Consider the following 52,530-nt stretch of genomic DNA (forward strand, 5'->3'; position numbering starts at 1 on the left):
GCCAGGAGCATCGCTGGGTAGCTACGTGCGGCCGGGATAAGTGCTGAAAGCATCTAAGCATGAAGCCCCCCTCGAGATGAAATTTCCCATCACGTTAAGTGAGTAAGATCCCTCGAAGATGACGAGGTTGATAGGTCGGAAGTGGACGTGTGGCGACACATGGAGCTGACCGATACTAATCGATCGAGGGCTTATCCTATAGACACATTTACGAACCAAGACGCAGATCATTGTGGAAGCAGTTGTCGGTTATCCAGTTTTGAGCGAATGACGCTCAATCAGCTTGGTGATGACGGCGAAGAGGTCACACCCGTTCCCATGCCGAACACGGAAGTTAAGTTCTTCAGCGCCGATGGTAATGAAGGGGCAACCCTTTGTGAGCGTAGGACGTCGCCAAGCAGACCAGCCCTCCGGCTATACAGCCGGAGGGCTTTTTTTTCGGCTCAACTTGTTCATCAAACAGGGGAGCCGTTGATTATCAACCTGCTTGTAGTTCTAAATATGAGCCGGGGTGTAAACATGTTAAAATAAATATAAGAATTTGCAGCCTCTTAAATCTTTGGAGAAGAGGGATGGCTTTGAGTTATAAATTTGATTCCGTAAAGTATCCTCTATGGGAAGTGCTTGAGAGACACCGGCAGAAATCGCCGCTTTCAGGTCATGTACCCGGGCATAAAAACGGAGACGTTTTTCCGGAAGCGATGCGCTCCTTTTATGAGGCGACAGGACCTTGGGATGTTACGGAAATCTCCGGGCTTGATGATTTACATGCCCCTGAAGGTGCTATTGCAGAAGCTGAACGTGCATTAAGTGAGTTGTATGGCACACAAGCTTCTTTTTTTGTGGTTGGAGGGTCAAGTGCCGGCAACTGTGCCGCGCTGTATACGCTATTTTCTCCTGGTGACCAAGTGATTGTACAAAGGGATTGTCACCGTTCTATTTTAGATGCGCTCGTTCTTTCAGGGGTTGAGCCTATATTTGTAGCTCCGGCTTTTGAAAAAGAAACAGGCTTTTCGCTTGGTTTGTTACCTGAAACATTGAAACAAGCTTTCCACGAGTGGCCGGGCGCAGCTGGTGTAATCATCACAAGTCCTTCTTATTATGGTGCAGTAGCAGATTTAAAACGAATTGTAGCTACTGCCCACGGAAACGGAAAAAAAGTGATCGTAGATGAAGCGCATGGGGCTCATCTTGCTCCGCTTACCTCTTTCCCGTGTTCAGCTGTAGAAGCTGGTGCTGACATTGTCGTGCAGTCGGCTCATAAAACGCTGCCGGCCCTCACGATGGGAGCTTATGTACATGTGATGAGTGCATCTGTAAAAAGTGAGACGTTACGAGAGTCCCTGCGTTTAATGCAGTCGAGCAGTCCATCGTACTTAATAATGGCTTCACTTGATGGTGCACGTGGGTACTTACACGAGCAGCAAATGATTGAGTTAACATTGTTTAAATTTATTAAACAGGTGCGTCATCGTTTAAACGCGATCGAGGGAACGGGCATCATTGTTCCAAAAGAAGCGTCATATGACCCATTGAAAGTCGTCTTAAGCCCTCCTGATCAAACAACAGGCTGGGCTTTTCAGCAAGCGCTTGAGGAACAAGGTTTGTATGTAGAGCTATCTGATCCGCAGCTTGTACTGTTGACACTGCCTTTAAAAATCGATAAAGACAAAGCCGATCGTATCATTTCAGCAGTTACTAAAGCTGTGAAAAATACTGAGCAGAGCGAGATGGACAAGCTGATTCCGAGTGCACCAGTATTTCCGAAAATGACTTCACTTGCTTATACTTTTGCACAAATGCGCCAAAGTAGTATAGTGGAAGTTCCACTATCGCAAGCAGATGAAGCTGTTGCTGCCGAAACGATTGTGCCTTATCCTCCAGGGATTCCAGTTATCATGCAAGGTGAAAGATGCACGATGGAGCAGTTAAAGTTTGTGCGTTCATGGAAGCAGGCAGGAGGGCATTTACAAGGGGGAACGGCACTAGACGCAGATTGTATATTGATATATCGTGAAGAAGAGAAAGGTTGAAAACAACATGGAACGTAAAGGGACATTTATTACCTTTGAAGGTGGAGAAGGTGCTGGTAAGTCGACAGCGATTACATACGTTCGCGACATGCTTGAAACGCGTGGCCACGAAGTTATACATACCCGTGAGCCTGGAGGTATCCGGATTGCAGAAGAGATTCGCAGTTTAATTTTAGAACCGGATCATACAGAGATGGATCCGCGGACTGAAGCCCTTTTGTATGCTGCAGCCAGGCGGCAGCATTTGATGGAAAAAATCATACCGGCACTGGCGCGGGGAGCGGTTGTATTGTGTGATCGCTTTATTGACAGCAGTCTCGCTTATCAAGGGTATGCCCGGGGGATCGGCATGGCAGAAGTTGAAGCGATTAACCACTTTGCGATCGCCGGCTGGATGCCGGATGTGACGCTGTATTTTGATATTTTACCGGAAGAAGGTCTCGCGCGGGTCAATCAAAATGATGCCAGGGAGTTTAACCGGCTGGACCAGGAAAGTTTAAATTTTCACCGCGCTGTGCGCGAAGGCTATCATAAGCTGCAGCAAATGTCAGCTGAACGGATTGTCACTGTCGATGCTTCACAAAGCCCGGCAGCTTTACGGGAAAATGCAGCTTCATTATTGTTTCAAAAAGCGCCAGAACTATAAGAGGAATCATCAAGCTTGGGTAAATCAACATTCAAGCGGTTCCACTTTTGTGTCGTTCGTCGTACAATAAAAGTAAGCAAGCTTCAGCCGGTTTCCGTCTGAAGTCTACGGAAGGAGTGATCCGTCATGAAAATGATCGTTGCCGTCGTGCAGGATAAAGATAGCCACCGATTGTCGAATGCGTTAGTGGATCAAGAATTTCGGGCTACAAAACTCGCAAGTACAGGCGGATTTTTACGCTCGGGGAATACAACGTTTTTAATCGGTGTAAACGATGAAGATGTAGATCGAGTCCTTGAGATTATTAAAAATAATTGCGAAAGCCGGGAGCAGCTTGTAGCACCGGTCTCTCCTATGGGCGGAAATGCAGACGCATATGTGCCTTACCCAGTTGAGGTGCAGGTGGGTGGTGCGACAGTGTTTATCCTTCCGGTTGAACGGTTTGAGCAGTTTTAAACAGAGGCGGGGTCATCATGAATTGGAATGAGCTTTTAAAACGTCAGCCGGCGGCGGTCCGGGTGCTTCAGGGGGGATTGCAGAAGGAGCGCCTCCCTCATGCATACATATTTGAAGGCGAAGCCGGGGTACCAAAAGAGGCAGCTGCCCGGCTGCTTGGGCAGGCTTTTTTATGCGAAGAGCGTACAACTGTCCATCCATGCGGCGAGTGCAGTGACTGCCGCCGTGTTTTATCCGGAAGCCACCCGGACCTTTTAACGATCGAGCCTGAAGGGGCTTCAATCAAAAAGGGCCAGGTTGAAATGCTGCAAAAAGAGTTTACGTATAAAGGGATGGAATCGGCGAAAAAAGTTTATCTCATTCATGAAGCGCACCGCATGACTGCAAGTGCCGGCAACAGCTTATTGAAATTTCTGGAGGAGCCTGAGGGAGAAACGTTGGCAATTCTGCTAACTGAAAACCTCCATTTTCTACTAGATACCATTGTATCTCGGGCGCAGGTCGTTACGTTTGCCCCGCTTCCAGAAGATGAGCGGGCAGAAGAGTTGAAAGAACAAGGTTATACAAATGGACAAGCTGCGCTATTGGCGCGCATTGCCGACCGGGCAACGGTTGAAGCACAAGAAGAGCCTGGCGCGTGGATTGTACAAGCAAAAACAGTAGTGGTACAATTGACCGAAGAGGTGCAAAAGCGCCCACAGCAAGTACTTTTAACGTTGCAGGAAAAATGGCTTCCCCATTTTCAAGACCGCAAAGAACAGCAAATAGGACTTGATTTGCTGCTTTATTGGTATCGGGATGTTTTATATACGAAGCTGAAGCGATTATCGCTGGCTTATCCGGATGAGGTGGAACGTCTGCATGAAGAAGCACTGCACACTTCAGAGGAAAAAGTCTCGCGGCAGCTGGAAGCTATATTGGATGCCAAGCGGCAGCTGGCAGCCAATGTTAACTCCCAGTTACTGATGGAGCGGCTGTTGCTTCGTTTACAGGAGGGATTTTAACCTTGCATCTCGTTGTAGGTGTCCGGTTTAAAAAAGCCGGAAAAATATATTACTTTTCTCCGGGTGAATTTACACTCGCTGAAGGAGATTGGGTCGTTGTCGAAACCTCTAGGGGCATTGAATACGGCAAAGTCGTCATTTCAGGCCGTGAAGTTGATGAAGACGATGTTGTCCTGCCTTTAAAGCAGGTCATCCGGCAGGCAACAGAAGAAGACCACCGCACAATTCGAGAAAACCGAGAGCTTGCTGCCCAGGCATACAGCACGTGTCAGGAAAAAATTCATGAACATAACCTTGAGATGAATCTTGTTGAGGCAGAGTACACTTTCGACCGGAACAAGGTACTCTTTTACTTTACAGCAGAAGGCCGGATTGATTTTCGTAATCTCGTGAAAGATTTGGCCTCTGTGTTCAAGACGCGCATTGAACTCCGACAAATCGGGGTGCGTGATGAAGCCAAAATGCTTGGCGGGATTGGCCCGTGCGGACGGACGCTTTGCTGCTCAACATTTCTCGGCGATTTTGAACCTGTCTCCATCAAAATGGCAAAAGATCAAAACCTTTCATTGAACCCAGCCAAAATCTCAGGTTTGTGCGGGCGGCTCATGTGCTGCTTGAAGTATGAGAATGACGAATATGAAGAGGCGAAAAAAGAGCTCCCGGATGTCGGCGAGCGCATTGAAACGCCGGAAGGGCCTGGGAAAGTTACTGGACTGAATATGCTTGAACGCCTCGTGCAGGTGGAGCTGTTTGATCCTTTACGTGTGGTTGAGTTTTCCCTTGAAGAGCTTCTTGATGAAGCAGGCAGTTTCACAACTTAATCTTTTAGCCCGTACAAGGTGGGACGAACCGTGGAGAAAAAGGAGCTTTTCACACAAGTCATTCATATGGAGGAGCGTATCGGCAGCCTGCACGATGAGCTTGGTCAGTTAAAAGAGCAGCTGGCGCTCTTGATTGAGGAGAACCAGGCACTAGTGCTTGAAAACCAGCATTTACGCGAACGGCTCGAGCCGGCCAAAGAACATGACGAAACAGGAAAGTCGAGCGCTGAATCAACGGCAGGCAGCCCGTTAAAAGCACGCCCGGGTGAAGGATATGACAACCTTGCGCGGCTTTATCAAGAAGGCTTTCATATTTGTAACCTTCATTACGGGAGTTTACGTTCAGAGGGTGACTGCTTGTTTTGCTTATCGTTTTTACAGCAGGCTTAAAGTATAACCGGAGTTGTCCTATGAAACGGACAGCTCCGTTTTTGTACGCGATCCGGTTTAACGCCGGGAGTCAAGGAGGAAAAAACTATGAACAAAGAAACGCCGCCGCTTGAAAAAGATGAACGTATTGATCGAATCAATGATGAACTCTCCATTATTCAAAGTTCATCTGTATTCTCTTTCTCAATTGACTCGGTGTTGTTAGCACGCTTTACGTCAGTAGCAAAAACGCGCGGCGAAATGATGGACTTGGGTACCGGTAATGGTGTGGTGCCGCTCGTTTTATCATCGCGCAGTGCCGTCTCCATTACAGGTCTTGAGATTCAACCGCGCCTTGCTGATATGGCACGGCGGAGTGTGGAACTTAATGCGTGCACATCGCAAATTAAAATTGACGAAGGTGACTTGCGAAAAGCACCAGAGGTTTACGGCCGGGGGCGTTTCGATGTTGTCACCTCCAACCCGCCGTATTTTCGGTCGTCACAAAAAGAGTTACAAAACGAAAATCCGCATTTGCGAGCGGCGAGACACGAATATTACAGCACGCTTGAAGACATCGCTCATACAGCCGGGCAGCTGCTCCGTGACCGCGGTAAGTTTTCCCTCTGTTATCGTCCGGAGCGCTTGGCTGAAGTCATCCAAACATGCGCACGCCATCGTTTGGAGCCGAAAAGGTTACAGCTCATCCATCCGGCACCGGGCAAAGAGGCAAATTTGATGCTGCTTGAGATGATGAAAAACGGTGGTGCAGGCTTAAGTGTAGAACCACCGCTTACCGTATTTGATGAAGCACGTACTTATACGAAGGAGTTTTTAGCGCAATATGGTTGAGCGTAATCATTTTGTGTACATTGTCGAATGTAGAGACGGGAGCTACTATACCGGTTATACAACCAACCCCAGCCGCCGGCTTGCCGTGCATGAATCCGGGCGCGGTGCGAAGTATACCCGCGCACGCCGGCCACTCAAGCTTGTTTATACGAAAGCTTACCGCACCAAGCAGGAAGCGATGCAGGCTGAATATATGCTGAAACAAAAAACGAAGCGACAAAAAGCACAGTTGATTGCAGAAAGTGAGGGCGTGTATGGAACGGGTAGCGAGCTTTACAAATGACAGAAGCGGTGCAATGTATCTTGTGCCAACCCCGATCGGTAACCTAGAAGATATGACGTATCGTGCGGTGCAGGTGCTGCAGAAAGCAGATATCATTTTTTGTGAGGATACACGACAGACGAAAAAGTTAACCCAGGCGTATCAAATCGACACACCGCTTGAAAGTTTGCATGAGCATAATGAAATGGAGAAAACAGAGCGGGTGATTGAAAGGCTAAAAGCTCATGAAACGGCGGCACTTGTAAGTGATGCCGGCACACCGCTTGTTTCTGACCCTGGAGCGCTCCTCGTCCGCCGCCTGCACGAAGAAGGTTTTCCGGTTATTCCACTGCCGGGGGCGAATGCGGCGGTGACAGCTTTTGCCGCATCAGGATTTGGTGGTGGTTCTTTTTATTTTCACGGATTTCTGCCGCGGAAAAAGAAAGAATTAACCGCTGTCTTACAGACGTTGGAGAAACTAGAGGCACCGCTCGTTTTTTACGAAGCTCCGCACCGGCTGAAGCAGACCTTGGCAGGAATGAAAGATGTTTGGCCGAAGCGCCGTATCGTCGTTGCCCGGGAACTAACAAAGCGTTATGAAGAGTTTTGGCGGGGGACGGTCGCAGAAGCAGCGGAGACAGCAGCAGGAGAGGTCAAGGGAGAGATCTGCTTTATCGTAGAAGGTGCTGACCCAGAAGAAGTTGCTGAAGCAGAACGGGCCGAAGCTTGGTGGAATGGCTTAACGTATGAGGCGCATGTGCAAGCGTTAGTGGATGCCGGAGAAACACCGAAAATGGCTGTGAAAAGTGCCGCCGCCGCCCGCGGGGTGCCTAAGCGAGACGTTTACAATGCTTATCATCAGTCGTAATCAAAAAAAGCAGGCTGTGTGTCACAGCCTGCTTTATGATATCGTTACAATTAAGAAGTTGTTTTATTTTGATTTACGTAGCTTTGCAGGTTCGCGATGACTTCTTCTGCACCTTCCGGGCTTAGGACAATTTTGCCCTCTGCAAGAGAGATGTTGTCATCAGAAACTTCGCCGGTAACCTGGCAAGTCATGTTAGGCTTGTACTTTTTAAGAACGATGCGGTCGTGATCAACGTAAATTTCCAACGCGTCTTTCTCCGCAATGTCCAAAGTGCGGCGCAGCTCAATTGGGATAACCACGCGGCCGAGTTCGTCAACTTTTCTTACAATACCAGTAGATTTCATGTAAAATCCTCCTCTTTTTTTCTGTGCGTTAATTTTTTATTTGTCATGTTTCGACAAAATTTTTCTGTACACTAAGAATACCAATCCTTCCAAAACAAGTCAATCTTTTTTTCATAGTTTCTTAAACTTTTTTCGACAAAAATCGTCAAATTCAAACAAACTCTGTGTCACCGCGGTTTGTGGCAATGAAAATACCAAGGAGGTGAAGATGTTGCTGGAAATTTCGCAGGAACTAAAAGATAAGCTTGAGTATATGGATGAAAAGCTGCAGGCTTCGCATGGACAGTGGCATGAGCGTATCCAAAGTGTACGTGCAACGTTTGAATCCGGCGGAGTCCGGCTTCACGCAATGAAAGCCTGGCCGGGTGAAGATATTAATAACTGGCTGAATGACCGGGGTCTTGGTGCGGTAGATGGTTCTGTCAATCAAGCCGGCGCAGAGCCGCCGCACGTCATTTATTTTTTTCAAGCACTTGCTATGATGATGAACCGGAGGCAGTACGAAAGCTCGGATATTTATATCCCGCTAATTGAGGAAGACGACGAAGAAGAATGGAAAACCGCGCGTTCGACACGGATGGCATCACTTGAGCTTGAAACGGCCCGGCGCATGATTGTCGAAGAGAAGCCAGGGCTTGTGATGATGGATGGCTCGCTTATGCACTACCGGATTGAAGCAAGTGAGTCCTGGGCGGCCCTGCGTGAAACAGCTTTAGCACAGGGAGTTTATTTAATCGGGGTCAGTGAAGAAGTCGGCACGCGTTATTTAGCGGACTGGCCGCCGATTGCACCGCACGCCGCCGGCTTAACGTATGATAAAGATATTTTGTTTGGTGTATTAAAACCTTCAGAGTGGCTGTACTTAGCAGAAGCGCAGCAGAAAGAAGAGCTTGAAACGGTGTGGATGCGGGCAAGCAGTGATCCGGCGATTACCGGGGTGGACATTTTAAAGGAACAGGCAGAACAGCTGCCGGCGATTATGGATATTGTGTATTCTTTCACGCCGCAAGAGAGCCGCGGGATTCCGCTTCCGCTCGACCTTGTTGATAAAAATGTGCGCATTACCAATCAAATGGTAGAAACCCTTGTCGAACAGTACATCTCCCCGGATTTTCGGTACCGTTTTTTTCGGGCGAAACGTGAAGATCGCATTTTTTAATCATTAAAAGGAGGCCGAGCACATGCAGATTGTCGGAGTAACGACCCAGCAGGAAGTGTATATCGCATCAAAGGACCGGAAATTCCGGATTAATGAAATTTTTCTCATTGAAGACGAAACTGTCGCTTCTCCGATGGGTGAAGTTGTCGAGACGTTTTCATATAACCGTTTCATTCCGATGGGTTTTGAGCAGGGAATGATGGATCAAGGATTGCGGCAGGCACTTGAGCAGATTGGCTACGATATCGGTGCAGATGATATTCATTTAGCCAAGCTCCGCTTGTTTGAAGAAGCGGTCCACCCGATTCAAACCGGGGCAGGTGTGCGCCCGCCGGTGTTTGACGAAGTGAAGCATTTACTGATCCGTGGTGAGGCAGACAGCGGGCTTGTGCTTGGTGAGATCCGAAGTACAGATCATATGCATCATACATTGCCGGAAGCATTTGATGGACTGCTTGAAGTTCTAGAACATGGCGAAGTCCGACCGCAGCACGGGGCGCCGCTTTTATATGATATTCAATCTATGCAGCAGTACCCACACATTGGGATTTTCGGCGGTTCAGGCTCCGGAAAATCGTTCGGGATGCGGGTCATGCTTGAAGAGTTAATGAAACTTGATATTCCAACCCTTGTGTTTGATCCGCACTTTGAAATGAGTTTCAGCGATGCAGCGCCTTCTGCCGGAGATGTAAAAGATTACAGCCAGGCGTTTACTGCTGTGCAAGTCGGTCAGGACGTTGGTGTAGATTTCACCGCCCTTTCCACCCGCGATGTTGAGCGGCTGCTCGCAGCGGCAAGCCCGCTGTCTGAATCGATGGCAAACGTCGTCCAAAGCCTGCATAAACGAAAAGACAGTCATGCCTCATTTGCCGACCGGATCAGTAATACAGCTGATGCTTTAGAGCTTGGTAAACACCGGGTGGAATCAGTGCTCACCTCGAACGGAGAAGGTTTATCAAAAGAAGAATTTGAACGGTATGATACGTACCGGAAACTGCTTGATCAATTCGGTAGTCTGCCCCCTGCCTCTGTCAAAGGTATTCAGTGGCGGCTTGGCCGTCTAGCACAGGCCGGATTGTTCCAGCACAATATACAGGCTGTGGAGAACGCTTTATATGCGGGCAAGCTCGTGGTGATTCAAGGTTCATCCTGGCTTCTCCAAGTCTTTGCAAGTTATGTGACTTCCACCTTGTATAATAAACGGCGTACATACCGGGATGCGAAGCTGAAAGGGGAAGCGGCCAACTTCTTCCCTCCATTTATCGTGGCAACTGATGAAGCGCATAACTTTGCTCCGAAAGGGATGGAAGCGCCGTCTAAACCCACATTGAAAGAAATTGCCCAGGAAGGCCGGAAGTACGGTGCCTTTTTAATCATGGCGACCCAGCGGCCGACGCTGCTCGATGAAACGATTACCGCCCAGTTGAATACAAAGTTTGTCTTCCGGACGGTGCGCGGCACAGACATTCAGACGATTAAGGAAGAAACGGATTTAACAGCAGAAGAAAGCCAGCGCCTCCCGTATTTGCGAAGCGGTGATGCGTTCGTTTCCTCTGCCTTATTCGGACGGACGATTCCAACGCGGATCCGCATGGCTCATACGACCACACCGCATGTCCAGAATCCGTTTGATGAGCTGAAAGAAATGAAGCAGGCAGAAGACGGTGCCTTCTTAGATGTGATCCGGGACTACAGCCCGCTTTCAGAATCGGATTTGATGGCGAAGCTTTCAGATATTAATGGAAGGCTCGGCACGTCCTACACAGTGAATGATTTAAAAGATGAGTTAGAGCGGCTTGAGCAGCAAGGGAAAGTGAAAAAGCAGATCAGCCCATTTGCATCGCTCTATACTGTAACTTGACATGCGCTGTACCCGAGCGGTATAGTTTTGTGTAGGAATGTACGGATTAGATTAGCATATATTTGCAGCTTCCGATGATGGGATGAGTACAAAAGGTTGTGGAGGCAAAGAGAGCCGGGATTGCTGGGAACCGGTGCTCTGCCCTTTTGGAATATGGTCTTTTGAGGAACTTCTTTTCGAGTCTAGTGTGATAAGGAAAGAACGCAGCCTGCGTTACCGGCATGCATCCAAGTGGAGACACTTGATGCCTGAAGCTTCCTTGTATTAGGAAGAAATTAGGGTGGTACCGCGTGAGTTACAGCTCTCGTCCCTTGCCGGGAGGAGGGCTTTTTTTTATGACAGCAGGCCGGGGTCTTTCCGCGGCCGAATTAAAGGAGGATACAAGCAATGAATGAACAAGAGCGTAACACATTTTATATTACAACGCCGATTTATTACCCGAGCGGTCAGCTTCATATCGGTCACGCTTACACGACAGTAGCAGGTGATGCTATGGCCCGTTACAAGCGTCTCCGCGGTTATGATGTTATGTATTTGACCGGAACGGACGAGCACGGTCAAAAAATTGAACGTAAAGCAGCTGAAAAAGGTGTACATCCGCAGGAGTTTGTCGATGAAATGGCCGACAGCATTAAACATTTATGGGCGAAGCTTGATATTTCGTATGATGACTTTATCCGGACAACAGAATCCCGGCATAAAACGGTCGTTCAAAAAATCTTTGAGCAGCTGAAAGCACAAGGTGACATCTACCTTGATGAATACGAAGGCTGGTATTCCGTACCGGATGAGACGTTTTACACAGAAGTGCAGCTTGATGAACCGATCAAAGAAAATGGCAAAATTGTCGGCGGTAAAAGTCCGGACAGCGGCCATCCGGTGGAGTGGGTGCGCGAACAGTCCTACTTTTTCCGTTTGAGTAAATATGCGGATCAACTGCTTGCATTTTACGAGGAGAACCCTGAGTTTATTCAGCCGGAGTCGCGCAAAAATGAAATGATTAATAACTTTATTAAGCCCGGGCTTGAAGACTTGGCCGTATCACGAACCGCTTTTGAGTGGGGTGTACCGGTGGAAAGTGATCCGGAGCATGTTGTTTACGTTTGGATCGACGCACTCTCTAACTATATTACAGCGCTTGGCTACAGCATGGAAGATGATGAGGCGTATCAAAAGTACTGGCCGGCGGATGTACATCTTGTTGGTAAGGAAATTGTCCGTTTCCATACGATTTACTGGCCGATTATGTTAATGGCGCTTGATCTTCCGCTTCCGAAAAAAGTATTTGGCCACGGCTGGCTTTTAATGAAAGACGGCAAAATGTCGAAGTCTAAAGGCAATGTGGTAGACCCGATCCCGCTCGTTGATCGTTACGGCCTGGACGCTGTGCGCTATTATTTGCTGCGTGAAGTACCGTTTGGCTCAGATGGCGTTTTCACGCCGGAAAGCTTCGTTGAACGCTTGAACTATGACTTAGCCAATGACCTTGGTAACTTGTTAAACCGGACGGTGGCGATGGTGAACAAGTACCGCGGCGGCGAACTGCCAGCATATTTAAAAGATGGTACGCCGTATGATGAATCGCTTGTAGAGCTTGTTGATGCAACCGTGACAAAAGTTGAAGAAGCCATGGAGCATATGGAATTTTCTGTAGCGCTTACAGCGATCTGGCAGCTGATCAGCCGGGCGAACAAGTATATCGATGAAACCCAGCCGTGGCTCCTTGCCAAGCAGGAAGAAGAGACAGAACAGCTTGGGGCCGTGTTGTATCACTTAGCAGAAACGCTCCGCCACGTTTCCATCATGCTGCAGCCGTTTATGACAAAGAGTCCGGCAGACATGTGGGCGCAGCTCGGTGTGCCAGAGCACCTGCAAACGTGGGATTCCATGCGCACATTCGGTCAGCTTCCTGAAGGTACAACTGTTGTGAAAAAAGGCAAGCCCCTCTTCCCGCGCCTTGAAATTGAAGAGGAGACAAAAGCCATTATCGAGCAGATGGGCGGCAAGGCGAAAACTGAAGAAGATGAAGCGCGCGAAAATGATCAAGCACCGGAAATCGCGATCGAAGACTTCAGTAAGGTAGACTTGCGGGTTGCTGAAGTTCTTGAAGCAGAGCCGGTGAAAAAGACGGATAAATTGTTAAAGATTCAGCTTGATCTTGGTTATGAACAACGCCAAGTTGTCTCCGGTATTGCGCAGTATTATGCGCCTGAAGATTTAAAAGGGCGCAAAGTCATCTGTATTAGTAACTTAAAGCCGGTGAAGCTGCGCGGCGAGAAATCACAGGGGATGATTCTTGCGGCGTCTGAAGGTGATGAGCTGACGCTTGCAACGATTGACCAAAACTTACCAAACGGGGCGAAAGTCAACTAGAAAGGGCGGCTCGCGATGCTTTTTGATACGCACGTACATTTAAACATTGACGCATTTGATGATGACCGGGAAGAGACCATCGCCCGTGCCCGCGAGGCCGGCGTGAAGCAGATGGTCGTTGTCGGGTTTGATCACGAAACGATCCCAAAAGCGATTGAACTTGCCGAAGCGTATGATGATATTTATGCGGCGGTCGGCTGGCACCCTGTAGATGCAGTGGACTTCACAGAAAAAGAGCTCGAGTGGCTGCGCGAACTGGCCGGCCATCCGCAAGTTGTAGCGATCGGTGAAATGGGGCTTGATTATTACTGGGATAAGTCACCAAAAAACGTGCAAAAAGCGGTGTTTAAGCAGCAGATTGAACTTGCGAAGGAAGTCAACCTCCCGATTATTGTGCATGACCGGGATGCGCATGAAGATATTGCTGATATTTTGGAGGAGACCAATGCCGAAGAAGCAGGCGGCATTATGCACTGTTTCGGTGGCGATGAAACGATTGCGCGCCGCTGTTTGGACCTTGGTTTTTACATTTCCTTTGGCGGCCCGTTAACGTTTAAAAATGCGAAGCTGCCAAAGCAGGTGGCTGACATTGTACCGCTTGAACGGCTTCTCATCGAAACAGACTGTCCGTTTCTTGCGCCGCATCCAAACCGCGGCAAACGCAATGAGCCGGCGTACGTTGCGCTCGTTGCAGAAAAGTTAGCTGAAATTAAAGACGTAAGCACTGAAGAAGTGGCTCGCATCACGACAAACAATGCTAACCAATTGTTTCATATTCATACGCAGGATTAATGTGTGAAAACGGCTGGACGGAGAGTGCTCCGCCGGCCGTTTTTGTAAGGTAGACTCATTTGAAGGAAGGCGGAGTGTAACGTGAATGAAGCAGACATGCGCCCGAAAATTCAAGAATGCATCGTCGTGGAAGGGAAAGACGATACGATTGCAGTACAACGGGCTCTAATTGCCGATACAATTGAAACGCGTGGATCAGCAGTACCTGAGGAGGTGCTGCAGCAGATTGAGCTCGCATTTGAACGACGCGGCGTCATCATTTTCACTGATCCGGATGCGCCCGGCGAACGCATTCGACGCATTGTAAGTGATGAGATCCCCGGCTGCAAGCATGCATTTCTGCCGCGCCGCGAAGCCATTCGCGCCCGGGATCTCGGGGTGGAAAACGCAAGCCCAGAAGCGATTCGCGAAGCGTTTCGCCAAGTGCACACAGAACAGCTTGAGGAAGAACTTGACGAAGCGCCGGTTGAAGCAGGCGAACTCATAGCGCACGGTCTCCTGGCTGGTCCGGATGCCAAAGACCGCCGCGAAGCGTTAGGCGAAGTGCTCGGCATCGGTTACGCGAACGGAAAACAGCTGCAGAAAAGGCTGCGCATGTTCCGGATTTCGCGCGAGGAATTTGAAAAAGCGATGGCACAAGTGAATGCAGAATGGGGTGAAGGCGAATGAAGGATGTAGCGACACCGGCGCGGACGAATGAAATCTTAGCCAAGCACGGGCTAACGTTTAAAAAAAGCCTCGGGCAGAATTTTTTAATTGATACAAACATTTTAAGAAAGATTGTCGCTGCAGCAGAGCTTGGCCCTGACGCTGGGGCAATTGAAATTGGCCCTGGCATCGGGGCGTTAACGGAACAGCTGGCTAAGGAGACAAAAAAAGTTGTTGCCTACGAAATTGATCAGCGGCTCATTCCGGTGCTTGCAGAAACGATGGCGCCGTATCCACACGTCGAAGTCATCAACGAAGATATTTTAGCAGCAGATGTTGCCGGGGGGATCAAAACGCATTTTAAAGACTGTGATGAGGTGGCTGTCGTTGGCAACCTGCCCTACTACGTCACTACGCCAATACTTATGCAGCTCCTTGAAGCGCGCCTGCCGATTAAGTGTATCGTTGCTATGATGCAAAAAGAAGTTGCTGAGCGCATGGCCGCAAAGCCGGGTACGAAGGCGTACGGTTCGTTAAGTATTGCCGCGCAGTTTTATGCAGACGCTGAAGAAGTTCTCACTGTACCAAAGACGGTGTTTATGCCGCAGCCGAATGTTGATTCTTCGGTCGTTCGTCTCAAACTTCGTGAGGCGCCGCCGGTGGATGTGATTGATGAAATGTGGTTTTTCCAAGTGGTGCGTACCTCGTTTACTCAGCGGCGCAAGACGCTGCAGAACAACCTCGTAGGTTCTCTTGTCACAAAAGAGCAGAAGCCTGCCTTTCGCGAAGCGTGCGAAGCAGCGGGTATTGATCCTTCGCGGCGCGGAGAAAGTTTATCGATGGAAGACTTCGCCCGTCTTTCTAACGAGTTATATGACCTTAAAATGTAAGAAAGTGAGGTGAGCGCATGAGGTTGACGATTCCTCTTCTTGTCGGTGTCGTACTAGGCTTTGTTATATTTGGTCCGATCGGATCCATATTTGGGGTTATACTTGCTTACATCATTTTTCGGTTAGAAGAGATGAATGATCATTTACGGCGCATCCGCGAAACTGTTGAAGAGAAAGAACAGCAATGATGTGCTTCGGTTAGACGCACAACCCGGGCTCGGCCGGCATATAGTGCCGTGAGGAAGGGGGCGTCCCGCTTGTCTGTAGAAGCCGGTGATTTAGTCGTCAGAAAATCATATGGACGCGACATTATGTTCCGCGTTACCGCAATTCGCGGCGGGGAGGCAGAACTCCTCGGTGAAGAGCTGCGGCTTGCGGCCGATGCGCCGCTTGAAGATTTAGAAAAGGTTGAAGAAGGAGAGCGCAGAAAAAGGAAAAAAGCAGCCCGGCAGAAAGAGGAAGACTGTTACCGGCTGTTTCGCCAGGAAGCTCGTAAAATCCGGGCGCAGAGCGAATACGAAGCCACTTCAGGGTATCAGTCCGAGTCGGATTTTTTTGAGCTCCCCGGCCGGGTGCTGCACATCGATGGTGATGCAAATTACTTGGAGCGTTGTGAGCGCGTATACGAGCGGGCTGGGATCCCGGTATATGGGGTGCATACAGCTGAAGAAAAAATGGCAGACGAAATGCCATCGCTTTTGGAGATGGTCCGTCCGAGTATTGTTGTCATCACTGGGCATGATGCGTATTGGCCGGCTAAAGGAGAGACGAATGACTTGAAAGCGTACCGCAACTCAAAAAACTTCGGCCGCGCCGTGCGCGCAGCGCGCAACGTCGTTCCGCAAATGGATGAGTTAATTATTTTTGCTGGTGCTTGTCAGTCGTATTTCGAACATTTGTTAAAGGCAGGAGCCAACTTTGCAAGTGCGCCTGAGCGTATTAATATTCATGCCCTTGATCCTGTTTATATCGCTGCCCGGATAAGCTTCACCCCTTTTATGGAGCGGGTGAAGCTGCATGAACTTTTGCGCAATACCCCAAGTGGTGAAGGAGGTCTCGGCGGAATTGATACAAAAGGGGTGCTCCGCCGGGGGCTGCCGGCAGCAAAAGCTGTCGGCCCGAACTACCGCCTGCACTTAAAATAAAAGGCTTTCTCGCAAAAGCGTCCTGTACAGCCTGAATCAGGCAGTTACAGGGCGCTCTTCTCGTTCTGCAGGATAGTATGTACAAATTTTTTAATTGACACATTGTTTACTTCATTGATAAAATATAAATTTTATTTGACTTTATATAATGGGCGTGGTAAACTTATATCATGTGAGGTGGTGGGTAGTATGGGAAAAACACTACATGATATTAAGCGTTCACTTGATGAAAATGTAGGTAAGCGAATTACATTGACAACCAACGGCGGTCGCCGCAAAGTGGTGGAGCGCTCGGGCATGTTAACAGAAACGTATCCGTCAGTTTTTGTCGTTCAGTTGGACCGGGACAAGCATTCGATTGAACGGGTCTCTTACAGCTACACTGATGTGCTAACAAAGACGGTGCAGCTTGCATTGTGCGATGAATCGGATAGTGTCCACGCCTAGATAAGTATCCATGCGAACAGCTTCGGTCCGTCCTGCGCGGCCGGGGCTGTTTTTTTATACTGAGCGGCTCCCTGGACTATACATACCGTGGATTTTTAGCTAAAATGGAAAAATGAATTTACGTAAGGATAAGGGGAATGACGTGTGAAGTGTTCGCTGCGGGCGCCAGCCAAAATTAATTTATCATTGGACGTTTTACATAAACGCCCGGACAACTTTCATGAAGTGGCAATGGTTATGACCCAGGTTGACCTTGCCGACCGGGTGGAATTGACGCGGAGTGAGTCTTCACAAATCCGCCTCAGTGTATCAGCCGGCTTATTGCCGGAAGACCATCGTAACCTCGCCATTCAAGCAGCCCGCCTGCTGCAGAAGCGATACGATGTAACAGCCGGTGCTTCAATTTTTATTGATAAAAAAATACCGGTAGCCGCAGGGCTTGCCGGCGGAAGTAGTGACGCCGCTGCTGTTTTAAAAGGGTTGAACGAGCTTTGGGAATTAAACATTCCGCTTGAGAAGTTGGCCGCGCTCGGTTCGGAAATCGGTTCAGACGTCTCATTTTGTGTGCACGGCGGTACAGCACTTGCTACCGGCCGTGGAGAAGTCATAGAGCCGATCGCAGCTCCGCCTGCTGCCTGGGTCGTATTAGCGAAGCCGCCTGTCGGTTTATCAACTGGTGACATTTACAAGCAGATGAAGCCAAACCCGGAAAAAGAGCCCGTGTCAAACAAGATGGTAGAAGCAATTGAAAGTGGCGATTACAAGGCAATGTGCCGCTTGTTAAGCAATGACTTAGAATCTGTGACGCTTGCGTCCTACCCAGAGGTGCGTCAAATTAAAGACCGAATGATTGAGTCCGGTGTGGATGCTGCACTGATGAGCGGCAGTGGTCCGACAGTGTTTGGTTTAGTTGAAAAAGAGTCACGTGTCCATCGGGTTTACAATGCCTTGCGTGGATTTTGTGAGGATGTTCATGCCGTCCGGCTTCTATAACAGGAACGAACAGGAACGGTTGAAGGAATCCGTATAAAAATGGTATATTCCATTTAAACATTCGGATTTCGGAGGTCATTATGAAAAAATTGAAGCGCAGCGGCCGGCTGGTGGACATGACCAACTTTATGCTTGAACATCCGCATCAGCTCGTGTCGTTAAAATATTTTTCAGAACGGTATCAATCGGCAAAGTCATCGATTAGCGAGGATTTAACGATTGTGAAAGAAATATTTGAAGAAGAAGGCATTGGTGAGCTGCTAACAGTGCCCGGGGCAAGCGGTGGTGTGAAATACATTCCGACCGTTGATGCATCTGCAGCAGAAGCATTTGTTCATGAGTTATGCACCCAGCTTCAGGATGAAAGCCGGATCTTGCCAGGCGGCTACTTATATATGATGGATATACTTGGCCGCCCGAGCACGATGAATCAAATCGGTCGCCTCTTTGCCGCCCTATTTAAAGACCGGGATGTAGATGCGATTATGACAGTGGCTACAAAGGGGATTCCGCTCGCTCATGCAATCGGTACATACCTTGATGTACCGGTGAGTATCGTCCGCCGCGATCACCGGGTCACTGAAGGTTCTGTCGTCAGCATCAATTATGTTTCTGGTTCGTCAAAACGTATGCAGACGATGTCGCTTGCCCGCCGCAGTCTCGAAGAAGGCGCTAACGTCTTGATTGTCGACGACTTTATGAAAGCAGGAGGCACAGCAAAAGGGATGGTGGACCTGTTGTCAGAGTTCCGTGCAGAAGTTGCAGGGATCGCCACGTTAGTTGAAGCCGCTGATGTGAGTGAGCGGCTTGTTGAAGATTATGTTTCAATTGCACGCTTATCAGAAGTGAACGAAAAAGACCGGCGCATCACCGTTGAGCCGGGCAATTACGTAAACCAACTGAAAGAGGTGTTAGGAGAATGAGAACGATTTATACAAGCGAAGCGCCTGAAGCGATTGGTCCATACGTTCAAGGTGTCGTTGTAAACAACATGTTTTACAGCTCTGGTCAAATCCCGCTCACAAAGGACATGGAGCTTGCAGGAGAGAGCGTTGAGGAACAGACGCACCAAGTCATGCAGAACGTTAAAGCCATCTTAGCTGAAGCCGGTTCTTCACTTGAGCAGGTTGTTAAAACGATGGTGTTTATTAAAGATATGAATGATTTTCCTGTCATTAATGAAATTTACGGCGAATATTTCAGCGAACATCAGCCGGCACGTTCCTGCGTAGAAGTGGCCCGCCTGCCAAAAGATGTATTAATTGAAGTTGAAGTTATCGCGCTTGTGAAAGAATAATATGACCGTTTCTGCAAAGGGCTGTCTGTCATCAGGCGGTCCTCTCTATGTAAGAAGAAGTGCATGATGGCATCTTATGTGCAAATTGAATGTTGTATGCTGCTGTTGATGTCCACCTGACTCCACTTCTCTTCTACTGGTGATAAAAATTTTTATATTTTAGCAGGAGAATTTTATCCGCCGTTGAATTAAGTAACTAAGAGAAGATTTTGGGAAAAGGTGGTGACATAATGGAAGTTACAGACGTTCGACTCCGCAGGGTGCAGACAGAAGGACGCATGCGGGCGATTGCTTCCATCACAGTAGATTCAGAGTTTGTTATTCACGATATTCGCGTGATTGACGGCAATAACGGGCTGTTCGTCGCAATGCCGAGCAAGCGTACACCGGACGGGGAGTTTCGTGATATTGCCCATCCGATTTCTTCGCATACCCGCGAAAAAATTCAGACAGCAGTTCTTGGTGAGTATGAACGCCAAGGTGAAAGTGAAAACTTGGAGTATGAAGAAGCAGGTGCTTCTTAAAGCGCAGTAAAAGAGTCAACGGCCGGATCGGTGCGTTGGCTTTTTTCATGTCTTGAAAGAAGGATCTTTCCTTGAAAAGGGTGCGCATTTAGGATATATTCGTAATGGACATTTTAGTCGTTGGAGGCTGGGTATGAATAACCGTTACGCGGTGGTGTTAGCTGCCGGCCAAGGAAAAAGAATGAAGTCGGACTTGTACAAGGTGCTTCACCCTGTTGCAGGCAAGCCGATGGTCGAACATGTTGTCGATCAAGTGCAGCTTGCAGGATTTGACGATATCGTTACTGTTGTCGGTCACGGGGCAGAAGCGGTTCAAAAACAATTAGAAGACCGGGTCACGTATGCATTGCAGGCAGAGCAGCTCGGCACTGGTCATGCGGTGCAGCAGGCTGCTGAAACGCTGGAAGGAAAGCACGGCGTGACGCTTGTCTTGTGTGGAGATACGCCGCTGATTTCGGCGGAAACGATGTCTTCACTTGTTGAGCATCACACGAATACAGAAGCAAAAGTTACTGTACTTACTGCACATGCAGATCAGCCGGATGGATACGGCCGTGTTGTACGTGATGTGGACACGGGGCATGTGAACCGGATTGTTGAACACAAAGATGCGTCGGAACAGGAGCGGGCACTTACAGAAATTAATACAGGCACGTACTGCTTTGACAATGAAAAACTGTTTGAAGCCCTGCAGCGTGTGACAAATGACAACGTTCAAGGTGAATACTACCTGCCGGATGTCATTGAAATTTTAAAAGGCGAAGGCGAAATTGTCACTGCTTGGCAGACGCCTGATTTCTCCGAGACCATTGGTGTGAACGACCGGGTGGCACTCTCTGCCGCTGAGCAGGCGATGAAGCGGCGCATCAATCATCACTGGATGAAAGAAGGCGTTACGATCATCGATCCGGAGAATACGTACATTTCAGCTGATGCAGCGCTGCACCCTGATACAACATTATATCCGGGAACGTTCATCAGCGGTGAAGTGACAATTGAAGGCGAGTGTGTGATCGGGCCGAATAGTGAGATTGCTGATAGTTTTATCGGAAAAGGCACAACGGTCCAGCAGTCGGTCGTTAAAAACAGCCGTCTCGGTGCGGAGGTAAGTGTCGGACCGTTTGCCCACATTCGTCCGGAAACAACGATTGGTGACCAAGCCAAAGTCGGCAATTTTGTTGAGTTAAAAAAATCAACACTTGGGGCGAACAGTAAAGCTTCGCATTTAAGCTACCTCGGGGATGCAGAGGTTGGTGAAGGCGTCAATTTAGGCTGTGGTTCAATTACAGTAAATTACGACGGTAGTGAAAAGTATGTTACGACGATTGAAGACGGCGCGTTTATTGGCTGCAACGTAAATATGATTGCACCGGTAACGGTGGGAGAGAAAGCTTATGTTGCTGCAGGTTCAACCGTGACAGACGATGTGCCGGGCGAAGCGTTATCGATTGCCCGCTGCCGGCAGACAAACAAAGAAAACTACGTCAAGTAAACTAAAGAGCTCAATATAATTTACGGAGGGAAATTGCTCATGGCAACATACAATGATCCATATTTGAAAATATTCACCTTGAACTCCAATCCGGAGCTGGCGCAGGAAGTAACCGACCATGTTGGGGTTGAGATGGGTAAAAGCTCAGTGAAGCGTTTCAGTGATGGGGAAATTCAGGTCAACATTGAAGAAAGCATCCGTGGATGTGATGTATTTCTCGTACAATCGACCTCCGAACCAGCTAATGAGCATTTGATGGAGCTCTTAATCATGGTGGATGCTTGTAAACGTGCATCGGCAAAAACCATTAACATTGTTATGCCTTACTACGGTTATGCCCGCCAAGATCGTAAAGCCCGATCCCGCGAGCCGATCACCGCAAAGCTTGTGGCGAACCTGCTCGAAACCGCAGGGGCGACCCGGATTTTAACTGCTGATCTGCACGCGACCCAGATTCAAGGCTTTTTCGATATTCCTGTGGACCAGTTGCAGGGCACACCGATCCTCTCTGATTACTTTAAAGATAAAGGGCTTGAAGATATTGTCGTTGTTTCCCCGGACCACGGCGGGGTGATCCGGGCGCGCAGCATGGCTGATCGTCTCGGTGCGCCAATTGCAATTATTGATAAGCGCCGTCCGCAGCCGAACCAGGCAGAAGTGATGAACATTGTTGGCAATATTGAAGGTAAAACAGCGATCATTATTGACGATATCATCGATACAGCAGGTACGATGAGTCTTGCTGCAGATGCGCTTGTAGAGCAGGGTGCAAAAGATGTGTATGCCTGCTGTACACACCCGGTGCTTTCCGGTCCTGCCATTGAGCGCATTGATAACTCGATGATTAAAGAACTCGTCGTTTTAAACACCCTTAAGCTTCCGGAAGAAAAGCAGGTTGAAAAGCTGACACAGTTGTCGGTTGGACCACTGATTGCTGAAGCGATTATTCGTGTTCATGAACACACATCCGTCAGCACGCTGTTTGACTAAGGCGAAGCGAACATAGCCGCAGTGCGTTGTCGCTGCGGCTGTTACCGGAACAAATAGAAAAATCCCCCTTAATTCTTGCATTGTTCCTTGAAAAGTGGTAGAATTTCGATTTAAGTGGGGAATTACGGGCAAAACCCAGTTACAAATCATATAATGAGGTGAAAATATGGCTCAAGCAACACCACTCGAGGCAAATTTCCGCAATAGCGAAGACCGCGCGGAAAAGAAACGCCTTCGTCGCGAAGGCTTTGTACCAGGCGTACTTTACGGTAAGACAACAGAAAGCAAAGCAGTATCTGTACCAAACGTTGCTTTCATTAAAACGATGCGTGAAGCAGGTCGTAACGGAATCGTAGAACTTAACTTTGACAATGGTGCGAAGCACAAAGTCATCGTTAACGATGTACAAACTGATTCCTTGAAGGACACTTACGAGCACATTGACTTTTTCGAAGTGGACTTGACGCAGGATATGGACGCAGACGTTACGGTGAACCTCGTCGGCGAAGCTCCTGGAGAGAAAGAAGGCGGCGTTGTATCCCACTTGCAGTTTACGTTGTCCGTACGCGCACTGCCTGAAGAAATCCCAGAGCAGATCGAAGTTGACATTTCTGAGCTTAACATCGGCGACTCAATCTTTGTTAGCGACTTGAAGTCGGACAAGACGTTCGAATTCAACGCTGATCCGGAAGAAGCAGTCGTAACTGTTGTTCCTGCTGATGTACCAGTTGAAGAAGAACTGGATACAGATGCAGCTGCTGAACCTGAGCTTGTTGGTGACGACAGCGCAGAAGAAACGACAGAAGACAACGAATAATTTTGCTTTTAAAAAGGTATAGCCCCCTTAGGGGTTATACCTTTTTTCACCATAGGCTCGGTTAAATGAAGGAGTTGAGGGCGATGATTCAATGGCTGAAGCGCAAGTTTTCAAGCGCCCCGGAAACAGTGTCGGATGAAGGGGTGACAAAGGTGAAGATTATTGCAGGGCTTGGAAATCCAGGACCAAAATACGAAAGAACACGTCATAACGTCGGTTTTGACGCTGTGGATGTACTGGCCGACCGGTTAAAAGTAAACTTAAAAGAAGATAAGAAGTCGAAAGCCTGGATTGCTGAATATCGTAACGGAACAGAAAAAATTGTTTTAATGCAGCCGACAACAATGATGAATCTTTCCGGAGAAGCAGTACGCCCGATGATGGACTACTACAATGTAGCAGCAGAAGACGTTTTAATTATGTATGATGACCTTGACTTAACCCCCGGTCGGATCCGTCTTCGTCAAAGTGGCGGCCACGGCGGTCATAACGGAATGAAATCATTGATTAAACATATGAACACACAAAAGTTCAACCGGATCCGCATCGGGGTCGGCCGCCCGGCGAACGGCGAAGCAGTGACGAGCCATGTGCTGGGGACGTTTGCCCCAAAAGAGCGCGTACTAGTTGATGAAGCGGTGCAAGAAGCCGCCGCTGCCTGTGAAGCGTGGCTTGAAAACTCATTTCCAGAAGTTATGAACCTTTATAATAAAAAAGGCTGAAACGGGTGATACTACACATAAATCTGTTGTAGTAAAGGAGCCGGATGATGAGTATTCATTACTACTGCCGCCATTGTAAAAGCCGTGTAGGAGCATTAGAAGGCCGCGAACATACAGCAGCGGATCTTGGCTTGTCCAGCTTAAATGCACAAGAGATGAATGAAGCGGTGCATGAAGGTTCCGATGGGCGTCTTCACATCCAAACGATTTGCAGCCACTGCTATGAAGCACAGCGGCAAAACCCTGCCCTGCACGAATTGGATTACTGGGTCCATTAAGTTGTCCAATGAAGAGAAGAGGGGTTGTGAACCCGGTACTTTGATGCCGGGCTCACAGATTGTCCCAGAGATCTAGCATCATAAAACCATGTGTGATGGGACCGAAGAAAATGGTGGTCTGCCGGGAGAATCACCTGCCGAAATACGAAGTCTACCATCGTTGTTGCTTTTAAAGCTTCAATGTGTAGAAGATACATGATTGTTTGTTGAAAAGTGGATATTTGCCGCATTCCTTCGTTAGAAAACCTAACAGGAGAAACAATTCGGAGGCTTTGGTTTCAGCAGCCAAGGCGTTTTTCTATTGTTTGATAGAAGGAATGTGACGGTGAGCGGGGAGGAGGACTAACGAAGTGAAAGGGATACAGGAACGCTTGATGGAAAATGGAGATCTCCGGCAGGTGCAGACCCGCTTGGAGGAAGGGGAGCAGGGACAGCTGATTACCGGCTTAAGCGGCTCGGCCAAAACGTTGTTTGTCGCTGATATGACTGAAACCGAACAACGGCCGAGTGTGCTCGTGGCGCACAACTTATATCAAGCGCAGAAATGGTATGAAGATTTGGTTGATGTATACGGAGATCGGGTGCTGCTTTATCCGGTCAATGAACTTATTTCCTCGGAAATCGCGGTGGCAAGTCCGGAGATGCGGAGCCAGCGCATTGACGTGTTGAACCGCCTCGTCTACGGAGAGGCGGATATTATTATTGTACCAGTGGCTGGTTTGCGCCGTTTGCTTCCACCAAAAGAGCTTTGGCAGGCGTGCCAGTTTGAGTGGCATGTAGGTGATCAGCTCGATCTTGAGAATCTACTTGTTCAGCTCATCGCGCTTGGTTACAGCCGGACGGATATGGTCACAGCACCAGGTGAGGTAAGTGTGCGCGGTGGCATTGTTGATATTTATCCATTAACCGAAGAACACCCGGTCCGGATTGAGTTATTCGATGATGAGATCGACTCGCTCCGTTACTTTCAAGCCGATGATCAGCGTTCGCTCAACGAAATTGATGAAATTCGGTTTGGGCCGGCAGATGAAACGATTTTATTTGCGGAGCACGCCGAGCGCGGCCGTAAAAATTTAGAAACAGCCATTCCAGAAACGCTTCAGCATATGAAAGATGATGAACAAAAACAAAAGGCGAAAGAGCATCTTGAGTACGAACAGACCCAGCTTTCAGAGGGGAGTCGTTTTCAAGGAATTTATAAATATTTAACGTATTTATACGAAGCTCCGGCCACGTTGTTTGACTATTTTTCTGAACATATGATCATGTTTGTTGATGAAATCAGCCGGGTGCAGGAAACGGCAGAACGGCTTGATCATGAAGAGGCGGAGTGGCAGACGACCTTGTTAGAACAAGGAGAAATTCCGCGAGGCATTTCTTTGTCAGTGCCGTATCATGATTTGTTCAGTACACAAAAACTGCAAACGGTTTACTTCTCCTTGTTTCTCCGTACGCTGCAGTCAATTCAGCCAAGCAGTATTGTGAATTTGCAGTGTAAAGCGATGCAGCAGTTTCATGGGCAGATGCCGGTACTGCAAAGTGAAATGGAGCGCTGGATGAAGGGGAGCTTCCGGGTGGTCTTTGTTGCTGCAAGCGAAGAGCGGGCGAAGCGCCTGCAAAATGTGCTTCACGATTACGGCATGGAAGCCCCGTTAGTTGAACGTGGTACGCAGCTTGCCGAAGGCCAGGCCTATATTATGCTCGGTGCACTCAACCAAGGTTTTGAACTCCCTATGAACCGGCTGGCCGTCGTAACTGAAGAAGAGACATTTAAAAAGAAAATGAATCGACAGAAGCGGCGTGCGAAGATGTCGAATGCCGAACGGATCCAAAGTTATTCAGAGTTAAAGGTGGGCGATCTCGTCGTCCACGTGAATCACGGTATCGGCAAATACCTTGGAATTGAAACGCTTGAGGTGAAAGGCGTCTATCAAGACTATCTACAAATCTCATATGCCGGCAATGACAAACTTTACGTGCCGGTCGAGCAGATTGATCAAGTGCAAAAATACATCGGCTCCGAAGAAAAAGATCCAAAGATTTATGCCCTTGGCGGCAGTGACTGGAAGAAAGTTAAGCGCCGGGTAGAATCATCGGTGCAGGATATCGCAGATGATTTGATCAAACTGTACGCTGAGCGCGAAGCAACCCAAGGTTATGCGTTCAGTCCGGATGATGAAGAGCAGAAAGCGTTTGAAGCTTCGTTTCCGTACCAGGAAACAGAAGATCAGTTAAAAGCGATTCAAGAAATTAAAACGGATATGGAAAAAGAACGGCCAATGGACCGGCTCCTTTGTGGTGATGTTGGTTACGGTAAAACCGAAGTTGCGATCCGGGCGGCTTTTAAAGCGATCATGGAAGGTAAGCAGGTAGCGATATTAGTACCGACAACGATCCTTGCCCAGCAGCACTTTGACACCATCAGCGAGCGGTTTGCTGATTATCCGATCAACATCGGGATGTTAAGCCGGTTTCGTACGAAAAAGCAGCAGAATGAAACGCTGCGTTCTTTAAAAACCGGCGGAGTGGACCTTGTGATCGGCACCCACCGGCTGTTGAGCAAAGACGTTCAACACCGTGAGCTTGGCCTGCTCATCGTAGATGAAGAGCAGCGCTTTGGCGTGACGCATAAAGAAAAAATTAAGCAGATGAAAGCAAACATTGATGTTCTTACGCTTACAGCAACACCAATCCCGCGGACGCTGCACATGTCTATGCTTGGCGTGCGGGACTTATCTGTTATTGAGACACCGCCGGAAAACAGGTTTCCGGTGCAGACGTATGTGATGGAGTATAATGGTGCGCTTTTAAAAGAAGCGATCGAACGGGAGTTAAGCCGCGGCGGCCAGGTGTATTTGTTGTACAACCGTGTGCATGACATTTCCAGAATGGCAAGTCAGGTGAGTGCGCTCGTCCCGGATGCGAATGTAACTTACGCTCACGGGCAGATGAACGAGCAGGAGCTCGAAGCAACGATGATCGACTTTCTAGAAGGGCACCAGGATGTTTTAGTAACGACAACAATTATTGAAACAGGTGTCGATATTCCAAATGTGAATACGTTAATCATTTATAATGCAGATAAAATGGGGTTGTCCCAGCTTTATCAAATCCGCGGCCGTGTTGGACGTTCCAACCGGGTCGCATATGCTTATTTCACATACGAGCGGGATAAAGTGCTTACAGAAGTGGCAGAAGAGCGGCTGCAGGCGATTAAAGAATTCACTGAACTCGGGTCAGGCTTTAAAATTGCGATGCGCGACTTATCGATCCGCGGTGCTGGCGACCTGCTAGGGGCAAAACAGCACGGCTATATTGACTCGGTCGGTTTTGACCTTTACTCGCAGATGTTAAAAGAAGCGATTGAAGAGAAGCAGGGAAAAACACCGGCTTCAAAACAGCCTGAAGCTGAAATTGAAATGAACGTTGAAGCTTATATCCCTGAATCCTACATTGCCGACTCCAAACAGAAGATTGAGATGTATAAGCGGGTTAAAGGTCTGCAGACGTTTGAAGACCTTACAGATTTAAAAGACGAGTTGATAGACCGTTTCGGTGAGTACCCTGTTGAAGTGAAACATTTGCTCACGTTTGCTGAAATTCGTTTATTGGCTGAAGCTGAAGGGATTGACTCGATTAAAGAAGAAAAAGATAAAGTTACGGTGCTCTGTTCCGAAGAAGCAAGTGGGGAAATTGACGGCGCCCGGCTCTTCTCCCTTGTCAATGACCTCGGCCGGCAGGTGGCGCTCGGTACAGACGGTTCGAAGATTAAAGTCGTTATTCATGCGAAACAGATGAACAGCGGTACACTGCTTGATGTGCTGCACCGGTTATTAAGCGGTCTTCCGGGAGTGAAAGCAGCGGCTGCGGAAGCATAAGCCTAACGAAGATATGTTTTTACAACCTTGGTGCATACTTCTCTTGAAGCAGCGGATACTAACGGTAGCGAAAATAGTGAAAGCTAAATCACATCAAGAATGACAACAAGAGAAAGTGAGGCCGAAGATATGAAAGCTACCGGGATTGTTCGCCGTATTGATGACTTAGGGCGCGTCGTCATTCCGAAAGAAATCCGGCGTACCTTACGCATTCGTGAAGGAGATCCATTAGAAATTTTCGTCGACCGTGACGGGGAAGTGATTTTAAAAAAGTACTCGCCGATTTCCGAGTTAGGAGATTTTGCCAAAGAGTATGCCGATGCTCTGTATGAAAGCATGCATCAGCCGGTATTGATCGCTGACCGAGATACGTTCATCGCCGTCTCCGGCGGTACGAAAAAGGAGTATAAGCATAAAAGCATCGGTACTTCGATTGAAGATATTATTCAAAACCGTACCACCTCTGTTAAAGCAAAGCGCGGGGAGTATAACCTTGTCAGTGATCATAAAGAGGAAATGGAAGGTTACGGTGCTGCACCAATTATCGCAAACGGTGATGCGATTGGTGCCGTTGTATTAATGGCCAAAGAAGACCCGCTGAACGAAACCCTCGCTGAAAAAATGCTTGAAACTGCAGCTAGTTTCCTGGCGAAACAAATGGAACAATAAGGCCGTCAGCCTGTTACGTTATGACATCGTAGCGGGCTGGCGCTTCTTTTATTTAATTAGACTGTGCTTTATCAACAAAACCTTACATACTCACCAACGCGTTTCATTCAGGTTGTGTGATATAATGGAAATACATATGAACTTGAAATGAAGGAGTATCCATGATGACGAATGAAAACGAGAGCCCCTTGCCGGTCATTACTGTCGCCGGCGCAGGTCCGGGGGAATTAGAACAGATGCCGCTTGGTGTTTACCGGGCTGTGCAGCAGGCAGAGACCGTCATCGCTCGTACGCATAAACATCCGGCGATTCAATCCTTACAGCATGAAGGTTTTAATATCGAAAGCTTTGATCATATTTATGAGTCTTATGATCACTTTGAGCAAGTATATGCCGAAATTGTTGAGGCGCTAGAGCGCCGGGCGGCTGATGGACCGGTATGTTATCTTGTGCCTGGTCACCCGTACGTTGCTGAACAAACGGTGCATATGCTGAAGCTCCGGGCGGACGCCGGTGCGCTTACTGTGATCAGTGCTGGTGGTCAAAGTTTTCTCGACCCGATGTTTACAGCAGCTGGCATCGACCCGAACGATGGTTGTCAGTTGAAAGATGCCACGACATTTTATCAAACCAATTGGTCCCTGACAGAGCACTTAATCTTATCGCAAGTTTATGATAGTTTTATTGCTTCTGACGTAAAGCTGACACTACTGGAACGTCTGCCTTCTTCCCATAAAGTAACTGTCGTAACCGCAGCCGGCACCCGTGAAGAAGTGGTAGAAACTGTACCGCTTGAAGAGCTTGACCGGGCAGTGCAGTTGAGCAATTTAACAGCAGTGTACGTACCGCCGGCAGCGGATGAAACGTTACGTTTTCGTGATTTCTCCAAGCTGCGTGAAGTTATTCAAACGCTGCGCGGCCCTGACGGCTGCCCGTGGGACCAAAAGCAGACACATGCTTCATTAAAACGTTATCTGCTTGAGGAAACATACGAGGTACTCGAAGCGATTGATGAAGAAGATGACGACGCCCTTATCGAAGAGCTTGGTGATATTCTTTTACAAGTCATGCTGCACGCCCAAATTGGGGAAGATGAAGGTTTCTTCGCAGTGGAGGATGTCATCGAAACACTGAATGAAAAAATGATCCGGCGCCACCCGCACGTCTTTGGTAAAGGGGCAGCCGGGGATGCGGATGAAGTAGTCACTGCCTGGGATGCAATTAAAGCTGAAGAAAAAGCAGCGAAAAACGAGGTGTCGGAATCACTGCTTGCAGATGTACCACAAACGCTGCCGGCACTGCTTATGGCTGAAGAACTGCAGAAAAAAGCGGCCCGTGTTGGCTTTGACTGGGGTGAAGCCGGGCCAATCTGGGAAAAGCTTGAAGAAGAGCTGTCGGAATGGAAAGTTGAACTTGAAAGCGGGACGAAGGAACGGGCGTCAAAAGAACTCGGCGATGTGTTGTTTGTCCTCTGCAACCTTGCCCGCTTTTACAAGTTAAATTCGGAGGAGGCGTTAACTTCGACAAATCAGAAATTCACCCGGCGTTTTCAATATATTGAGCAGGCCCTTTATGCATCCGGTAAAGCGCCTGAAGATGCTTCACTTGAAGAAATGGATGGGTTATGGAATGAAGCAAAACAGGAGGGATAAAAATGCGGATCGATAAGTTTTTAAAAGTATCACGATTAATTAAGCGTCGTACGTTAGCGAAAGAAGTAGCTTCACAAGGCAGAATCACGGTTAACGGTAATAAAGCAAAAGCCGGAACTGAATTATCACCAGGGGATGAGGTGACCATTTATTTCGGCACAAAGACATTGAAAATCAAAGTTGAAGAACTGCACGACACGACGAAAAAGGATGCTGCCTCGTCAATGTACACCGTCCTTGAAGAGTCCGGCCCGGCAGAAACCTCATCGTAAGCAAGTTCTAATACCTTGTCCTCTATCATAAGCTAAGAGCATAAGCTTAAAAGTGAAAGGCGGGACAAGGGATGGAACGAGTAGATGATGTGCAGCGTGCGCACGATGTGATATTAAAAGGGCGGCGGTCACTGGATGTTACAGGTGTGGAGGAAGTCGAACATTTTGACAGCCAGGAGTTTTTGCTGCAGACAGTGATGGGGTACTTGTCTGTGCGGGGCCATGATCTTTACATGAAAAACGTGAATGTCGAAGATGGCCTCGTTTCGATTGAAGGAAAAGTGGAAGATCTCGTTTATCTTGATGCCCCGGCAGGGAATAAAAAACCTTGGTTCAAATCGTTGTTTAAATGACGCTTGAAATCCAGTTTCAAACGATGCTGGTGATGGCAGCAGCCGGTGTGATGGTCGGGGCAGGGATTGATATTTACCAACGGCTGACACCGCATGAACGGCGGTTTCGCTGGCACCGGCTCGTTTTGGACATGTTGTTTTGGATAGTACAAGGATTATTTGTATTTTATATCCTGCTTCAAGTAAATGACGGAGAAATGCGGGTTTATGTGATCGGCGCGCTGCTTTTAGGCTGGGTGTTGTATCAAAAGGTGCTGCAATCCACTGTATTGAGGTGGCTGGAGTTTGGCATTCGGCTGTTTAACGGCTGCCTCCGCCTGATTCACAATACCCTTAACTTGCTATTGTGGCGCCCGCTCCAGTTCATATTGCAAGTAATTATCGACTTCGTTATGATAGTAGTAAGAACGGTTGCACGTATTAGTACATGGATCGGTCGTCTGCTGTGGCGTCCTTTCGGTAAAATGTTTAAAAAATTCACGCAAAACCATCCCCGCTTTTACAGCCGGTTGAAAAGACTTGCTGCATTACCGGTTGATGGATGGAGGCGGCTGCAGCATTGGTTGAAACAAGGGAGGGATTAAACGTTGGCTGACCGGCAGAAAAAGTCTCAAGTAACAAAGCTTCATCCTGAACAACAGCAAACATATGAAAACCAGGAAGCGCTGTTAGAAAAGCGTCGGCGTGGGTTGAAACGGCGTTTAACGGTGTTCGGTATTTTGGCAGCGGTGATCCTGGTTAGCCTTGGGGCTATTTTAATTTCACAAATGACGATGCTGCAGGCAAAAGAAACCGAAAAAGAAGAGCTGCAGCAAGAACTACAGCAGCTGAATCAAGAAGAAGCTTCATTAAAGCAGGATATTGAAAACTATAACGATCTCGATTTTATCGCAGAAATTGCGCGCGAAGAATATTATTATACGAAACCGGGGGAAACGATTTACAAAGTACCGCCTCGCACGCAGGATAATAACGATTGACACTTTTTTACCAAGTCACTTATAATATGTTTGACTTTTTCGTAGGTCGTACGTATTAAGAACAAGGAGGAGCATTGCGTTCATGGCCATTGAAGCTGGAAGTAAGCTGGAAGGTAAAGTCACCGGGATTGCAAAGTTTGGGGCATTTGTTGAATTAGAAGGTGGAAAGACCGGACTTGTTCACATTAGTGAAGTTGCTGATCAGTACGTAAATGATGTGAATGACTATTTAAGCGTCGGCGATACGGTGACAGTAAAGGTAATGAAAGTTGAAGACGATGGTAAGATTGCTTTATCGATCCGCAAGGCTGAAGCACCAAAGCAGGAGCAGCAGAAATCGGATCACCGGAAAAAAGGAAAACCTTCCGGCGGTGAGAAGCAGCGGGGTCAGTCTTTTGAAGAGAAAATGAATCAATTCCTTAAAGACAGCGATGAGCGTTTATCAACCCTTCGGAAACAGTCCGAAGGCAAGCGCGGCTCCAAGCGGTAATTACGGTCGTTAAGTGACATAAAAGAGCGCCCGTCCGTTTCGGCGCTCTTTTACTGGGTGCTTCTTTAAAAAAAGTTTGTTCTTGCATTGACATACACATTGACCTTGGATATAATAAAATATGTCGCAAACAGACGACACCATATGGCGGCGTAGCTCAGCTGGCTAGAGCGTACGGTTCATACCCGTAAGGTCGGGAGTTCGACTCTCTCCGCCGCTACCATACATAATGCGAAAGAGTGGTCCGGTTACGGGCTGCTCTTTTTTTGTATTAACACCTATTTAAGCCAAGCCGGTACCGCTCATCTTTTGTCTGATTAATCCTCCCTCCTGCGTTTCATCCCTTCCGGATCCTTTTAATGAATCAACAAAAAATAAAAGGCTCGCAAACCCCGTCGAAGACTTTTTTTATTTCGTTTAGGAATTATGACAAAAATTTCTAAAATTAAGACGTATAATCACCTGTACAAGCTTGAAACAGGTGGTGGCGAATATGTTGCAGAAAGAAGCGGAGAAACAAACAAATGTCGTCCAGGAGGCTGTCCGTCAAGTGTGGCAGCAGGTAGAAGGAATGATGGAAAAGGCTAGAAATGGTGCATCCAAGCTGTGCTGGGAATGGGGGCTGCTCTTGTTTGCAGCCGGGGTACTGCTTGGACGTGCTGCGATCTTAACGGAACTTTATCCATTTGCACTCCCGTTTTTTGCTGTTGTATTTGCACTTAAGCGAGAGCGTACAATCCTTGCAGCTCTTGCCGTCAGTATTGGCGCATATTGGGGCATGGTTACAGAACTACCGTTTCTTTTGTTCAGCATGCTTGCGTTTATTGTGCTTTATACGTGGCTGCGCCGGCTTGGCATGCAGTTAATTGTAGCTTTGCCGGTATCAGTGTTTACAGCTGCAGTCGGATCGCGCCTGGCTGTGTATTATGTATCTTACGGTAACTTCACCTCTTATGATTGGGTGATGACCGGGGTGGAAGCTTCGCTTGCGCTTATGCTAACGATGATCTTTCTCCATAGTCTACCGCTGTTAACGGATCAAAAACAAAGACCTCTTACAAACGAAGAGATTATTTGCTTCATTATTCTGCTTGCCTCAATATTGACTGGAGCCATCGGCTGGGTTATGTACGGACTTGCAGCTGAGCACGTTCTGGCTCGTTACCTTGTTTTATTATTTGCTTTTGCCGGTGGAGCGGCAATCGGTTCAACTGTTGGTGTCGTAACAGGGCTTGTCTTAAGCCTGGCCGCTATGGCGAATTTATATCAAATGAGTCTGCTTGCGTTTGCCGGTCTTCTAGGTGGTTTATTAAAAGACGGGCGTAAAATTGGTGTCAGCTTTGGTCTTTTAGCCGGGACGATGCTAATCGCCTTATACGGAGAAGGGATGTACGCTCCTGAAGTAACCATGATGGAGTCAGCTGCGGCAGTGGCATTATTTTTACTGACCCCTAAAGCCGTGAACGGGTATATATCCCAGTATATTCCGGGGACTGAATCTTATGCGAAATATCAAAAACAGTACGTGGACAGAGTGCGGGGTGTAACAGCCTCGCGGGTGGAGCAGTTTTCCCGGCTGTTTCATACGCTTGCTTCAAGTTTTTCATCATCAATTGTGCAGGAAAATAAAGACGCTGATGATACGGATCGTTTCTTGAGTGAAGTGACTGCGCGGACGTGTCAGTCGTGTTTTCGAAAAGAGACGTGCTGGGTGGATGAATTTGATAAAACGTATGATTGTTTAAGTTCATTAAAGCAAGGGTTAGAAACGAATGGCGAAGTCTCACCGCAGGGACGGGGGCGGCTGCGTAAGTTTTGCTATTATCCTGAGCGGGTGAGCGATGTCTTAACAGAAGAATGGGGAAAGTGGCAGCTTGAATATCGGTTAAACAAGCAGGTGGAAGAAAGCCGCCGCCTCGTTGCTGATCAGCTTAATGGCGTCTCGCAGGTGATGGATGACTTTGCCAAAGAAATTGAACAAGAAAAGGAACACCATTATAAACAGGAAGAAGAAATTGAGCGAACCCTTGCCCATGCCGGGCTGCCTGTACGTGATATGGATATTTACAGCTTAACGCCGCGATGTGTTGATATCGAAATGGAAGTTGGAGCTCAGACAGGCCACGGTGAAGCAGAGAAATTAATTGCGCCTATGCTTTCGGACATTTTACGGGATCATATTATTGTTGAACAGCAAAAGCCACGAGGCATGGATGGCTATCAACGCGTTCGTTTTGGTTCAGCCCGGTCTTATAAAGTTGAAAGTGGCGTTGCTCATGTGGCGAAAGGCGGTGCCTGGGTATCAGGTGACAATCATTCAGCCATGGAGGTCGGCTCCGGCAAGTTTGCGGTTGCAATCAGCGATGGTATGGGCAACGGACGGCGTGCGCATGAGGAGAGCCGGGCGACCCTTGAACTTTTACAAAACATTTTGCAGTCTGGAATGGATGAAAATGTTGCCATTAAGTCAATCAATTCGGTGCTATCGCTGCGTACGACTGAAGAAATGTTTTCGACCCTTGATTTAGCGATGGTCGATTTGCAAACAGCAGAAACGGTATTTGTTAAAGTTGGCTCTATGCCTGCCTATATTAAGCGCGGGGATAAAGTGTTAAAAATTGAAGCAAGCAACCTCCCGATGGGTATGCTTGATGACATGAATGTTGATATGCTGCACCGCAACCTGCAGGACGGCGATGTCATTGTGTTAATGAGTGACGGCCTGCTTGATAACGCTGTGCATATTGAAAACCGTGAAGTATGGATGAAACGGATGATCCGCGATGTTGTTCCGGCAGATCCACAGCATATGGCTGATTTACTGCTCGAAAAAGTTGTGCGGGCAAGTGATGGTAACATTCAAGATGATATGACCGTTGCTGTGGCAGAAGTGAAACGCAACATGCCGGAGTGGCAGCCGATTCCCGTGTTAAAACGCAATGCTTAGACAGAAGGGGTATATCAGCACACAGTATGGTTAAAAATGGTTGATACGAAGAATGGAGGGATCAACCATGAACGCAGGAACACTGCGCCAGGTGCTATTAATTACAGATGGATGCTCCAACCAGGGAGAGGATCCGGCAGCGGTTGCCGCGCTTGCCCGTGAGGAACAGGTGACGGTCAATGTGATCGGTGTTATCGAGCAGGATGCGATCAGCAGTAACGGTGAAAAAGAAATCGAGGCGATTGCAGCTTCTGGTGGTGGCGTAAGTCAAATTGTGTATACAAAGCAGCTCGCCCAAACCGTACAGATGGTGACTCGTCAGGCGATGACGCAAACGCTGCAGGGGGTTGTAAATAAAGAGCTGCAGCAAATTCTTGGTGAGGACACAGCTTGGGAGGATCTCTCGCCAGAGCGGCGCGGAGAGGTCATGGAAGTTGTCGATGAACTTGGTGAACAGGCGGACGTTGAAGTGCTAGTGCTTGTCGATACAAGTGCAAGTATGCGTACAAAGCTCCCACGGGTTGAAGAAGCTTTAACCGATTTATCGGTGAGCCTGCAGTCGCGCAGTGGGCGTCATGAGATTGCTGTGCACATATTTCCGGCAAAACGAAAAGCTGCAGAGCCGTTATTAAACTGGACGTCTGAACTCAATCGGCTGCCGGCGACGTTTCAACGTATGAGCTCCGGCGGTGTGACCCCGACAGGACCGGCATTAAACGAGGCACTTGCAGCGTTTCGCAGCCGGCGTTCGAAGCGCCGGTATCTCGGGCGGGGTGGTGGCGAAGTTGAAGAACGCATCGATTAATCTCACCCCTGGCGATGTCGTCCGCGGGAAGTGGCATCAAGGGGTTTACCGGGTCATGCGACGCCTGGGCGAAGGTGCAACAGGTGTTGTATACCTTGTTGAGAGTGCAGAGGGTCCAGTCGCAATGAAAATTGGCAATGCTGCAGCTTCGATCACATCAGAAGTGAACGTGCTGCAGCACTTCTCAAAGGCGCCGGGAGATCAGCTCGGACCGGCGCTTTATGTATCAGATGATGTCAATATTCAAGGTGAAACGTACGCTTTTTATACGATGGAATATATGGACGGCGCTCCGGTGCTTTCTTTCCTTGAAGCGCGAGGGAGGGAGTGGGCGCCGATTTTTCTCGTACAGCTTTTAGGGGATTTAGACCGGCTGCATCAAGCCGGCTGGGTGTTTGGAGATTTAAAGCCGGATAATTTAATGATTACTGAGCGTCCGCCGCGCATCCGCTGGTTTGATGTCGGGGGTACGACATTGCAGGGACGTGCGGTCAAAGAGTTTACCGAGTTTTATGACCGGGGAACGTGGGGGCTTGGTGACCGAAAAGCTGAACCTGCCTACGATTTGTTTGCTGCAGCCATGGTTTTTATTCATATGATCAATGGTGAGCGGTTTACGCATAGAGACGGCGTCGAACTCCTTGAGCGAAAGATTTTTTCACATCCCAGGCTGCGTGTATATCAGCCGGCGTTAAAACGTGCGCTGCACGGAAAATACCGCGATGCCCAAATGATGCGCAAAGATATGATGGCGCTGTATGCAAAAGCAACATCAAAGGAGGCACCGTCTCGCAAAACAACGACCCATACACCGCGCAAACAGCGTCGTAAGAAAGGAGGGAAGTTGGTGGATGCAGCGCTCGGCGGCTCTTTTCTCCTGCTCGCATCTGTTCTATACTGGATTGGACAAGTAATGTAACAGCGGCCCTGGGGGGTGAAGCAGTGGGACGTGCCGAGCAAGCAGTTGAAGTTTGTTTAATGGCCGGTGAGCAGATGATTAAATATGGTGCAGAAACCTACCGCGTAGAAGATACAATGCGGCGGATGGCTGAAGCATCAGGCATGAAGCATGTGCACAGTTTCGTTACGACAACCGGCATTTTTCTTTCAGTACAAACAAAAGATGAAGTTGATGTTATGCAGATGACGCGCGTGAATGAACGGTATCAAGATTTGCGGAAAGTGACAGAAGTAAATCAAGTTTCGAGGGAGTACGTTTTTGGGGAACTTGATTTGGAAGATGTGAAAAAACGCTTGCAGGAAATTTCCAAGGCGCCAATGAGTTATCCGATGTGGCTCATCGTTCTTGCTTCAGGTACTGGTGGTGCAGCCTTTTCTTATTTGATCGGTCAGTCTGTTATCGATATGGGGCCGGCTTTTCTCGGAGGGATCGTAACGATGCTGAGCCTCGTGATCTTTCAACGGCATATTGGCGGGAAGTTTTTTTCAGAGTTTCTTGCCGCTTTTTTTGGTGGTGTCACAGCCTTGGTCCTCGTACAACTTGGTTTTGGCAGTAACATCGACCAAGTTATTATCGGTACAATGATCCCGCTTGTCCCGGGGATTCCGCTTACCAATTCTGTTCGTGACCTCATGAGTGGTGATTTGGTGGCTGGTGTGTCACGAGGGGCGGAGGCGGCAATCACTTCACTCTCAATTGCAGGCGGCGTGGCCCTTGCACTCTCTATATTTTTGACATAAAGGAAGGCACTGCGCTATGTGGCTTGAACTTTTACTTTGCTTTATTGCAACTGCCGCCTTTGGCATTATTTTTAACGTTCCGCTGCGCCTCGTCTGGATCGGCGGTTTAATCGGCATCATTGCCTGGTTTGTTTATGCTTATATGCCGACACTGCAAGTCTCGCCGGTATTCTCGGCGGCGATTGCTGCGTTTACAGCTGCTTTTTTTGGGCATTTACTTGCCCGGCGGCTGCGCGTGCCTGTCACGACTTTTGCGATCCCCGGAATTATTCCGCTTGTGCCCGGCGGGCGGGCGTATAATACGATGTTATCGTTTGTTGAGGAAGATTATCTCGGTGGGCTGGAGCTCGGGGCGGAGACATTGCTGCAGGCAGGGGCAATTGCAGCCGGCCTCGTCTTTGCGCTCTCGTTGTTTTCGATGCGGAAAGGGGTGGCAGAACGTTATGAAACGAAGCGTTCGTGAACATATTCATAAGCATCATCTCTTTGAATCAGGGGACAATGTGTTAGTAGCGGTGTCCGGTGGTGTGGATTCGATGGTGCTGTTGCACTGGCTTCATCATTTCTGCGCAAATATTTCTGTCACTGCTGCTCACGTTGATCATAACCTGCGCCCGGAAAGCGTAAATGACAGCCGGCTAGTCCAAAAATTTTGCGCGGCAGAAGGGATCCCGTTTGTAAACGAGACTTTAAAAGCTGCTGATTATACAGCAGGTGCCAACATCCAGGCCGAAGCCCGTCGCCTCCGCTATAATGCTTTAGAGACAGCAGCGTCTCTGCACGGGTGCAGAAAAATTGCGACCGCGCATCATGCAGATGATCAACTAGAAACGATCTGGATGGCGTTTGCCCGTGGCACTTGGGGGGAAGGTAATTGGGGAATCCCGCCGAAACGAAGAGCGGACCATGCTGACATTGAGGTTGTACGCCCGTTTCTGCCGGTAGAAAAATCCGAAATCAAGGCATATGCTGCAAATTATCAGATTGCATATGCAGAAGATGAGAGCAATGCATCAGATAAGTATACCCGCAACCGGTTTCGTCGTATGCTTCCGTTGTTGAAAGCAGAAAATCCGTCTATGCTGGATCAGCTCCAGCCCCAGCTGGATCGACTCAATGATGAGCGGGACTGGATGAAACAAGAAGCAGAAGCAGCGCTCTCAAAAGTCGCCGTTTTTCAAAACGATCACGTCGAGCTCTCCTGTAGTGCCCTTATAGAAAGACATGCGGCTTTACAGCAGCACATGGTTAAAATCATTTTAGGCGCTCTTTATGAAAGTTCTTCAGCCACACCATCTGCTATACATATTGATGCCTGCCTGCGTCTTGCTACTGCAGATCACCCTTCCGCCCGAATTGACCTGCCTGGTGGCTTGCAGGCAGAGCGGATGTACGACCGGCTCTTCTTTAGACCCGCTCCGCAGTCACTGCCAGATGCCGGCTGTTGTCAGCAAATCAATATTCCGGGGACAGTTAATGTCGAAACCGGTGTGCTGCATGCCTGGGATACCGATGAGCTTCCTGCAGCTCTGCAAGATCCCGGACAGCTTGTGTTGTCAGCGGCTGAAATTGAGTTTCCGCTCCACGTACGTACGCGCCGCAGACAAGACGTAATGCAGCCGGCCGGCATGCACGGAACGAAAAAGTTAAAGCGTATTTTAATAGATGCGAAAGTACCTGCGCTCTGGCGCAATACGTGGCCAGTGATTGTCGACAACAGCGGATGGGTCGTTTGGGTCCCCGGGGTGAAAAAAGGCTCGGCAGCCTGGACGGAACGTCTGCCGAAGGAAGCACCGTATGTTGTGCTTAATTTTACGTCAGCGCCCTCATTTCAGGAACGATTTGAGCAAATGGTGAAAATACACAGCAAATGATGCGTTGATCTTCCTACCGTGTTATGATAGTAGGCGGTTGATTATAATGATCTGCACTAGCATAAAGAATTCAATTTTTATTGGAGGTTTCTTGCAGGATGAATGATGAAATTGAAAAGGTCTTAATTTCCGAAGAAGAAATTCAACAGAAAGTAGCAGAGCTCGGTGAACAGCTGTCTGAAGAGTACAAAGACCGCTTTCCACTCGTGATCGGTGTGTTGAAAGGCGCCCTGCCATTTATGGCGGATTTAACGAAGCGGATGAATACGCATATTGAACTTGATTTTATGGATGTCTCAAGCTATGGAAACTCAACAGTATCTTCCGGTGAAGTGAAAATTGAAAAAGATCTTGATACATCTGTTGATGGACGTGACGTATTGATCCTTGAAGATATTATTGACAGCGGGTTAACGTTGAGTTACTTGGTCAGCTTGTTCCGTCATCGGAATGCGCGCTCGGTCAAGATTGTTACACTGCTGGACAAGCCGGAGGGGCGCAACGTTGACCTTGTACCGGATGTTGCCGGATTTACGGTGCCGGATGAGTTCGTTGTCGGTTATGGTTTAGATTACGCAGAACGGTATCGAAACCTCCCCTACATCGGTATTTTGAAGCCCGAAATTTATAAGGGTTCATGATTGTAGCGGAAAAATAATATATGGTACGATTGTCTAAGCTTTGAAGCTCGTGGGAGGAGGTCAGGCATGAATCGGATTTTCCGAAATACCGTTTTTTACTTACTTATATTTTTGGTCATTATCGGTGTCGTAAGCTTTTTCAGCGGCGACCAGACCGATGCTGATCCGATAACGTCAGATGAATTTTTAACAGCACTTGAACAGAATGAAGTGCAGGAAATGACTGTAAAACCTGAACGTGAGGTGTATTTGATCGAAGGTCAAATGGCCCAGGCGGCAGAAGATGAAACCTTCAAAACGCATGTGCTCATTTCCGAAGATACAACCGATGCTTTAATGACAGCATCCGGTCCAGATGGACAGCCGCTTCAGTTTGATACAGAGCCGGCGGATGAAACCGGAGGCTGGGTAACGTTCTTTACGTCGGTGATTCCGTTTATTATTATCTTCATTCTCTTCTTCTTCCTGCTTAGTCAAGCCCAAGGCGGCGGCGGCGGAAAGATGATGAACTTCGGCAAAAGTAAAGCGAAGATGGTGCCGGATGATAAAAAACAAGTTCGCTTTAAAGACGTTGCCGGTGCTGAGGAAGAAAAGCAGGAGCTCGTAGAAGTTGTTGAGTTCTTGAAGGATCCGCGCAAATTTGCAAACATTGGCGCCCGCATTCCAAAAGGTGTGCTGCTTGTCGGCCCGCCGGGAACTGGTAAGACCTTGCTCGGCCGTGCGGTTGCAGGCGAAGCTGGCGTCCCATTCTTCTCTATCAGCGGTTCTGACTTTGTGGAAATGTTTGTCGGTGTCGGGGCATCCCGTGTCCGTGACTTGTTTGAAAACGCAAAGAAAAACGCACCTTGTATCATCTTTATTGATGAGATCGATGCAGTTGGGCGTCAGCGTGGTGCCGGCCTTGGCGGCGGCCACGACGAACGTGAACAAACATTGAACCAGCTGCTTGTTGAGATGGACGGTTTTGGGGCAAATGAAGGGATCATCATTATTGCTGCAACGAACCGTGCCGATGTGCTTGACCCGGCGTTGCTCCGTCCAGGCCGCTTTGACCGCCAGATCACTGTTGGTCTGCCGGATGTGAACGGCCGTGAGGAAGTTCTCGGTGTTCATGTGAAAAACAAGCCGATCAGTGAAAATGTTGACTTAAAAGCTGTTGCACAGCGTACACCTGGCTTCTCAGGTGCAGACCTTGAGAACTTGTTGAACGAGGCAGCCCTTGTTGCCGCACGTGCTGACAGCGATGAAATTCAGATGGTGCACGTAGAAGAAGCGATCGACCGCGTTGTTGCCGGTCCGGCGAAGAAGAGCCGTGTCATTTCTGAAAAAGAGAAAAATATTGTGGCTCATCATGAGGCTGGTCATACAGTTGTCGGCGTTAAGCTGCAAAATGCAGATATGGTACACAAAGTTACGATCGTACCGCGTGGACAGGCCGGCGGTTATGCAGTAATGCTTCCAAAAGAAGACCGCTACTTTATGACAAAGCCGGAGCTGCTTGATAAGATTGTTGGTCTCCTCGGTGGACGCGTTGCCGAAGAAGTCATGTTTGATGAAGTGAGCACAGGCGCTCACAATGACTTCCAGCGTGCGACGGCGATTGCCCGTAAAATGGTGACAGAATACGGCATGAGTGAAAAACTAGGCCCGCTCCAGTTCGGTTCGAACTCTGGAGGCCAAGTCTTCCTCGGCCGCGACATTCAAAACGATCAAAACTACAGTGATGCAATTGCGCATGAAATTGATCTTGAAGTTCAGCGCTTAATCACCGAAAGTTACGATCGATGCAAGCAGATTCTTACCGAGCATAAAGATAAGCTTGAGCTTGTTGCAGAAAAACTGCTTGAACTTGAAACGCTCGATGCTGAACAAATCCGCTCTCTTGTTGATGATGGAAAGCTCCCGGAAGGGCACCATTCAAACGAGAACCAGCAGGATGCCATCGACGCAAGCGGCGTGAACAAAGATGAAAACAGCAGTACTTCGGATGGAAATAGTGATGATATGCGCGTAAACATCCAATCCAAACCAGAAGATGCTGAAACGCCGGAAGTTGAGACGGATGAAAATACGTCTTCAGAAGATACCGAGCACACAGACAGTGAAAATAACGACCAAGATGATGATGACAACGGCCGTCGTTCGTAAGTGAACCAACGGCCTGCGCCATTCAGGTAAATGGAAATCTTGGCGGAAACGTCTCAATTAGGAGGGGTGCCAAACCGGCATCCCTCTTTTTTCTGAATCAATGCGTACGCAAAATATATGAGTAAAATGGTGATAGCTATGGTACTGGTCATTGATGTAGGTAATACAAATATCGTTCTCGGGGTTTATCGCGAAGATGAGCTTGTGTATCACTGGCGGTTAACAACGGATCAAGAAAAAACAGAAGACGAATACGGTATGACCGTGAAAGCGCTGCTTGAAAATGCTGGTTTAGCACTTTTGCATATCGACGGAGCCATCATTTCTTCAGTTGTACCGCCAATTATGTTCTCTTTGGAGCATATGTGTCGCAAATACCTTGGATTAGAGCCGATGGTCATCGGCCCGGGGATGAAAACTGGTTTAAACATCCGCTATGACAGCCCGCGCGACGTTGGTGCCGACCGGATCGTCAACGCCGTGGCTGCCCTTGACGATTATGAACCACCACTTGTGATCGTAGATTTTGGAACAGCGACGACTTTTTGTTATATTGATGAGCACGGTCAGTATATCGGAGGTGCAATCGCTCCCGGGATTGCGATTTCCACAGAAGCGCTATACAGCGAAGCTTCAAAGCTGCCCCGCATTGAAATTGCTGCTCCGTATACAATTGTCGGTAAAAATACGGTTCACGCGATGCAGTCCGGGATATATTACGGGTATGTCGGTCAAGTTGATGGGATTGTAAGCCGTATGAAAAAACAAGCACCTGCGCCGGCGACTTCAATTGCAACCGGCGGCCTGGCCCGTTTGATTGGCGAAGAAGCAGAAACCATTGATATTGTAGACCCATCATTAACATTGAAAGGCTTAAAAATTATTTACGATAAAAACGTGAGCGGTGATTAACGCCGTTAGACGTCCAAACAAAATTAAAGGAGGTGAAGCTGCTGAATGGACAACAGCTTAAAGAGAGCCAGTTGCAGTCAGCAGCAATGATTCATGTCAGACTATCTTGTGAAAGCCCTTGGGTATAACGATCACGTACGTGCCTATGCGATTCGAACAACAGAAATGGTCAACGAAGCAGTTACCCGCCACCATGCATGGCCAACCGCCGCTGCCGCTCTCGGCCGGGCGATGACAGCCGGTTCAATGATGGGTTCGATGCTTAAAGGTGAAGAGAAATTAACAGTTAAAGTCGAAGGCGGAGGGCCGATGGGACCGATTGTCGTTGACAGCGAATCCGACGGCAGCACCCGCGGCTACGCGCACAATATGCAGGTTCATTTCGACTTAAATGACCAAAGTAAATTAGATGTAGCACAAGCCGTTGGAACAGAAGGTTTCTTATCTGTCGTGAAAGATATCGGAATGAAAGACAACTTTACCGGAAGTGTTCCGCTCGTTTCTGGTGAGCTTGGGGATGATTTCACGTATTATTTTGTAACTTCCGAACAAGTGCCGTCTTCTGTCGGGCTCGGAGTTCTCGTTAACCCGGATAACACGGTGCAGGCAAGCGGCGGGTTTATTCTGCAAATTATGCCAAATGCCCCGGAAGAAGTGGTGGATGAAGTTGAGCAGCAAATTCAAGCGATGCCGCCGATTTCAAAACTCATTGAGCGCGGCAAAACGCCAGAAGAAATCTTGAGCATCATGTTAAAAGATGAACACAAAATTATTGAAACTTCACCTGTTTCCTTTTCCTGTAAGTGTTCGCGCGAGCGCATTGAGCAAGCACTTATCAGCCTCGGCAGTGCAGAGCTGATTGATATGAAAGACGTAGACCACGGCGCCGAAACCCAGTGCCATTTCTGCAATGAGATTTACAACTTTACTGAAGAAGATCTTGCTGGGCTGGCTGAAAAAGCAAAGACGATCGAGGAAGCAAACTAGGAGTGACCTTTGATGAGCCGACAACAAACACTTGCCTCTTACCCGAATATAGAAGGGGAACGCCGGGCCTACACTGCAAGCTTAGATATCGAGCCTGGCATTTGGTTTGAAAAATATAAAGAGTTTTCGCAAGGGCGCCGTTACCACATGGTGCTTGAAAGCGGGCGTAGCGGGCGTTATAGCATGATGGGGGTTGATCCATTTGCTGTACTTAAAGGCAAGGACGATCAATTAACGGTCGAAACCGCTGCAGGAGAGGAAATTTTGTACGGCGAACTGCTTGATGCAATGAAAACGTGGATGAAGCCGTTTCAAACCAAAACCTGCGCGGATCTCCCGGATTTTCAAGGCGGTGCACTTGGTTATTTAAGTTATGATTACGTACGTCAAGTTGAGCGTCTTCCGCAGAAAGCAGAAGATGATTTAAACACGTATGATTTATATTTTCTCGTATTTGAAGACGTCTTTGTTTATGATCATGAACAACAAATTCTTTATCTGATCGCCCAGGAAACAGCCGATGAAAGAGGCGAAGCTGCCGCTGCCACACGTTTAGCTGCACACAAGTCCGCCTGGATGGGCGAAGCAGCGCCAGGCGCTTGGACCAAGGTAAAAGAACGGGTTGATACTTGGGAGCCGTCGTTTAGTAAAGCAGGTTTCGCTGAGGCGGTTGAGCGCGTAAAGCACTACATTAGCCAAGGTGATGTGTTTCAAGTGAATTTAAGTGTTCGTCAGTCCAAGCCGTTAAACACTCCGCCGCTTCATATCTATGAAAAACTGCGCATGCTGAATCCGTCCCCTTACATGGGTTATATGCAGACGCCAGAAATGCAGCTAGTAAGCGCCTCGCCGGAACTGCTTGTTAAAAAGAGGGGTCGTGAAGCCTCCACCCGGCCGATTGCAGGCACCCGGCCGCGCGGTGATTCTTCGGAGGCAGACGCAGCTTATGTTGATGAAATGCTCGGTAACGAAAAAGAGCGGGCCGAGCACGTGATGCTTGTCGACTTAGAACGCAACGACTTAGGTCGGGTGTGCGCTTACGGTTCGGTTGAAGTGGATGAATTGATGGTCGTTGAAAAATACTCCCACGTCATGCACATTGTTTCTAATGTCAAAGGGTTGCTTCGCCCTGATGTAGACGCGTATGATATGATCAAAGCAACGTTTCCGGGTGGTACAATCACCGGAGCTCCAAAAGTAAGGACAATGGAAATCATTGAAGAGTTAGAGCCTGTGCGCCGTGGTGTCTATACCGGGTCGATGGGATGGATCGGTTTTAACGGGGATATGGAGCTGTCGATCTCTATTCGAACCATGGTAGCTGCAGAAGGCCAGGCGTATGTTCAGGCAGGGGCAGGGATCGTTATTGATTCCAAACCGGAAGCAGAATATGAGGAATCGCTCAAAAAAGCAATAGCGCTTTGGCGGGCAAAAGAGATGAGTGAAGAAGAGCTGACCCCGAAACGAGAGGAGATCGAGCAATGATTGTAATGATTGATAACTACGACTCGTTTACGTATAACCTCGTTCAGTATTTAGGAGAGATGGGCGAAGAACTGCGGGTGTACCGTAATGATGAAATCACCGTTGAAGAAATTGAAGCCTTAAACCCTGAAGTATTAATGATTTCACCGGGACCGTGCTCGCCGGATGAAGCAGGGATCAGCATGGAGGCGATCTCGCATTTTGCCGGCCGCCTGCCGATTTTTGGCGTTTGTCTAGGTCATCAATGCATGGCGCAAGTGTTTGGAGGCGATGTGGTTCGCGCGGATCGGTTGATGCACGGGAAAACGTCGCTTATTCATCACGACGGCCGTACGGTTTATCAAGGTTTGCATCAGCCGATGACAGCTACCCGATATCATTCGTTAATCGTTAAACGCGAGACGCTGCCTGCTTCGTTTGAAGTAACGTCTTGGACTGAAGAGGGTGAGCTCATGGGCATCCGACACACCGAATATGCCATGGAAGGGGTTCAGTTCCACCCGGAATCGATAATGACGGGAGAGGGAAAACTGCTGCTGCGCAACTTTATGGATCACTACAACCTATGGACGAAGGTGTAGCCGGTGCAGCTTTATTTTAACGGACGCATTCTTCCGGCAGAAGAAGTGAAGCTTTCGCCGTTTGAGCACGGATTTATGTATGGGCTCGGTGCATTTGAGACGATTCGGCTGTATAACGGTCATCCGTTTCTGCTTGCGGACCATCACCGCCGGCTAAGTCATGCGCTTGAAGTTATGAACATTGCATGGACGGTTACAGTCGAGGAGATGAAGGACCAAATTGCTGAAACCGCCGCCGCTAACGAAACTGCAAATGCATCGATCCGTTACAATGTCTCTGCAGGTGAAGGGCCGGCCGGGCTGACGACAGCCGTGTATGATAAGCCGACAACTTTGATTTACACGAAGCCTTTGAATCCGCAGGCAATGCCGCAAGAGAAGTACGGGCAGCTGTTATCGCTTAGACGGAACACCCCGGAGAGCAAGGAGCGTATCAAGTCGCACCACTATTTAAACAGCATTCTTGGCAGGCGTGAAGTTGGTCAGGCGCAGGATCGTGAAGGCATCTTTTTAACCGAAAACGGGTATATCTCTGAAGGTGTCGTTTCAAATATTTTTTGGATGTACGGCACGACGCTTTATACGCCGACGCTTGAAACTGGCATTCTAGATGGTGTGACCCGCCGTTTTGTCATGAAGCTTGCGAAAGAAGCAGGTTTTTCCGTTAAAACCGGCTTTTACGAATGGCAGGAGCTTGAGCAGGCAGATGAAGCATTTATGACCAACAGTATTCAAGAAATTGTACCGCTTGCCGCTGTAGGTGCTGCCACATTTACAAACCGCCGGACAAAGGAAATCCGCCGGCTGTATCAAACATTTCGGGATCAGCTCTGGTCCCGGGATGAAATGCAGCTAACGGGCCCTTTCGGTGACTGGGGATGATCAGCATGAAACATAAAACGAAAGTGATGGGTATTTTAAACGCTACCCCGGATTCATTTTCCGACGGGGGTGCTTACAACCAAATTGATGAGGCTGTTCGCCGGGCACAGGAGATGGAAGCTGAAGGAGCGGATATGATTGATATCGGCGGAGAATCCACCCGCCCAGGTGCCGAAGAAGTATCAAAGGATGTGGAGCAGGCCCGGGTGCTTCCGGTCATTGAAGCAGTTTCTGCTGCTGTAAACGTGCCGGTTTCTATTGATACGTATAAAGCCGACACAGCTGAGCGTGCTGTTGCAGCAGGGGCATCCATGATTAATGACGTGTGGGGTGCACGACGTGAACCAGCAATCGCTGATGTCGCTTTTCGTTATCAAGTACCATTGATCGTGATGCACAACCAGAGCGAAGCGGTGTATGAAAACAATATCGTGGCAAGCGTCATCTCCGGGCTGCGCGAATCAATTGCAATCTGTCGAGAGCGTGGCGTTCCGAGTGAACACATTATTTTAGACCCGGGGATTGGCTTTGGGAAAACGTACGAACATAATCTGGAAATTATGCGGCGTCTCGGGGAAATCACCGCACTCGGTTATGAAGTACTGCTTGGCACATCGCGAAAATCGCTCATTGCAAAAACGCTTGACCTTCCTGTGGACGAGCGTGTTGAAGGTACAGCTGCTACTATATGTCTCGGGATTGAGCGCGGGTGCGGGATTGTCCGGGTTCATGATGTACAGGAAATGGTTCGTACTGCACGGATGATGGATGCAATGCTAGGAACAGAGGAGGCGACTACCATTGGATAAAATTTTCATGAATAAAATGGAGTTTTATGGTTATCACGGAGCGTTTGCTGAAGAAAATAAACTTGGCCAGCGCTTTTATGTCGATGTAGAACTTGAAGCAGACTTATCCAAAGCAGCAGCGTCCGACGATTTAGCAGAAAGTGTAGATTATGCCGAAGTGTATGAAACCGTAAAATCAGTCGTAGAAGGCCCGCCTTTCAACTTAGTCGAGGCGATTGTACAGGCTGTGCTCAATAAAATTTTTCAAGCATTTTCGATTGTCGAACGAGCAACTGTGAAAGTCATTAAACCTGACCCGCCGATCCCGGGGCATTACGATTCAGTCGCGGTTGAAATGACGAGGGAGCGCGGATGAATGATGGACAATGAAGTTTTTATCGCTCTCGGTTCAAACATAGGGAACCGGGAGCATTATTTGGAAGAAGCGCTTCGTTTATTAACGCTAGATGAAGGGCTTAGCCTTACCGGGACCTCTTCGGTCTATGAAACTGCACCGGTGGGGTTAGTCGATCAGCCGCCTTTTTTAAATATGGCAGCATCATTAACAACGACTTATACATCAGAAGAAGTTTTAAAAACCACCCAGCGCATTGAGCAGCAGCTTGATCGTACCCATGAAAAACGCTGGGGTCCGCGCACAATCGACCTTGACATTCTCATGTACAACCAAGAAAATATTCAACGTAGCCACTTATCGATTCCGCACCCTAGACTAACAGAACGTGCCTTTGTACTGGTACCGCTGGTTGAAGTAGCTGCTGCCGTCAAGGTGCCTGGTGCTGGTAAAACGGTCGCAGAGCTGTTGTCCTGCTTAGGTGAAGACGAGAAGGAAGGGGTGCGTTTATGGAAGAAGTTAAATGGGCCGGCCGGGTTCGGGCGTTTCGAAAGCTGAAAGGATACACTCAAGAGGATTTGGCCGGTCAAATCGGGGTATCTGTTTCTCTACTTGGAAGCATTGAACGCGGCATGCGCGAACTTGATGAAACGACGCTACAAAAAATTATTGAAGTGCTTGGGATTACAAAAGAAGAGCTCCGCTCAAAATAGAGCGCTGGAGGTGCAGAACATATGTTAAACATCGGCGGAATCGAAATGAAAAATCGGGTGGTGCTTGCGCCGATGGCAGGGGTGTGCAACCCTGCATTCCGGTTAATTGCCAAAGAGTTCGGTACAGGCTTGGTTTGTGCAGAAATGGTGAGTGACAAAGCCATATTACACGAGAACGAAAAATCACTGCAGATGCTGTATGTGGATGAACGTGAAAAACCGCTCAGCCTGCAAATTTTTGGCGGTACTGAAGAGACGATGGTTGAAGCAGCGCAAGTTGTTGACCAGCAGACGAACGCAGATATTATTGATATTAATATGGGCTGTCCGGTACCAAAGATTACAAAATGTGATGCTGGTGCACGCTGGCTGTTAGATCCGGATAAAATTTACCGCATGGTGTCAGTTGCGGCTAAAAGTGTAGACAAGCCGGTTACAGTAAAAATGCGGATGGGCTGGGATGATGACCATATTTATGCACTTGAAAATGCCCAGGCGATTCAAGAAGCCGGCGGGCAGGCAGTAGCAGTCCACGGACGGACGCGTCTGCAGATGTATGAAGGAACAGCAGATTGGGATATTTTGAAACAGGTGAAAGATTCCGTTAACATTCCAGTGATCGGTAACGGCGATGTTAAAACGCCGCAGGACGCACAGCGTATGCTTGATGAAACTGGCGTAGACGGTGTCATGATCGGCCGTGCAGCTTTAGGAAACCCGTGGATGCTGTATAACACAATTCATTACTTAGAAACGGGCGAATTAAAAGGTGAACCGACCGTCCGTGAAAAGATGGATGTCTGCATGGTGCATATGGATCGTTTGATCAACTTAAAAGGTGAAAATGTCGCCGTCCGGGAAATGCGCAAACATGCTGCATGGTATTTAAAAGGTGTACGCAAAAGCTCAAGCCTCCGGGATGAAATCAATCAGTTGAACACTCGTAACGAAGTCGAGCATGCCGTGTACAACTTTGTGGAAGAAGTCGAAGCAAGAGAGGCTGAAAATCAGCCGGTCGGCTAAGAAATAGAAAGAATGAGAAGAGCGTCTACCGCTCGCCTGTAACCGGCGCCGGCGGGTTGTTTCAGCCTGCTTGTGTTCATTGAGGCGTTTTATGTGGCGCTCTTCTTTTTGCGTAAACCTAACACGCTCTTAAAGGAGATGAACGAATATGGCGCAGGAAAATGAATTGAATGACCAAATGGCGGTACGTCTTGAAAAGATGCAGCGTATGCAGTCTGAAGGGCAGGACCCTTTCGGCGAGCGCTACGAACGAACCCATACCGCAGAAGAAATGAAAGCAGCATTTGATGAATATACAAAAGAAGAACTTGAAGAAAAGCAGGCAAAAGCTGCAATCGCCGGGCGGATTATGACAAAGCGCGGAAAAGGTAAAGCAGGCTTTGCTCACATACAAGATTTGTCTGGACAGATTCAAATTTACGTTCGTAAAGATGAAGTCGGTGAAGAACAATATGAAATCTTTAAGAGCGCAGATATTGGCGACATTGTTGGTGTAGGTGGTGAAGCCTTTAAAACCAATGTAGGTGAGATGTCGGTCAAGGCTGAAAACTTTCAAATGCTTTCTAAAGCGCTGCGTCCACTGCCGGATAAGCACCACGGTTTAAAAGATGTTGAACAGCGCTACCGCCAGCGCTACCTCGATTTAATTATGAACCCTGAAGTGCGCGATACATTTGTACTCCGGAGTAAAATCTTGCAGTCGATGCGCCGTTACCTTGATCAAGCTGGTTACCTAGAGGTTGAAACACCGACGATGCATACGATTCCAGGCGGTGCATCAGCGCGGCCGTTTGTAACCCATCATAATGCACTTGATATGGAGCTTTATATGCGGATTGCGATCGAACTGCACTTAAAACGCTTAATCGTCGGCGGTATGGAAAAAGTGTATGAAATCGGTCGTGTCTTCCGTAATGAAGGAATTTCCACCCGTCATAATCCTGAATTTACAATGATTGAGTTGTATGAAGCATTTGCGGATTACGGGGATATGATGACCCTTACCGAAAACGTCATCTCTCATATCGCAAATGAAGTGCTTGGTGAAACAACACTTATGTATGAGGAGACAGAGGTTGATCTTTCTTCCGGCTGGAGACGTGTACACATGGTTGATGCTGTTAAAGAAGCGTCAGGCGTTGATTTTTGGCAGGAAATGAGCGATGAAAAGGCTCGTGAACTTGCAAAAGAGCACGGCGTGAAGGTAGAAGAAACGATGAGCTTCGGCCACGTTGTTAACGAATTCTTTGAGCATTATGTTGAGGAAACATTGATGCAGCCTACTTTCGTGTATGGTCATCCGGTTGCGATTTCCCCACTTGCAAAGAAAAACGACGACGATCCGCGATTTACTGACCGATTCGAACTCTTTATCGTTGGACGTGAACATGCGAACGCTTTTAGTGAGCTCAATGACCCGGTGGATCAGCGGCAGCGATTCGAAGGACAGATGGCCGAGCGTGAGCACGGTGATGAAGAAGCGCACCGTATGGATGAAGACTTTCTTGAATCCCTTGAATACGGCATGCCGCCAACAGGCGGTTTAGGCATCGGAATTGACCGGCTCGTGATGCTGCTTACAAATGCAGCATCGATCCGCGACGTTCTATTATTTCCACAGATGCGCTCGCGCGAACAAGGCGAAGATTAATTTACACAATAAACCGCAGCTGCTTTTTATAAGCCGCTGCGGTTTATTTATCATATTGATGAAGAAAGCGTAACAGCGGTCAACAACATGAATGTTAAAAATCCATTTGACGAAACCCGGATTGTTTTGCTACATTAGTTCGCGGTGCTTCGTGAGGTGCAAATTCAATTTTTTAAAATGAATATAAAAAAATTCATTTTAACCCTTGCACGCGTTAAGCTGTGATGATATATTACTTTATGTCGCTGATCACGGCGACGCCAACACATCAAATAAACAACAAAAGAAAAAATAACTTAAAAAAGTTGTTGACTTCTTCTTGGTTATTTGATAAATTATAAAAGTCGCTGAAAACGAGCGAGCAAAACATTTGCCCTTTGAAAACTGAATGAAAGCAAGTGCGCCCGTCAATTTAATTGACGTTAAACGAAACACATCAAATCCCTTCGATTTGATTGATGCCAAGCATCACTTTATCGGAGAGTTTGATCCTGGCTCAGGACGAACGCTGGCGGTGTGCCTAATACATGCAAGTCGAGCGCGTGAAACCAGTTGATTCCCTTCGGGGATGACGCTGGTGGATCGAGCGGCGGACGGGTGAGTAACACGTGGGCAACCTGCCCTGCAGATCGGGATAACCCCGGGAAACCGGGGCTAATA

55 protein-coding genes, 1 tRNA gene and 3 rRNA genes are annotated in these 52,530 nt (G+C 48.2%); 58 read left to right on the forward strand and 1 reads right to left on the reverse strand.

Annotated elements, in window-relative coordinates; genetic code table 11:
• The 11 genes from B0H94_RS13600 to rsmI form a co-directional block, all read left to right on the forward strand.
• Positions 1-199, forward strand: a 23S ribosomal RNA gene (locus B0H94_RS13600); the annotation flags it as partial.
• A gap of 83 nt (positions 200-282) precedes the next feature.
• A 5S ribosomal RNA gene (gene rrf, locus B0H94_RS13605) occupies positions 283-399 on the forward strand.
• A gap of 179 nt (positions 400-578) precedes the next feature.
• A complete protein-coding gene (locus tag B0H94_RS13610) occupies positions 579-2,033 on the forward strand; it encodes an aminotransferase class I/II-fold pyridoxal phosphate-dependent enzyme (RefSeq protein WP_181315420.1) in 1,455 nt (484 codons plus the stop codon).
• A gap of 7 nt (positions 2,034-2,040) precedes the next feature.
• Complete coding sequence (tmk, locus tag B0H94_RS13615) at positions 2,041-2,679, forward strand: dTMP kinase (protein ID WP_106589814.1); 639 nt, start codon at positions 2,041-2,043, stop codon at positions 2,677-2,679.
• Positions 2,680-2,805: 126 nt separating this feature from the next.
• A complete protein-coding gene (locus tag B0H94_RS13620) occupies positions 2,806-3,135 on the forward strand; it encodes a cyclic-di-AMP receptor (RefSeq protein WP_106589815.1) in 330 nt (109 codons plus the stop codon).
• 17 nt (positions 3,136-3,152) lie between these two features.
• Positions 3,153-4,139, forward strand: coding sequence for a DNA polymerase III subunit delta' (gene holB / locus B0H94_RS13625; protein WP_106589816.1), 987 nt, complete (start codon positions 3,153-3,155; stop codon positions 4,137-4,139).
• A gap of 2 nt (positions 4,140-4,141) precedes the next feature.
• Positions 4,142-4,960, forward strand: coding sequence for a PSP1 domain-containing protein (locus B0H94_RS13630; protein ID WP_106589817.1), 819 nt, complete (start codon positions 4,142-4,144; stop codon positions 4,958-4,960).
• A 30-nt stretch (positions 4,961-4,990) separates the two neighbouring features.
• The gene (yabA, locus tag B0H94_RS13635; protein WP_106589818.1) at positions 4,991-5,350 is read left to right on the forward strand and encodes a DNA replication initiation control protein YabA; all 360 of its coding nucleotides are present in this window, start codon (positions 4,991-4,993) and stop codon (positions 5,348-5,350) included.
• 87 nt (positions 5,351-5,437) lie between these two features.
• Positions 5,438-6,181 carry a tRNA1(Val) (adenine(37)-N6)-methyltransferase gene (locus B0H94_RS13640; protein WP_106589819.1) on the forward strand — a complete coding sequence of 248 codons (744 nt, stop codon included), beginning with the start codon at positions 5,438-5,440 and terminating at the stop codon, positions 6,179-6,181.
• Positions 6,174-6,464, forward strand: a complete 291-nt coding sequence (locus tag B0H94_RS13645; protein ID WP_106589820.1) for a GIY-YIG nuclease family protein — start codon at positions 6,174-6,176, stop codon at positions 6,462-6,464. Before B0H94_RS13640 ends, B0H94_RS13645 begins: the two co-directional genes overlap by 8 nt.
• Positions 6,436-7,311, forward strand: coding sequence for a 16S rRNA (cytidine(1402)-2'-O)-methyltransferase (gene rsmI, locus B0H94_RS13650; protein WP_106589821.1), 876 nt, complete (start codon positions 6,436-6,438; stop codon positions 7,309-7,311). The genes B0H94_RS13645 and rsmI overlap by 29 nt, the downstream gene beginning before the upstream one ends.
• Positions 7,312-7,361: 50 nt before the next feature.
• On the opposite strand, the gene abrB is transcribed toward rsmI, so the two are convergent.
• Positions 7,362-7,655, reverse strand: coding sequence for a transition state genes transcriptional regulator AbrB (abrB, locus tag B0H94_RS13655; protein ID WP_106589822.1), 294 nt, complete (start codon positions 7,653-7,655; stop codon positions 7,362-7,364).
• 208 nt (positions 7,656-7,863) lie between these two features.
• On the opposite strand from abrB, the gene B0H94_RS13660 reads away from it, so the two are divergent.
• The 47 genes from B0H94_RS13660 to B0H94_RS13885 form a co-directional block, all read left to right on the forward strand.
• Positions 7,864-8,814 carry a DNA double-strand break repair nuclease NurA gene (locus B0H94_RS13660; RefSeq protein ID WP_106589823.1) on the forward strand — a complete coding sequence of 317 codons (951 nt, stop codon included), beginning with the start codon at positions 7,864-7,866 and terminating at the stop codon, positions 8,812-8,814.
• A 22-nt stretch (positions 8,815-8,836) separates the two neighbouring features.
• Positions 8,837-10,675, forward strand: a complete 1,839-nt coding sequence (locus B0H94_RS13665) for an ATP-binding protein (RefSeq protein ID WP_106589824.1) — start codon at positions 8,837-8,839, stop codon at positions 10,673-10,675.
• A 387-nt stretch (positions 10,676-11,062) separates the two neighbouring features.
• A complete protein-coding gene (gene metG, locus B0H94_RS13670) occupies positions 11,063-13,048 on the forward strand; it encodes a methionine--tRNA ligase (RefSeq protein WP_106589825.1) in 1,986 nt (661 codons plus the stop codon).
• A 15-nt stretch (positions 13,049-13,063) separates the two neighbouring features.
• Complete coding sequence (locus B0H94_RS13675) at positions 13,064-13,840, forward strand: TatD family hydrolase (RefSeq protein WP_106589826.1); 777 nt, start codon at positions 13,064-13,066, stop codon at positions 13,838-13,840.
• Between the two features lie 96 nt (positions 13,841-13,936).
• Positions 13,937-14,509 carry a ribonuclease M5 gene (rnmV, locus tag B0H94_RS13680; RefSeq protein WP_106589862.1) on the forward strand — a complete coding sequence of 191 codons (573 nt, stop codon included), beginning with the start codon at positions 13,937-13,939 and terminating at the stop codon, positions 14,507-14,509.
• On the forward strand, positions 14,506-15,378 hold the full coding sequence (rsmA, locus tag B0H94_RS13685; RefSeq protein WP_106589827.1) for a 16S rRNA (adenine(1518)-N(6)/adenine(1519)-N(6))-dimethyltransferase RsmA: 873 nt from the start codon (positions 14,506-14,508) through the stop codon (positions 15,376-15,378). Before rnmV ends, rsmA begins: the two co-directional genes overlap by 4 nt.
• Positions 15,379-15,395: 17 nt before the next feature.
• Positions 15,396-15,566: a hypothetical protein gene (locus tag B0H94_RS15285; protein ID WP_181315421.1), complete on the forward strand. Its 171-nt coding sequence runs from the start codon at positions 15,396-15,398 to the stop codon at positions 15,564-15,566.
• 69 nt (positions 15,567-15,635) lie between these two features.
• On the forward strand, positions 15,636-16,523 hold the full coding sequence (gene yabG / locus B0H94_RS13690; protein ID WP_106589828.1) for a sporulation peptidase YabG: 888 nt from the start codon (positions 15,636-15,638) through the stop codon (positions 16,521-16,523).
• A gap of 189 nt (positions 16,524-16,712) precedes the next feature.
• Positions 16,713-16,970 carry a biofilm formation stimulator Veg gene (veg, locus tag B0H94_RS13695; RefSeq protein ID WP_106589829.1) on the forward strand — a complete coding sequence of 86 codons (258 nt, stop codon included), beginning with the start codon at positions 16,713-16,715 and terminating at the stop codon, positions 16,968-16,970.
• Between the two features lie 144 nt (positions 16,971-17,114).
• Positions 17,115-17,963: a 4-(cytidine 5'-diphospho)-2-C-methyl-D-erythritol kinase gene (ispE, locus tag B0H94_RS13700; protein WP_106589830.1), complete on the forward strand. Its 849-nt coding sequence runs from the start codon at positions 17,115-17,117 to the stop codon at positions 17,961-17,963.
• Between the two features lie 80 nt (positions 17,964-18,043).
• Positions 18,044-18,886, forward strand: coding sequence for a pur operon repressor (gene purR, locus B0H94_RS13705; RefSeq protein ID WP_106589831.1), 843 nt, complete (start codon positions 18,044-18,046; stop codon positions 18,884-18,886).
• Positions 18,883-19,260 (forward strand): RidA family protein, encoded by a 378-nt coding sequence (locus B0H94_RS13710; protein ID WP_106589832.1) that lies wholly within the window; start codon positions 18,883-18,885, stop codon positions 19,258-19,260. Before purR ends, B0H94_RS13710 begins: the two co-directional genes overlap by 4 nt.
• Before the next feature lie 230 nt (positions 19,261-19,490).
• The gene (gene spoVG / locus B0H94_RS13715) at positions 19,491-19,784 is read left to right on the forward strand and encodes a septation regulator SpoVG (protein WP_106589833.1); all 294 of its coding nucleotides are present in this window, start codon (positions 19,491-19,493) and stop codon (positions 19,782-19,784) included.
• A gap of 133 nt (positions 19,785-19,917) precedes the next feature.
• The gene (glmU, locus tag B0H94_RS13720; RefSeq protein ID WP_106589834.1) at positions 19,918-21,276 is read left to right on the forward strand and encodes a bifunctional UDP-N-acetylglucosamine diphosphorylase/glucosamine-1-phosphate N-acetyltransferase GlmU; all 1,359 of its coding nucleotides are present in this window, start codon (positions 19,918-19,920) and stop codon (positions 21,274-21,276) included.
• A 39-nt stretch (positions 21,277-21,315) separates the two neighbouring features.
• Complete coding sequence (locus tag B0H94_RS13725; RefSeq protein ID WP_106589835.1) at positions 21,316-22,266, forward strand: ribose-phosphate diphosphokinase; 951 nt, start codon at positions 21,316-21,318, stop codon at positions 22,264-22,266.
• Between the two features lie 166 nt (positions 22,267-22,432).
• Positions 22,433-23,083, forward strand: coding sequence for a 50S ribosomal protein L25/general stress protein Ctc (locus tag B0H94_RS13730; protein WP_106589836.1), 651 nt, complete (start codon positions 22,433-22,435; stop codon positions 23,081-23,083).
• A 152-nt stretch (positions 23,084-23,235) separates the two neighbouring features.
• Complete coding sequence (pth, locus tag B0H94_RS13735) at positions 23,236-23,805, forward strand: aminoacyl-tRNA hydrolase (RefSeq protein WP_146139957.1); 570 nt, start codon at positions 23,236-23,238, stop codon at positions 23,803-23,805.
• Positions 23,806-23,852: 47 nt separating this feature from the next.
• The gene (locus tag B0H94_RS13740; RefSeq protein WP_181315422.1) at positions 23,853-24,083 is read left to right on the forward strand and encodes an anti-sigma-F factor Fin; all 231 of its coding nucleotides are present in this window, start codon (positions 23,853-23,855) and stop codon (positions 24,081-24,083) included.
• Positions 24,084-24,433: 350 nt separating this feature from the next.
• Positions 24,434-27,961, forward strand: a complete 3,528-nt coding sequence (mfd, locus tag B0H94_RS13745; protein ID WP_427909958.1) for a transcription-repair coupling factor — start codon at positions 24,434-24,436, stop codon at positions 27,959-27,961.
• Positions 27,962-28,090: 129 nt separating this feature from the next.
• Positions 28,091-28,630 (forward strand): stage V sporulation protein T, encoded by a 540-nt coding sequence (gene spoVT, locus B0H94_RS13750; RefSeq protein ID WP_106589839.1) that lies wholly within the window; start codon positions 28,091-28,093, stop codon positions 28,628-28,630.
• Positions 28,631-28,794: 164 nt separating this feature from the next.
• Positions 28,795-30,282 (forward strand): bifunctional methyltransferase/pyrophosphohydrolase YabN, encoded by a 1,488-nt coding sequence (yabN, locus tag B0H94_RS13755; RefSeq protein ID WP_245894060.1) that lies wholly within the window; start codon positions 28,795-28,797, stop codon positions 30,280-30,282.
• A gap of 2 nt (positions 30,283-30,284) precedes the next feature.
• Positions 30,285-30,554, forward strand: coding sequence for an RNA-binding S4 domain-containing protein (locus tag B0H94_RS13760; RefSeq protein WP_106589840.1), 270 nt, complete (start codon positions 30,285-30,287; stop codon positions 30,552-30,554).
• 71 nt (positions 30,555-30,625) lie between these two features.
• Entirely contained in the window at positions 30,626-30,907 is a 282-nt protein-coding gene (yabP, locus tag B0H94_RS13765; protein WP_106589841.1) for a sporulation protein YabP, read from the forward strand.
• A complete protein-coding gene (gene yabQ, locus B0H94_RS13770) occupies positions 30,904-31,491 on the forward strand; it encodes a spore cortex biosynthesis protein YabQ (protein ID WP_106589842.1) in 588 nt (195 codons plus the stop codon). Before yabP ends, yabQ begins: the two co-directional genes overlap by 4 nt.
• A gap of 3 nt (positions 31,492-31,494) precedes the next feature.
• Positions 31,495-31,887 (forward strand): FtsB family cell division protein, encoded by a 393-nt coding sequence (locus B0H94_RS13775; protein WP_106589843.1) that lies wholly within the window; start codon positions 31,495-31,497, stop codon positions 31,885-31,887.
• Positions 31,888-31,969: 82 nt separating this feature from the next.
• Complete coding sequence (locus tag B0H94_RS13780; protein WP_106589844.1) at positions 31,970-32,377, forward strand: S1 domain-containing RNA-binding protein; 408 nt, start codon at positions 31,970-31,972, stop codon at positions 32,375-32,377.
• 146 nt (positions 32,378-32,523) lie between these two features.
• Positions 32,524-32,600 (forward strand) — tRNA-Met (locus B0H94_RS13785).
• 270 nt (positions 32,601-32,870) lie between these two features.
• Complete coding sequence (spoIIE, locus tag B0H94_RS13790) at positions 32,871-35,324, forward strand: stage II sporulation protein E (protein ID WP_106589845.1); 2,454 nt, start codon at positions 32,871-32,873, stop codon at positions 35,322-35,324.
• 67 nt (positions 35,325-35,391) lie between these two features.
• Positions 35,392-36,129 carry a VWA domain-containing protein gene (locus B0H94_RS13795; protein WP_106589846.1) on the forward strand — a complete coding sequence of 246 codons (738 nt, stop codon included), beginning with the start codon at positions 35,392-35,394 and terminating at the stop codon, positions 36,127-36,129.
• On the forward strand, positions 36,101-37,048 hold the full coding sequence (locus tag B0H94_RS13800; protein ID WP_245894061.1) for a protein kinase domain-containing protein: 948 nt from the start codon (positions 36,101-36,103) through the stop codon (positions 37,046-37,048). Before B0H94_RS13795 ends, B0H94_RS13800 begins: the two co-directional genes overlap by 29 nt.
• 23 nt (positions 37,049-37,071) lie before the next feature.
• Positions 37,072-37,830: a threonine/serine exporter family protein gene (locus tag B0H94_RS13805; protein WP_106589847.1), complete on the forward strand. Its 759-nt coding sequence runs from the start codon at positions 37,072-37,074 to the stop codon at positions 37,828-37,830.
• Positions 37,831-37,846: 16 nt separating this feature from the next.
• Positions 37,847-38,293, forward strand: coding sequence for a threonine/serine exporter family protein (locus B0H94_RS13810; protein ID WP_106589848.1), 447 nt, complete (start codon positions 37,847-37,849; stop codon positions 38,291-38,293).
• Complete coding sequence (gene tilS, locus B0H94_RS13815) at positions 38,274-39,704, forward strand: tRNA lysidine(34) synthetase TilS (RefSeq protein WP_106589849.1); 1,431 nt, start codon at positions 38,274-38,276, stop codon at positions 39,702-39,704. The genes B0H94_RS13810 and tilS overlap by 20 nt, the downstream gene beginning before the upstream one ends.
• Positions 39,705-39,802: 98 nt before the next feature.
• Positions 39,803-40,345, forward strand: coding sequence for a hypoxanthine phosphoribosyltransferase (gene hpt / locus B0H94_RS13820; protein ID WP_106589850.1), 543 nt, complete (start codon positions 39,803-39,805; stop codon positions 40,343-40,345).
• A gap of 66 nt (positions 40,346-40,411) precedes the next feature.
• A complete protein-coding gene (gene ftsH / locus B0H94_RS13825; protein ID WP_106589851.1) occupies positions 40,412-42,493 on the forward strand; it encodes an ATP-dependent zinc metalloprotease FtsH in 2,082 nt (693 codons plus the stop codon).
• Between the two features lie 138 nt (positions 42,494-42,631).
• The gene (locus B0H94_RS13830; protein WP_106589852.1) at positions 42,632-43,405 is read left to right on the forward strand and encodes a type III pantothenate kinase; all 774 of its coding nucleotides are present in this window, start codon (positions 42,632-42,634) and stop codon (positions 43,403-43,405) included.
• Between the two features lie 93 nt (positions 43,406-43,498).
• Positions 43,499-44,392 (forward strand): Hsp33 family molecular chaperone HslO, encoded by an 894-nt coding sequence (gene hslO, locus B0H94_RS13835; RefSeq protein ID WP_106589853.1) that lies wholly within the window; start codon positions 43,499-43,501, stop codon positions 44,390-44,392.
• A 12-nt stretch (positions 44,393-44,404) separates the two neighbouring features.
• Positions 44,405-45,877, forward strand: coding sequence for an aminodeoxychorismate synthase, component I (pabB, locus tag B0H94_RS13840; RefSeq protein WP_106589854.1), 1,473 nt, complete (start codon positions 44,405-44,407; stop codon positions 45,875-45,877).
• Positions 45,874-46,458 (forward strand): aminodeoxychorismate/anthranilate synthase component II, encoded by a 585-nt coding sequence (pabA, locus tag B0H94_RS13845; RefSeq protein WP_106589855.1) that lies wholly within the window; start codon positions 45,874-45,876, stop codon positions 46,456-46,458. The genes pabB and pabA overlap by 4 nt, the downstream gene beginning before the upstream one ends.
• A gap of 3 nt (positions 46,459-46,461) precedes the next feature.
• Entirely contained in the window at positions 46,462-47,340 is an 879-nt protein-coding gene (pabC, locus tag B0H94_RS13850; RefSeq protein WP_106589856.1) for an aminodeoxychorismate lyase, read from the forward strand.
• Complete coding sequence (gene folP / locus B0H94_RS13855; protein WP_245894063.1) at positions 47,337-48,149, forward strand: dihydropteroate synthase; 813 nt, start codon at positions 47,337-47,339, stop codon at positions 48,147-48,149. The genes pabC and folP overlap by 4 nt, the downstream gene beginning before the upstream one ends.
• Positions 48,142-48,504: a dihydroneopterin aldolase gene (folB, locus tag B0H94_RS13860; RefSeq protein WP_106589858.1), complete on the forward strand. Its 363-nt coding sequence runs from the start codon at positions 48,142-48,144 to the stop codon at positions 48,502-48,504. Before folP ends, folB begins: the two co-directional genes overlap by 8 nt.
• A complete protein-coding gene (gene folK / locus B0H94_RS13865; RefSeq protein ID WP_245894064.1) occupies positions 48,505-49,041 on the forward strand; it encodes a 2-amino-4-hydroxy-6-hydroxymethyldihydropteridine diphosphokinase in 537 nt (178 codons plus the stop codon).
• Entirely contained in the window at positions 48,993-49,196 is a 204-nt protein-coding gene (locus tag B0H94_RS13870) for a helix-turn-helix domain-containing protein (RefSeq protein WP_106589859.1), read from the forward strand. The genes folK and B0H94_RS13870 overlap by 49 nt, the downstream gene beginning before the upstream one ends.
• Positions 49,197-49,217: 21 nt before the next feature.
• Entirely contained in the window at positions 49,218-50,219 is a 1,002-nt protein-coding gene (dusB, locus tag B0H94_RS13875) for a tRNA dihydrouridine synthase DusB (protein WP_106589860.1), read from the forward strand.
• A 148-nt stretch (positions 50,220-50,367) separates the two neighbouring features.
• Positions 50,368-51,870, forward strand: coding sequence for a lysine--tRNA ligase (lysS, locus tag B0H94_RS13880; RefSeq protein ID WP_106589861.1), 1,503 nt, complete (start codon positions 50,368-50,370; stop codon positions 51,868-51,870).
• A 473-nt stretch (positions 51,871-52,343) separates the two neighbouring features.
• Positions 52,344-52,530, forward strand: a 16S ribosomal RNA gene (locus B0H94_RS13885); the annotation flags it as partial.

Source organism: Salsuginibacillus halophilus (assembly GCF_003014715.1).
Classification (GTDB): Bacteria; Bacillota; Bacilli; order Bacillales; family Marinococcaceae; genus Salsuginibacillus; species Salsuginibacillus halophilus.

What these genes read in the sequence shown, in the direction of transcription:
- veg (WP_106589829.1), top strand. Translation starts at nt 16,713, where the DNA reads ATGGGAAAAACACTACATGATATTAAGCGTTCACTTGATGAAAATGTA.
- glmU (WP_106589834.1), top strand. Translation starts at nt 19,918, where the DNA reads ATGAATAACCGTTACGCGGTGGTGTTAGCTGCCGGCCAAGGAAAAAGA.
- yabN (WP_245894060.1), top strand. Translation starts at nt 28,795, where the DNA reads ATGACGAATGAAAACGAGAGCCCCTTGCCGGTCATTACTGTCGCCGGC.
- pabB (WP_106589854.1), top strand. Translation starts at nt 44,405, where the DNA reads ATGAGCCGACAACAAACACTTGCCTCTTACCCGAATATAGAAGGGGAA.
- B0H94_RS13725 (WP_106589835.1), top strand. Translation starts at nt 21,316, where the DNA reads ATGGCAACATACAATGATCCATATTTGAAAATATTCACCTTGAACTCC.
- B0H94_RS13870 (WP_106589859.1), top strand. Translation starts at nt 48,993, where the DNA reads ATGGAAGAAGTTAAATGGGCCGGCCGGGTTCGGGCGTTTCGAAAGCTG.
- yabQ (WP_106589842.1), top strand. Translation starts at nt 30,904, where the DNA reads ATGACGCTTGAAATCCAGTTTCAAACGATGCTGGTGATGGCAGCAGCC.
- B0H94_RS13795 (WP_106589846.1), top strand. Translation starts at nt 35,392, where the DNA reads ATGAACGCAGGAACACTGCGCCAGGTGCTATTAATTACAGATGGATGC.
- folP (WP_245894063.1), top strand. Translation starts at nt 47,337, where the DNA reads ATGATCAGCATGAAACATAAAACGAAAGTGATGGGTATTTTAAACGCT.
- rnmV (WP_106589862.1), top strand. Translation starts at nt 13,937, where the DNA reads ATGCGCCCGAAAATTCAAGAATGCATCGTCGTGGAAGGGAAAGACGAT.
- B0H94_RS13620 (WP_106589815.1), top strand. Translation starts at nt 2,806, where the DNA reads ATGAAAATGATCGTTGCCGTCGTGCAGGATAAAGATAGCCACCGATTG.
- B0H94_RS13660 (WP_106589823.1), top strand. Translation starts at nt 7,864, where the DNA reads ATGTTGCTGGAAATTTCGCAGGAACTAAAAGATAAGCTTGAGTATATG.
- holB (WP_106589816.1), top strand. Translation starts at nt 3,153, where the DNA reads ATGAATTGGAATGAGCTTTTAAAACGTCAGCCGGCGGCGGTCCGGGTG.
- dusB (WP_106589860.1), top strand. Translation starts at nt 49,218, where the DNA reads ATGTTAAACATCGGCGGAATCGAAATGAAAAATCGGGTGGTGCTTGCG.
- tilS (WP_106589849.1), top strand. Translation starts at nt 38,274, where the DNA reads ATGAAACGAAGCGTTCGTGAACATATTCATAAGCATCATCTCTTTGAA.
- abrB (WP_106589822.1), bottom strand. Translation starts at nt 7,655, where the DNA reads ATGAAATCTACTGGTATTGTAAGAAAAGTTGACGAACTCGGCCGCGTG.
- B0H94_RS13810 (WP_106589848.1), top strand. Translation starts at nt 37,847, where the DNA reads ATGTGGCTTGAACTTTTACTTTGCTTTATTGCAACTGCCGCCTTTGGC.
- B0H94_RS15285 (WP_181315421.1), top strand. Translation starts at nt 15,396, where the DNA reads ATGAGGTTGACGATTCCTCTTCTTGTCGGTGTCGTACTAGGCTTTGTT.
- spoVT (WP_106589839.1), top strand. Translation starts at nt 28,091, where the DNA reads ATGAAAGCTACCGGGATTGTTCGCCGTATTGATGACTTAGGGCGCGTC.
- B0H94_RS13710 (WP_106589832.1), top strand. Translation starts at nt 18,883, where the DNA reads ATGAGAACGATTTATACAAGCGAAGCGCCTGAAGCGATTGGTCCATAC.
- purR (WP_106589831.1), top strand. Translation starts at nt 18,044, where the DNA reads ATGAAAAAATTGAAGCGCAGCGGCCGGCTGGTGGACATGACCAACTTT.
- B0H94_RS13675 (WP_106589826.1), top strand. Translation starts at nt 13,064, where the DNA reads ATGCTTTTTGATACGCACGTACATTTAAACATTGACGCATTTGATGAT.
- tmk (WP_106589814.1), top strand. Translation starts at nt 2,041, where the DNA reads ATGGAACGTAAAGGGACATTTATTACCTTTGAAGGTGGAGAAGGTGCT.
- B0H94_RS13740 (WP_181315422.1), top strand. Translation starts at nt 23,853, where the DNA reads ATGAGTATTCATTACTACTGCCGCCATTGTAAAAGCCGTGTAGGAGCA.
- rsmA (WP_106589827.1), top strand. Translation starts at nt 14,506, where the DNA reads ATGAAGGATGTAGCGACACCGGCGCGGACGAATGAAATCTTAGCCAAG.
- folK (WP_245894064.1), top strand. Translation starts at nt 48,505, where the DNA reads ATGATGGACAATGAAGTTTTTATCGCTCTCGGTTCAAACATAGGGAAC.
- spoVG (WP_106589833.1), top strand. Translation starts at nt 19,491, where the DNA reads ATGGAAGTTACAGACGTTCGACTCCGCAGGGTGCAGACAGAAGGACGC.
- lysS (WP_106589861.1), top strand. Translation starts at nt 50,368, where the DNA reads ATGGCGCAGGAAAATGAATTGAATGACCAAATGGCGGTACGTCTTGAA.
- pabA (WP_106589855.1), top strand. Translation starts at nt 45,874, where the DNA reads ATGATTGTAATGATTGATAACTACGACTCGTTTACGTATAACCTCGTT.
- hslO (WP_106589853.1), top strand. Translation starts at nt 43,499, where the DNA reads ATGTCAGACTATCTTGTGAAAGCCCTTGGGTATAACGATCACGTACGT.
- B0H94_RS13730 (WP_106589836.1), top strand. Translation starts at nt 22,433, where the DNA reads ATGGCTCAAGCAACACCACTCGAGGCAAATTTCCGCAATAGCGAAGAC.
- B0H94_RS13760 (WP_106589840.1), top strand. Translation starts at nt 30,285, where the DNA reads ATGCGGATCGATAAGTTTTTAAAAGTATCACGATTAATTAAGCGTCGT.
- metG (WP_106589825.1), top strand. Translation starts at nt 11,063, where the DNA reads ATGAATGAACAAGAGCGTAACACATTTTATATTACAACGCCGATTTAT.
- B0H94_RS13640 (WP_106589819.1), top strand. Translation starts at nt 5,438, where the DNA reads ATGAACAAAGAAACGCCGCCGCTTGAAAAAGATGAACGTATTGATCGA.
- B0H94_RS13645 (WP_106589820.1), top strand. Translation starts at nt 6,174, where the DNA reads ATGGTTGAGCGTAATCATTTTGTGTACATTGTCGAATGTAGAGACGGG.
- ftsH (WP_106589851.1), top strand. Translation starts at nt 40,412, where the DNA reads ATGAATCGGATTTTCCGAAATACCGTTTTTTACTTACTTATATTTTTG.
- B0H94_RS13665 (WP_106589824.1), top strand. Translation starts at nt 8,837, where the DNA reads ATGCAGATTGTCGGAGTAACGACCCAGCAGGAAGTGTATATCGCATCA.
- yabP (WP_106589841.1), top strand. Translation starts at nt 30,626, where the DNA reads ATGGAACGAGTAGATGATGTGCAGCGTGCGCACGATGTGATATTAAAA.
- B0H94_RS13830 (WP_106589852.1), top strand. Translation starts at nt 42,632, where the DNA reads ATGGTACTGGTCATTGATGTAGGTAATACAAATATCGTTCTCGGGGTT.
- rsmI (WP_106589821.1), top strand. Translation starts at nt 6,436, where the DNA reads ATGGAACGGGTAGCGAGCTTTACAAATGACAGAAGCGGTGCAATGTAT.
- B0H94_RS13780 (WP_106589844.1), top strand. Translation starts at nt 31,970, where the DNA reads ATGGCCATTGAAGCTGGAAGTAAGCTGGAAGGTAAAGTCACCGGGATT.
- spoIIE (WP_106589845.1), top strand. Translation starts at nt 32,871, where the DNA reads ATGTTGCAGAAAGAAGCGGAGAAACAAACAAATGTCGTCCAGGAGGCT.
- hpt (WP_106589850.1), top strand. Translation starts at nt 39,803, where the DNA reads ATGAATGATGAAATTGAAAAGGTCTTAATTTCCGAAGAAGAAATTCAA.